Consider the following 57,671-nt stretch of genomic DNA (forward strand, 5'->3'; position numbering starts at 1 on the left):
GATTAAATGTACTTTGAATAAAATTAAATCTTTCAACATCTAAGTATTCATAAGGTATACCTATATCTATATACGCTCCTAATATTTTTTTATAATGTTTATCAAAATAATACTCACTACAATATATTTTAGCTTTCTTATTTTTTTTTAAAAAGTATGGTAATCCTCCACCATGATCTTTATGACCATGAGAAAGAACTAAATAATCTATTTCCTCTAGATTAATTCCTATTTTCTCTGCATTTTTCCAAAATTTTTTACTTTCACCTACATCAAATAATATATTTTTCCCATTTGTTTTTATGTACAAAGAGAGGCCGTGCTCCTTTGCTAAATCTTTATTTAAACTTTTATTTTCTACCAAGACCTGTATCTCTATCTTATATCCCTTCCTTTTTTATTTATTAAAAATAATTATATTGTTTTTAAACTTAAAAATCAAGATTATAATATAAAAAATATCGTAATTCCAACAAAAGATATTAAAGCACCTATCCCCTCTAATATACTAACTTTTTCTTTAAAAAATATAATTGATATTGGAATTATTAATATTGGACTTGTTGCTGCTAAAGTACTTACAATTCCAACATTTGCATATTTCATGGCTTCTACTAATGCTGTTACTCCTAAAGTTGCCACAATAGTTCCTAGAACTATATATATCATACCTTTTTTATTTACAATTCCTTCTTTTATGTTTGACCATTCTTTTTTTAAAGAGATATAAACTATAAAAGCTAAAATTGCTGGTATTGTTCTAACTTGAATTGTTGCGAAAGAATCATACTCTATAGATCCTAATCTCGTAAAAATGATTCCTAAGCTTTCTCCTAGCATTGCCAATAAGGCATATATAAATCCAACTTTTGAAAACTCTTTATCATTTTTCTTTTTTAATATAACAATAGCTATTCCAATTATTGTTAATAGCATTCCTAAAACTTTAAATCCTTCTATTTTTTCTCCTAGTATAAAAAAACTTAAAATCGAAACAGCTACCGGACTAAATGTCATAACCAATAAAGTTATTCTTGGTCCTATTTTAATATATGATTTATATAAAAAAAAGTCTCCTAAAAACAAGCCAAATAATCCTGAAATAGATAAAAATTTAAGTGATTCTTTTGTTACATCTAAAGGTAAAACTAATCCTCTCTTCACATACGTTATTACTCCTAAAAATAACAGAGCTATAATTAATCTTATTAAATTTACTGCTAATGTTCCTGTTTCTTTGCTCGCTCTCTCTAAAAATACAGAACTTCCTACCCACCCGAATGCTGCAGCAAGTGCTAAACTTTCACCCAATTTAATTCCCCCTTATTTTAGCTCTTTCCTTATCTTTTCCATTCTTTTTCTATTTACCCCAAAATCATACCATCCTGTTTGAGCTGCTGATCTTACATTTATTATATTATTTTCTGGTTCTATCTCAAAATCTGCTATATCTTCAAATCCAAAAAATTTACTATAAAAAGCTACTTTTAAAAAATTTCCCTTATCTTCTAAAATTTTACCTTGAAATTTTTGTATTACTTTTATAAGTTTCTCTTTCACATTTCCCTCTTTATCATCTATAGATATTGGTTCAATATAATGTTTTGTATCTTTTGCCTCACTTGAAACACAATTCGGTGTACTTGGACATTCTTTTAACATGATTTTATCGCTCCCCTCTCCTAGTAAAATTGAAAAATAACAAGTAAAAATTATTATTAATTTTCTCTTCATAATTTCTCACCCCTTTATTTTTAGTATACCTTATTTTTCTACTAAAAAACACTTTTTTTACAATAAAAAAAGTGGAAAGAAATTTATCTCTCCACTTTGATATTCTAGTAATTAATACACTCTAATTCGAACTCTTTTTGTTTCTCTAAACAAGATGGACAAACTTTTGGTGCTTCTGTTCCTTCATGAACATAACCACACTTTCTACACTTCCATCTTACATTATTATCTTTTTTAAATACATGATCTTCACCTAAATTTTTTAATAATTTACGATATCTTTTTTCATGTAATTTCTCAACTTCTACAATAACTTTAAATGCTGCCGCAACTTGTGGAAATCCCTCTTCTGTAGCAACTTCTGCAAATCCAGGGTATAACTCTGCCCACTCTTCATATTCTCCTGCTGCTGCTTCTTCTAAATTTTCCATAGTCGTTCCAACTATTCCTGCTGGATAAGTTGCTGTTATCTCAACTGGTCCACCTTCTAAATATGAGAAAAATCTTCTTGCATGATACTGCTCATTTAAAGCTGTTTCTTCAAATAATGCAGCAATTTGCTCATAACCTTCACTTCTAGCTTTATCTGCAAATAGTGTGTATCTCTGTCTTGCTTGAGATTCTCCTGCAAAAGCTTTTAATAAATTTTGTTCAGTTTTAGTTCCTTTTATAGATTTACCCATTGGTATCCCTCCTTTGAATTCTTTCTTGAATATTGTTCAAAATTTTTTTGATTTTCCTTTTTATTTTTTTATTTATATGTTAATATTAAAAAAATACTAATCTAAATAGGAGGATTTATGGATTTTTTATCAAGAAGATCAATTAGAAAATATACTTCACAAAATATTGAAAAAGAAAAATTAGATGAAATACTAAAAGTGGCTTTAACTGCTCCTACTGGAAGAAATTTAAAACCATTTGAATTGATTCTAATAAAAGAAAAAAATGCATTAAATAAGCTATCTCTATCAAAATCTATTGGATCTGCTATGTTAAAAGAAGCTAATGCAGCTATTATTGTCTTAGGTAATCCTGAAATTTCAAATACTTGGAATGAAGATGCTTCTATTGTTTCTTTCAGCATACAACTTAAAGCTTTTGAACTAGAACTTGGAAGCTGTTGGATAAATGTTAAAGATAGAAAAACAAGCGATAATACAGAATCAGAAGAGTATATTAAAAATAACTTTAACATACCTAGTCACTTAAAAATAGTTTCTATCATTTCCTTGGGTTATCCAAATGAACACAAACCTCCACATGATGATAAAGATATGGATTTTTCTAAAATTCATTTAGAAAAATATTAAAAAAAGCCAAAATTAATTGGCTTTTTTTACTATCTATGAGATTTTTTATCTCCTGTCATTTGAACAACATCTCCATCTTTTAAATTATATGCTTGTCCAAATCCTTTTACAAATCTTCCATTAACTATATTTAATTTTACTAAATGAAAATCTTGCATTTTACGAACAACTTTCATTCCTTCTCCAACTTTCTCTTCAAAAGAATCTAATATTGTATTAAATTTTTCATCTCTTTCCTGAAATTCAGCTATTACATTATATCTTAATCTCTTTCTTACTAGAACTGAAGCTGCATCTTTCTCATCTTGTAAAAACATAATTTCAAATTGAGGATTATCTTTTAAATTATCAAAATGATCTCCAATTTCACTAATGTAAATATATCCTTCTCCTTGGAAATCTAAGTATGGAGCATATGTCACATCAACATCCCCATTTTTAGATTTTGTTCCTAATATAACTGATTTAAAATCTCCTCTAAACTCTTCTACCTCTTTTTTTATTTGTTCTTTATCAAATTTTATTGGCATCATCATAATTATTTTTTCTCCTTTAATTTTGCTAATCAAACTATTTAGGTATATGATATATTTTTTAACAAACTTTGTCAAGAATATTTTATACCTTTATTGTGTATTTTATAAGTTTCCAGCTTTGTACATATTAAAAAATACACCTTTTTTATCAATTAAACTTTGAAAATCGCCTATTTCCTTAATTCCATCTTTACCTAAAACTACAATTTTGTTAAAATTTTTAAGTGTATTTAATCTATGAGCTATTGAAATTATTATTTTATCTTCAAATTTCTGTAGAATATTATCCATTATTTTTTTCTCTAAAATATTGTCCAAGGCTGAAGTTCCTTCATCTAAAAATATGATTTCTGGGTCTTTTAAAAATAATCTTGCCATTGATAACCTTTGCTTTTGTCCTGAACTTAATTCAATTCCACCTTGACCTAGTTTTGTATTTTCTTTCTTTTCTAAACTTTCTACAAACTCTTTTAATTCAGCTAATTCCAATGCTTCTTCTATCTCTTTTTTTGTTGCGTCTCTTTTTACCACTTTTATATTCTCTAATATTGTTTCATTCATTAAACTATCTCTCTGATCGACTATCGCTATTCTATTTAATAAACTTTTTCTATCTACCTCGTGGATACATAAATCATTTATAAAAATTGTATTTTCTTCAGGTAAAAATGTTCTTTTTAAAAGTGAAAATATTGTTGTTTTTCCTACTCCACTCTCTCCAACAAATGCTACTTTTTCTCCTTTTTCTATAGTTATTGATAAATTTTTTATAACTTCCTGTTTATCAAATGCAAAATTTAATCCATCTACCTTTATACTATCTATATTTTTTTCTATAATTGTATTTCCATCTTTAATATTTGGAATATTCATAACTTCTAAAAACCTGCTTATTCCTGTAGCTCCTCTTTGAAATACATCTACAAGTCCCATAAGTCTTAAAAGATACACCCTAAATCTATTAGTCAATAATATAAAACTCACAATAACTCCAAAACTTATTTCACCTTTTATATGCATGTATCCACCTATAAATATAACAATAAGTTGAGTAAGTTGATTATAAAAATTAATACCGGACATTAAAGCTGATGTATTAAATATATTATTTTTTTCTACACTTAATAACTCTTTATTTTTACTTGAAAACTTCTCTAAAGTATCTTTTTCTAGGACATTATCTTTTATAAAGAATATAGTTTTCAACGAATCGTGAATTCTTGATGTTAATTTAGAAAATCTTTCTCTTACTTCTATGTAGCCATATTTTAATTTCTTATTTTGAATTATTGTAAAATATATGGCTATTGGTAATGGAATCATTGTTATTAAAGTTAACTTCAAATTAAAAGTAGCCATTAAAGCCATAGCTCCGGCTATTGATAATATTGAAAATAAAAAATCTTCTAGTCCTCTATATAAAAGAGCTGAAACATTTTCTAAGTCATTTGTAACTCTTGATATGATATCTCCACTTTGATTTTTCATAAAATATGTATCTGGTTGATTTAATATTTTTTTAAATAAATCTTCTCTCATAAAAAATTTTATTCTATTTCCCATCAACTGTCCTCTTGAACTAGAGTAAATTGATAAAAATAATCTTATAATATAAAGTGTTAATAAAAAAGCTGAGAACATAAAAAATTCATTTAAATTTTTCTCGGGAATTGAGTTATCAATTAAATTTTGGACAACTATCGGTCCATATAAATCTAGTACGGTCACAAAAAAACTGCTAACTAAAAAATAAGTTAGCAGTTTTCTTTCTTTTAAATAGTACTTGAAAATACTATTTAACATTTGATAACTCCTTGTATAACTCCTCTAAAGCATCAATCACTCTAGGCGTTCCTCTTAGTATTTTATCTGATTCAATTATCATTATATTCCCTTTTTGTCCCGCTTTTGTTTGTTTTACAACTGGATTACTATTTAAAATATCATTTTTATTTTTTATAGCCATTGAACCTACAAGTATATCCGGATTTTCTGCTAATAAAAATTCTGGCGACAATATTGGTCTTCCACCTGGTAACCCTTTTGCTATATTTTCTATCCCTAAAGTATCGAAAATTTGACCTGGTAATGAATTTGGACTAAATACCATCATTGGAGATGTTGAAAATAAAAATCCTCCCTTTATATTTAAAGGTTTTTCTGCTATTTTCTCTTTTATCATTTTTAATTTTAAATTATAACTATCAATTAATCTATCTATATTTTCTTCCTTTCCAGTTATAACTCCATATATTTCTAAATTATTTAAGATTTGTTCAAAAGAATTAGCTTCATTAATTATAAAGTTTAATTTCCTTGCTTTTAAACTTTCTCCAAAACTTTCAGACATAGTATTTAGTATTACTAAATCTGGGCCATACATTAAAACTTGTTCTACTGAAGGTTTCATTATTGTTCCTGCTTTTGGTAAATCCTTTGTTTTTTCTTGTGGCCAAATTGGATTTTTTGCAGTGTCTGCTATTGCTACTATATTATTTTCTCCACCAATTAAATAAAATGCTTCTACTGCTGCCGGATCTAATATTAAAACTTTTTTATACTCTTTCTTTTCTATTTTATTACCTCTTGAATCTATAATAAAATCATTTTCTATTTTTAAAGCATAAACTAGATTACTAATTAAAATAGTAAAAATTAATGTTATTACTCTTTTCATCTTTCCTCCTAAACTAATGGAATAATATACGGTATTCCACTCTCATCTTTTATAACTTTAGCCTTTAAATTATAAACTTTTTGTAAATTTTCTTCTGTTAAAACTTCGGATGGTGTTCCTTGATATTTTATCTCTCCATCTTTCATCATAATAAGTTCATCACAAAACATGGCAGCTAAATTTAAATCATGTAATACTGCTACTCCTGTTAAAGATTTTTCAGCCACTAAGCTTTTTACCTTATTTAATAATTCAACTGCATGATTTAAATCTAAAGCTGAAGTTGGCTCATCTAATAATAGAATTTCTGGATCTTGAGTTAAAGCTCTTGCTAATAAAACTCTTTGAAACTCTCCTCCAGAAAGACTAATCGCTACTCTTTCAGAAAATTTTTCCAATCCTAAAAACTTTAAATTATCCTCAACTTTTCTTCTATCTTCGTATGAATATCCTGCCCAACTAGATTTTAAATGAGGAAGTCTCCCCATTAAAACAAAATCCTTTACTGACATATTTGTCATTAAGTTTGACTTTTGTGGAACTAAAGAAACCAATCTTGCCTTCTCTTTTTTGGAAAGCTCCTTTGTTTCCTTTCCATTAAATTCAATATCCCCTTCACTTGGATTTAAATATCCTAATATATTCTTTAAAAATGTTGATTTACCACAACCATTTGGTCCTAATATCCCAGTCATTTTCCCTTTAGTTATATTAACTTTTAATTTTTTTAAGATCTCTCTCTCTCCATAAGAAAATGACAGATTATTTACTCTTACACCCATTAGTTTCCTCCTTTAGCTTTAAATGCTAAGTATAAGAAAAATGGAGCTCCAAAAAATGCCGTAACAACTCCAATTGGAATCTCAACAGGTGCTAAAAACAATCTTCCTATTGTGTCACAAATTAATAGAAAAAATCCTCCTGCCAAGGCAGCGTTAGGAATTAATCTAGAGTTAGATGGTCCTACTAACATTCTTATTGAATGAGGTATAATTAATCCTACAAAACCAATCATTCCTGAAAAAGCAACTGAAAATGCTACAACTAATGCTGATACTGTTAATACTTTTGCTTTCAATGTATGGACGTCAACTCCCAAAGAGTTAGCTTCTTCATCTCCTGACAATAATGCATCTAATTGATTTCTTTGTAAGTAAAAAAATATTAAAGAAAAAACTAATGGAATTATAAGTAAAAATACCTTTGTCCAAGTCGCTCCTCCTAAATATCCCATTAACCACATAGTTATCTTAAAAGATTCTTCTCCTATTAAATACATAGCAAAAGATGTAAAAGCACCTATAAAAGCTGATACAGCTATTCCTACTATTAAAAGAGTTGTTATATCAACCTTACCACTTCTATTTGATAACTTAAATATAATGAACGTACTTATTAAGCATGATAAGAATGCCAGTACTCCATAAAAAATATCTGGTAATTGAAATACGTATGCTATCACAGCTCCAAATGTAGCACTTGCTGCAATTCCTATTATATATGGATCAGCTAGTGGATTCTGGAATACTGCTTGAACTACTACTCCACTTGATGAAAGCATCATTCCTATTAATAATGCCATTACTATTCTCGGTAATCTTATATCATAAATTATTGTTTTTATATAATCTGGTGCTGTACTTATGGAAAATAGTTGTTCCAATGGTACAGAAACACTTCCTAAACCAATAGAAAGTGTTCCTGTTAGTATTATTCCCAGAATTAATATTAACGATATGTGTTTTTTCATATTAATTCTCCTATTTTTTAGAAATTGTATTTAAATCCTGCGTAAAGACTTCTCTCTGCAGCTGGATTATACTCTTTACCATCTGAACTTATAGAGTTATAATACTTTTCATTAAATATATTATTAATTCCTGTATAAACTCTTAAATTTTCAATTGGTCTATAATTTAATGTTAAATTTGTCACAATATTTTCATTCTGTTTACCCTCTGTATTTTTATTACTTAAATAATAACCTGATGAATAAACTGTATCCCAAATAACATTAACTTTTGAAGTTATCTTATAATCTAATGCTATATTAAATCTATTTGTAGGAACATCTGCTATTTCATTTCCCTCAATTGATTTATCTTGATCTTTTAATATTTTTGTCTTAACTAAAGCATACCCTTCTCTTACTGTTAGATTTCCAAAATATTGCTCTGCATTTAACTCTAAACCGTATCTTCTTGTTTTTCCAATATTATAATTTCTAAAATTCATTCCACTATAATTTTCTGTTGCTATTTCATCATTTGTTTCAGTTAAATATATTGCTCCACTTATAAAACTTCCAAATATATAATCTTTAAAACCTGTTTCATATGTTATATATGTTTCTGAATCTAAATCATTATTAATATATGCTCCATCTATTTTATCTACTAATTGTGAAGGTGTTGGAGAAGTAAATCCCTTTTCTCCCTTAATATAGATATTTCCTGTCTCTGAATATAAATAGTTTCCTACTAATTCATAAGCCATATTTTCCATAGTTGTTTTTCTATTTATACTTGTATCTGATGTTGTTGTCCCACTTGATAAAGAACTTTTTTTATATGATCTATCAGTTTTATAATCTGCATATTCATATCTTACACCTTGAGTAAATTCAAGTTTACCAATTGCATTTCTATTTAAAATAAACATACTATGAGTATCTTTAGTTAAATCATTTTTATATTTTTCTGAACTAAACATATCCATTTGACTATCTCTTTTTAAGTTGTTATTTATATAGTCATACCCTAAAATTAAACTGCTTGATTCTCCATAACTAACTTTTAATTTTGGTTTAAATCCTATCTTTTCATCAGTATAATCCATATAATTTTTAACACTATAACTCATTTTTTCATAATTATTTTCATTATATATATCTGTTTTCTGATAAAATCCAACTAAGTCTAAAGTTACTTTTTCATTAAATTTGTATTCATATTTTCCTGTAAATTCGTCTTTCTTAGTATTATTAACAATTAACTCATCATATTTACCAACAAGACCATTACTTTTAGGATTTGATAACATCTCTTTTGTAAGAGCTCTAGGTGATGTTGCGTCATCCTTATATCTCGAGTACTTAAAGACAAAACTTTGATTTTCATCAATTTTATATTTTAAACTTCCCTCAAAATACTCTGAATCTGATTCATCTCCATCTCTAAATCCTTTATAATCATTCTTAGTATAATTAATACTTATACCTAAATCTCCAACTGTTGTTCCATAAGAAACCTCACCTTTTTTCCCACCAAAAGTATTTAGCTCTCCTGAAACAGAACCTCCTGTATAACCTGCTCCTGATTTTGTCACAATATTTATTATTCCACCTCTTGTTCCACTTCCATAAAGAATGGCTCCCCCGCCTGGAATAACCTCAATTTTTTCAATATTTTCAACTGGAACTGTATTAATTGGTGTTTTTGCATGAGATGTATCTAATAAGTTTACACTTACACCATCTATTAAAACTTGTACATTTGCTGTTGCTTTACTTCCTTGCCCTCTCATATCAATTATTGGATCTTTTGGATCTCCTATTAAATTGACACTTGGTACATCTTTTAAAGCCTCTGATACAGATTGATAATTCTTTTCCTCTATATCTTTAGCTGTAATAACTGTTACTGTATTTGTTACATTTCTTTGTGCTGTTTCAAACCCCGTTGTTGAAATCACACTTTCATTTAATTTAACCCCTTTATTAGCTTCTTCATAGAAAAAATCATCATTTGAATAACTTAAAGCTGTTACTATTAAACTTAGTACTGCTATTCTTTTGTTCATAATTTTAATCCCTCTCCATTACTTTTTTATTAACCCTAAAGTTTTTTCAACAACTGTTGTTAAAATCTCTCTAGATATATTGTTACCCCAAAATAAGCCATCTTCAGTTAGTTTATAATGTTCTTTATCTTCTAATATAAAATTATTCTCTTTTAACTCAAATAGCAATTCTTCAAAAGCTATCATTTCTTCAGATGTTAATATATCTTTTACTATATTTTTATCTATTTGTGGAAATTGAAATAATCCGCTAAATTTATCCAATCTTTGTTGATAATCACTTTTTTCAACAAACATTGACATCTCTTTCTTCATTCTAAAAATAGATATATTATCAACATTTCCTCCGGCTCCAACTCCAATTGGAAAAGTGTCTCCTCCAAAGTTTCTAGTCTTTATATATTTATATTTATCTCTTCCTTTTTTTGCTATTTTTGTTAACTCCAATGCGTAATAATCACTATCTTTAGTTAACTCTTTTATAAACGCATCATGTAACTCTCTCTCTTTTTTTAAATCCTCTTGAACTTTAACTTTTTCATCTTTTATGTCATGAGATAATGTTGACCCTTCATGAACCATTAATGAATAAAAACTTGAACTTCCTAAATCTAACTTTTTTATAATCTTAGCATCCTCTATAGCATCCTCTATTTTTTGCGTTGGATAGTTATAAATAATATCTATGCAAACTTCTCCATTAAATTTTTCTTTTAATTGAATTAATCTTTCTATTGTTTCATTTTTCGAATACGTTCTATTGTAAAATTTTCTTCCTTCATCTGAGAAACTTTGAATACCCACAGATAATCTATTAACTCCATATTTATTCATTAACTCTATTTTTTCATCATTTAAATTATGTAATGTTGTTTCTAAAGTAAATTCGTATTCTGTAGAAAATTTTATATTTCTATTAACACTTTGAAGTATTTTTTCCAATTGATTATTTTTATAAACTGTTGGAGTTCCTCCACCAAAATATATTACATCTACACTTTTTTCCTTAAAATATCTATAATCTCCATATTTATCAAATTCACTAACTATATAATCTGCATAAGAATCTAAACTTCCACTTAATTGCTCTCTATTTAAATTACAAAACGAACAAATTTTATCACAATATGGTGTGTGAACATATATCGCTCTTGGAACATCTTTAGGTTCCTCTTTTAATCTGTTTAAGAACTCTTCCTCTGTAACTCTTTTTTGAGGATAATACTTTCCTATCAATCCACTAGAATTATGATGACTCTTATATCTTGTTTCAAAATGCATTATTTAATCACTTCCCTTTAGTCTCTATATCTATTGCTTGTGCTCCAGCCAACTTTATATCTGACATTATATCTACCACATCTCCATAGTCGATTCCTCTATCAGCTAATATTGCTACTCTTTTATTTTCCATTAGTACAATTGTATTTTTTATTTTTTCTTGCAATTCATCTTTTCTTATATCTACTATGGAACTCTCTTTTTGTTTGTCTATTTTTATTTTTAGCTCTCCATTACTTGCAACTAAAATTGAAATTTTATCAATAGATTCTATTATTTCAGAAACCTCTGATTTAGGTAAATCTATTTTGATACCCTTCATATCATCAAATGTTGTAGCAACCATAAAAAATATCAGAAGTAAAAATACTACATCTATTAATGGAGTTAAATCTGGTGTTAATTGTTTTCTTTGATAATTCATAAACCCTTTTGATTTAAACATATTCTATACCTACATCTTTCTTAAAATATTTATAAATTCAACTACATTTTTTTCCATATCAACTAATGCTTTCTCAATTTTTTTTTGATAGAAGTTATAAAATATTAAAGCCGGTATCGCTACGATTAAACCTGATGCTGTTGTGATTAAGGCTTGAGAAATTCCAAAAGCTAGAACTGTTGGATCTCCTGCTCCATGTTTTGACATAGCTGTAAATGCTCCAATCATTCCTGTTACAGTTCCTAATAATCCTGCTAACGGAGTTACATTAGCTGCTAAAGCTAAAATCCACATATTTTTTTCTAATTTTGGCATCTCTCTTAAAGCACACTCTCTTGCTTTCTCTTCTAAATAATCATAAGTGCAACAATTCATTTTTTCACCATTGTATTCTATTAAAATTGTTTTCATTACTTTTGCCGATGTATTTTTAAAGCAATCGCATGCTTTTATAGCTCTTTCTCTTTCATTATTTTTAATAAATTTCTCTAAATGATTTATTAAAAGTTCTCCGTTATCTTTTTCATTTTTAAAGAAGTAATATCCTCTTTCTAATATCACACTAAGACCTGCTACTGATAAAAATATTATTACAGACATTAATGGTCCTCCTGCTTTGATTATATCTATCATACATTCCCTCCTAAAATTAAATATTTTGACATTCAAAGTTATTATAATGATTTTGTACTAAATAGTCAATATATTTTTCAAACAAAGTATTTTTTTATAAATAATTTGATAATTAAAATATTTTTTGTTATAATCATTGTGAATTTACTACTTATTTTTTGGAGGAATTATGAAGTTTTTTATTTTTTCAATAGTTTTACATATATTTATATTTATTTTTGGTTTTTCTTTAGATTCAAATAAAAGTTTTGAAATTAATAATATTGGGAATGATTTTAGTACTCCATCTATCTCTGTTAATTTCAATTCAATGCAAATAACTCCACAATTGCAACCAACTGAGTCATCAGATGAAATTCTAAAAGAGGTTTTAGAAGAAAAGGTAGAAGAAAAAATAGATAAAACTAAAATTGAGGAGAAAAAAAGAGAAGTTATAAAGAAAGAGAATAAAAAAAATTCTAAACCTAAAAAAGTTTTAGAAAAAAAGAAAAACGAACTCACTAAAAAATCTCAACAATCAGAAAATACAAATACACCTACAAATACTAATACTGATTTAATTGAGCTCTCACAAGGTGTATTTGCTGCTAAAAATCAAGGGGTCCAAGGACTTAAATATTCTTTTATTTCTCAACCTGATCCAGAGTATCCTTTAGCTGCTAAAAGAGTATCATACACTAAAGAAGTTTCTATTAAGGTTAGATTTCTTGTGGGATTAAATGGTGAAATTGAAGATATTAAATTTTACAGTGATAAAGATAGTTTAGGTTTCCAAAAAGAAGTCGAAAAAACTTTAAATAAGTGGAAATTAACTACTGTAACTTTAAATAACAAACCAATAAAACTATACTTTTATAAAGAATTTAAATTTAATCAAAAATAATGGGAGGATTTTAATTTTATGAAAATACTTATTACATATTCATCAAAAACTGGAAATACAGAAAAAATAGCTCAAGCTATTCATAAAGGTATTCCAACTGCTAGCCTTTTACCTATCTCTGAAATTGTAAACTTAGATTATGATTTAATTTTTGTAGGAGGTTGGATTGACAGGGCCACTTTTGATCAAACAGCATTAACTTTAGCTAAACAAATTTTTGATAAAAATGTTGCATACTTCTTTACTTTAGGTGCTTATCCACACTCTGAACATGCTAAAGATTGTGTTAACAACATTGAAACTCTATTAAAAAATAATAATAACAATATTTTAGGCGGATACTTTTGTCAAGGAGCCATTGATCCAAAGTTAATCTCTTGGTTATCAACACTTCCATCTGATCACAAAATGTCTCCAAACGAAGAAAGAAAAAAAAGATGGGAAGATGCTAAATCACATCCAGATCAATTGGATTTAAATAAAGCTACTGAATTTAGTTTAGATATTATTTCTAAGTACAAATAAAATAAAAATAGGGAAAAGCTAATATAACTTTTCCCTATTTTTATTTTTATAAACTTTTAAAACTTTCTAAACACTCTTCAATTAACTCTTTCTTCTCATTTCTTGGAACATACACTGCAAATATCTCCCTTTCATCCTCTCCAAAGAATTTTATAGAATAACTCTCTCTTCCAAACATTATATCTTTTACTAAAAAAATCTCTTTTATTTTTCCCACACTTAAATGTCCGCCTATTGTTGAATTTTTATCGTGGAAATTCAAGAATCCATGAGCATAAAATCCTTTTGGAAACTTATCTTGTATTTCTAATACAAAACTTGGAGTAACAACTAATAAAAATACCTTTTCCCACCCTCTTAATATATCGAACAAGTCATCGATTTTTTCTGTATCATATTTTTTTACAGTTGGTGCCTCTCTTAAAACTTCAATTATTGAAATATCTAATTCTTTAGCTATTTTATTTAAAGAAGCCTTTTCATCATTTACCAGCATCTCGTTTATTTTATTTTTCATAAATTCCTCCTACATTATATTATGCAAGAAAAATATATTACATTTTAAAAACTTTGTCAATCAAATATTTTTAAAATATTCAATTATTTTTAAATTTTCATTAAATTTAACTTCATCTATCACATAATTTTCTCCAAAATTTTCCATATCTTCATATAGTTTTTTAAATGTTATTATCTCTACACTCATTGTTAGTTTATAATTTTTTTCATCTGTTGTTTCACATTCAATCGTTGAAATATAGCCCATTTTTTTTAACATATCTAAAATTCCTCTAGTTAACTCTGTCGGTATTTTTAAACTTTCAGATATCTCTATAGCAGATATTGGTTTATTATTTTTTAAATAATTTTCCATCAATGCTAGTAATACTTTTTGAGCAACTTTATACTTTGAAATAAAATTTATTTTTTTTATTATTCCAATTTTTCCTAAACTATCTCTATTTTGTAAAATATATGAAAAGTGTGCTCCTATTAAAATTAAAAACCATACAATTTTTAACCATATTAAGGAAAGTAACAGAACTGAAAAACTTCCATAGATTTTATTATATGTTGTTATTATTATCTGTAATCTTACTAATAACATATTACTTTGATTTAACAAAAATGAAATTATAAAACTACTCCAAAGAGTTGGAACCAAATTTACTTTTGTATTTGGAAGAACAGTATAAAAAAATACAAAAAATATCCACAATGCTAAATATGGTGCTATTAATTGTATTATATGTTTGCTGTAAAATATGTCAGTTTTTAGGTTAGTTAATATATTCGCTCCAATCACACTTACTGGTAACATTAAAAAAACAATAAAATAATCAGTCACTTTCCTAAAAACACCTCTTGTTTTTCTAATTCCCCATATGCTATTTAATGCTTTTTCAATCACAGAAAACATTGATACGATAACCCAACCTAATGATAAAAATCCTACTCCAGCAATAATTCCACTTCTAGTATTTTGGAGCAAATTTTGAGTTGTTTCTAGTATAAGATTTACTGTCTCCTCATTTAACGGCGAACTCTCCGTTAGTTGCTTAAGATAATAATTATCTATTCCAAACCATCTTCCAATACTAAACGCTATCGCTAAAACAGGTATAAAAGATAATGTTGTAAAATAACATAAGGTATTTGCCCATAAGTTTGAATTTGATCTTTTGTAGTTTTCTAAAGCTCCCTTCATTTGACTATAAAAATGAGTCAGTTGTAACTCATTTATATAATCTTTTATTTTATTTATAAATTTTATAATCATCTAATCCCTCCCAATATATTCTTTTCTAATTTTATCACATTTCCTTTATTAAAAAAATTAAAAGAACCTCTTTTAAGAGGTTCTTTTAATACGGGGGGATTATTTATTTTTATAACACTTTTTTCTTTATTATATCTTTTAGACAAAGATCTTTAAAAAAAAGTTTTATTTTTTTATTTTTTTATATAGCTTCATCAATATCTTTTGGAATTCCAAAGAAATACGTTATTATAAATCCTGCTATATAAGATATTCCTAATCCAATTATATAATATAAAATTTTTCCTGGAACAACTAATGGAATAGCTGTTATTCCTGCTGGTCCAAATGCTATTGTTTGTACTTTTGTAGCTGCTAAAAATGCTCCACCTATTCCCCCTGCTATTGAAGCTGTTATGAACGGTTTTCCTAACGGAAGTGTTACTCCATAAAGCATCGGTTCTCCTATTCCTAATATTGCAACTGGCATTGCAGATCTTATTATATCTCTTAGTTTTTTATTATTTTTTGCTTTTATATAAATTGCTGCAGCTCCACCTATTTGTCCTCCACCTGCCATACAAAGTATAGGAAATAACGAGATACTTCCAAATTGTGTTAGTTGAACCATATAAAATGGTATTAGTCCATGATGTAATCCAACCATTAATAGAGGTAAAAACGATGCTGCTAATATAAATCCACCTATTATCGCCATCGGTCCTTCACTCATTATAAAAAATGAAAATACTTTTATAATTCCATCTGAAACTACTCCTGCAAAAGGCATTATTGCAAATATTGTTAATGTTCCAACTATTAATAATGAAATCATAGGAGTTAAAATTGTATCTAAAAAATCTGGTATAATTTTTCTTAGTTGCTTTTCAACCCAAGCTAAAATTGCAACACCTATTATTACACCTATTATTCCACCTTTACCTGGAATTAAAATACTATTTAACGGTACTTCTGCGTTATATAATCCCAATGCTTTTGAAAATATATTTATATTACCACTTATTGTTATTGCTCCAATAACTCCACCTAAAGCAGGTGTTGCTCCAAACTCATTAGCTGAATTTATACCCACAAATATTGCGAAATATGCAAATAAACCACTACCTAAAGTTTGAAAAAATGTTATCCACATAGGCATATCTTTTATTCCTTCTGCCGTGTATACATTTTGAAAATATCCTGCTATCCCATTTAAAAGACCTGCTCCTATTATCGCTGGAATTAATGGAATAAATATATTTGCTAATCTTCTTAATACTGAAGAGAATTTACTTTGCTTTGACTTTACACTCTCTTTTGTTTTTTTCCATTCATCATTACTAGCTGATATTTCTCCACAAAGTTTTTTCATTTCATCTGCTATTTTTTTACTTTTTCCTGGTCCTACAACTACTTGAATAGTATCATCTTTTATTACTTTTATAACTCCTGGAATTTCATCTAAGTTTTCAAAATCTACTTTATCGTTATCCTTAACAGAAACTCTTACTCTTGTCATACAATTATTTATAACTACTATATTATCTTTTGACCCCAATTTTTCAATTATCTCTCTTGCAATTGATTGATTATCCATTTTACTCTCCCCTTGATATTATTTTACTGCTTCTCTTATAAAACCTTTAGATTCATTTAATCTTTCTAATGCTTCTTCTTTATTACATTTTAATAAAACCATTACAATTGCTACTTTTACTTGATTATTAGCTTTTTCTAATGCTTCTTGAGCGACTTCATAACTACACCCCGTTATTTGCATCACGTTATTTTTTGCTCTCTCCTGCAACTTTATGTTAGTAATTTTCAAATCTACCATTAAATTTTCATAAACTTTTCCTATCCCTGTCATTGAAGCAGTACTAATCATATTTAAAATTAATTTTTGAGCTGTCCCTGCTTTCATTCTTGTAGACCCTGTTAAAACTTCAGGACCTACTTCTACCTCTATTGCCACATCTGCTATCTCTCCAATTTTACTTCTCTTATTACACGCAATTGCTATTGTTTTACAACCTAACTTTTTTGCATATTCAATTCCACCTATTGCATAAGGTGTTCTTCCTGATGCTGCTATTCCACAAACTATATCATTTGATGTCAATTCTATTTCATTTAACTCTTCTATAGCTAATTCTTTAGAATCTTCAGCCCCTTCTTGAGCTTCTACAAAAGCTTTTTCTCCTCCTGCTATCAATCCCATTACTTTTGTTTTATCTACTCCAAACGTTGGAGGACATTCCACAGCATCTAAAACCCCTAATCTTCCACTTGTTCCAGCTCCCATATATATCAATCTTCCATTATTATTAAAAGCTTCTATTATTAATTTTACAGCTTTCTCAATCTTTGGAATAACCTCTTGAATACTTTCTGGAACTCTTTTATCTTCTTCATTTATAAGTGTTAGAATCTCTTTTATACTCATACTATCCATGTTCATACTCTTTAAATTTCTTGTTTCTGTTGTTTTTCCTTCCAATATCTTTTCCATTTATTTCTCCACCCATCCCACTATTTTTTTACTTTTTTCTATATATTTTTTTACTTTTCTATAATCTTTTTGCATTAATCTTAAAAAAATACTATCTAGTATTATCATTTGCGCCATTCTCGATGAAATTGCTGAACTTCTTAATATACTTTCTTTAGAAACAACCCCAATATTATAATCACTTAAAGAAGAAAGACTATTTTTGCCAATTGATGTTATTGATACAACACAAACTTTCATATCTTTAGCAATTTTTACAACATCTAAAACTTCTTGCGTTTCTCCTCTATGAGATATTGCTATAACTAAATCTTTTTCATTCATCGTTGAAAGTTTCATAAGTTGCATCTGTTTACTATCATAGTGAACAGTATCTATTTTTATTTTCATTAATTTTAACTCTAAATCTCTAGCTACAATAGATGACATTCCCGCACCTATTATTAAAATACGACCGCTTTCTCTAATTTTTTCTATAATAGTTTCAAAATTTTTATAATCAATTACTCCCACAGTACTATTTAAAGCTTCTATAGTTTCTGCTAATGTTTTTTTTGTAACCTCTTCTAAAGAATCTTCTAAGTCTATATCACTATGTATTTTATTTTTTGATGAACTTTTTTTATTTTCTAAATCTCTTTCTAATTGTAATTTAAATGCTATATATCCTGAAAATCCTATTTTTTTTATAAATTTAATAATTGAAGATTGACTTACTCCTATTTTTTTAGCTAACTCTGTCGAAGTAATCTCTCCTATCAAATTTTTATTTTTAACAACATATGTAGCAATTGTTTTTTCACTTTCAGATAAGTTATTTTTCATACTTTTTATAATATTTTCAATCATATATCCTCCTTTACAGACATATATTACAACATATCAATTCCAAAATCAAGAATTTTTTATTTTATTTTTTATTTTTATATAAGAATATTTTATTCCTATAATTGAATAAAAAAAGTGGAGAAATATTTCTCCACAAACTTTATTTTACTTTTTTTATTGTATCTACAACAGTACCATCTCTATATTCAACAACTGCAACTATTTCATCTTCAAATTCAATTTCATTCTCTTGTCCAGTCATATTTCTAGCTATTTCTCTTAACTCATCTATTGTTTTTATCGGAAGTTTAGAATCTTTAAATTTTTCTAATAAATCTTTTCTTAAAGGATTTATAGCAATTCCTCTTTCAGTTACAAGAATATCAACTGTTTCACCAGGTGTAGTTAATGTTGTAACTTTATCTTTTACAACAGATATTCTAGAGTTAACAAGCTGTGATACTATTATACATAATTTTGAACCTGCAGCTGTATCAGAGTGTCCACCTGATCCTCCCATTATAACTCCATTAGATCCTGTTGTTACATTTACATTAAAGTTTGTATCAATCTCTGTAGCTCCTAAAATAACAACGTCTAACTTATTTACAACTGCTCCTTTATTGTTTGCATTAGCATACATTGATGCTGACATCGTTATGTGTGCTGGATTTTCCTTAGCTGATTTTATAGCATCTAAGTCAAAACATTGAACATCAAACAAAGCTTTAAACAATCCCTCTTTATACATATCAACAATATATCCTGTTATTCCTCCAGATGCAAAACTTCCACAAATCTCTTTTTGCTTCATTATATTTTTTAACTGTGCTGCTACAGCTAAAGATATTCCTCCTGCACCAGTTTGAAAACTCATACCATTCTTTAAGTATCCAGATTCCTCAATAAATTTTGCTGTTAAATCTGCAACTTTTAATCCTATTGGATTTTTAGTTATTTGAGTTGTTCCTGATACAATTCCTTTCGGATCTCCTATTGCATCTACAACTAAAACATAATCCACTAAAGTTTGATTTATTTCAATTGTTGTGTTTGGATACTCAACTAGATTATCTGTTATAGCTACAACTATATTCGCTAGCTCTGCATCTGTATGTGCATATCCTAATGCTCCACAAGCTGATTTCCCATCTACACCATTTATATTTCCGTATTCATCACTTGTAGGAGCTGCCATGAATGCAATATCAATAGTTCTCTCTCCTGATTCAAATATTCTTGCTCTTCCACCATGTGTATGCATTATAGCAGGTCTTTCTAACTTTCCTTGAGATATAGCTTCGGCTACTGGTCCAGATATATATGCTGCATATATTTGAGTTACCACCTTATCTTCTATCATTTTTACTAATCCTTTATGACAAGGAAATATAGAACTTGCTGCTATTGTTATATTTTTATATCCTCTTTTTGCAATCTCTTCCATTACCATATTTAAAACAAAATCCCCATTTCTTAAATGGTGGTGAAACGAAACTACCATCCCATCCTTCAATGGTAATTTATCCATTAATTTATTTAAATCTGTATGTAATTTCGAATCTCGAACAGATATAGTTTTAAATTTAAAATCCTTTTTTATTACTCCATCTTTATTTGAAAGATACCCTTTATATTGTTTTACGTTTCCATATCCTTCTATAAATTCAGGAATTTCTCTTCCTAAAATATTTTTCATTAGAACACCTCACCCTAAATTAATCTAATAATCCAATCATTTCAGCAATTTCTAAAGTTTGGATAGCTCTATTTATAATTGGAAGATCAACCATCTTTCCATCTAAAGAGAACACTCCTAATCCTTCTTTTTCCGCTTCTTCTTTTGCTGCCATAACTCTTAAAGCATGATTTATCTCCTGCTTTGTTGGAGAATACACTTCATGAATTGTATCTATTTGTCTTGGATTTATAGCTAACTTTCCAGAGAATCCTAACATTTTAGCTTTTCTCGAATCTGCAGCTAATCCTTCGTAATCATTTGTATCAGTAAAAGGTGTATCTATTGCATCTACTTTTAATGCTTTACAAGCGTTTACTACCTTTGTTCTAGCATAAAATAACTCTTCCGAATCTTTAGTTCTTTTTACTGCTAAATCTGCTGCTAAATCTTCTCCACCTAATAAAACAGCTTGAATTCTATTAGAAGACTTTATTGTTTCATAAACAGTTTCCACTCCGTAAGCTGTCTCTACTAAAGCATGAACTTTTATAGTTCCTACTTCAAAACCTTCCTCTTTTTCAATTCTTTCTAACTCTTTTTCTAAAATCTCCATATCTTCTGGAGTAGCCTTTGGAAGCAGTATTGCATCTGGCTTTAATCTAGCCATCTTATCTATATCTGTCATTGCAAATGGAGATGATAAAGGATTTATTCTTATTACAACTTCTGTTTCTCCATAATTCATCGTTCTCATAGCTTCTGTTACCAATATTCTTGCTGCATCTTTTTCTGTTAAAGCAACTGCATCCTCTAAATCAAATATTACTGAGTCTGCTCCAAATGTATCTGCTGTTTGTAGCATCCCTGGATTATTTCCAGGCATAAATAACATTGTTCTTCTTAATTTCACACTAACACCTCACCTTAAAAGGAATATTTAACAACCTCTTTTAACAGCTCCCTCAATTCTAGCTCTTATTGTATAATCTAAAGCTCCTTTATCTTGAGCTTTTACTAAAACTGAAGTAATTCCCATCTCTTTTAATTTCTCTTCAATAACCATCTTTATATGATTTCCAAACTGCTTTTCTACAACACTTTCTAATTCAATACTTATTCCATTTTCACTTGGAGTTAACATTATAAATATATCATTAGACTCTAATGTTCCACATTTAGCGGGTTTATTTATTGTCATTCTATTCACCTCTTAGAATTTTCTATAAAATTAAAGGAAAAGGTAGGAGACCCCCACCTTTTCCCAGAATTAAAAGTCTATTACTTTCTTCTGTTTACTAAAGCTTCTACTCTGCTCATTTCGTTGAATACAATCATGTATCCTTCGTCAACACCCATTCCTGGTTTTGCTAAAACTTGAAGAGCTCCACATGCCATAGCTATGTTTGTAGTAACCTCAGCTGATCTGTTAGTCTCGTTACAAGTTCCTCCACAGTAAGAACCAATTCCTACTTTATTACAATAAAGAATTGCATCTGCTATGTTATTTACTCCTCCTAAATCTGGAGTTTTTATTTGAACTACATGTCCAGCTTTAGCATCAGCAAAAGCTGCGATATCCTCATAAGTGTTACACCACTCATCAGCAACTAACTCGATTCCCATGTTTCTTCTATCTACTTCAGCTGTTAATGCTGCTAAAGCTTCAATTTGCTTATCTCTATCCTCTACGTCCATAGGACCTTCAATTCTTAATTTAAATGGTTTTGCTGCATCTACTAATGTTTGTAAATAGTCTGCCATTTTTGTTGTATCTCCATCAAATGCTGCTCCAATTGTTCCGTATACATCTATATGTAAAATAGGAGTATAATCTTCTGAATCTCTTAAGTGGATTATTCTATCTCTTAACCATCCAACATACTCAAGTAATAACTCTCCATTTTTACCTAATTTTGTTTCTACATGATTTATTAAAGCATGTGGTAAAACATCAGCAGATTTTATAATCATTTTGTCTGCATTCTCGTATCTGTTATCTCCTGATTGAGTGAATATAGGTCTTTTTGAAATTTCTAGACCTGTATTATAGTCTTTTTGAATAACTTCAGCCATAGTTACTTTTCTAGCTTTTGCTACAGCATCTAATAAAGCTTGAGTAATTCCATATCTTATAGCAGTATGTAATCTTTTTCCATCTAATAACATTCCATCAAACTCTTCAGCTAATGATTTGAAGTTATCTAACTCTTTTCCAATTAACTTTGGAGCGATTTCTTTTTCAATTACTGGAATAAAATCTTTAGCTAGGAATAATGGGTCTCTTCCTCCCGCACCAGAATATTGTACTGCTGCACAATCTCCAAATGCTACTTGACCATCTTCTAATATTAATTGTACAGAGATTGCTTCTCCAGCTTGTCTAATTGAAGTAAATCCTTCTGTTACTGGCTCTCCTACATAAGCAAATCCATCATGCCCTGCTCCTTTTTTTATAGCTCTTTGGTCATCAAAGTAAAAACCTGTTTTTCCTGCTGAACATACTACATCAACTATTCTCATTTTAATTCCTCCTGATTTTTACGAGGGAGATCTCTCTCCCTAACTTTTATAATAAATCAAATTTTAAATAATATTTTTTTATTTTTATAGAAATTATTTTGTTGCTGGTCTTCCAATTAATGTTCCTTTTCCTACAGCAAATATATCATCTACTGTCATTTGGAAACTTATTTCTCTTCCTTCAAAATCTGCTCTTTCTTGTAATTTAGCAGTATGGAAAGCTTTTATATCCTCTGATAAAGGTAAGTTTCCTGCATTTAAATATCTGATCATTCCATTATTATCTCTTGCTGGTAACATTTTTCCTGCATTATACTTTGATGGTGCAAACGGAATATCTAAAACTCCCTGCTCGAATGCTTTAACAGTTCCTACTGCTAAATCTCCATTTCCTAACTCAAGTACTTTATCAATAATTTGCTTAACTTCTCTTTTTATCATATCTTTTTCAAATTGAACTTCTTCAGAGTTTGGTAAATTTTGTCCTCTTAATAAGTTTAATACCATTTTTGTTGCTCTGATTCCCATTGCGTTAGCTTCTTTTGTTGGTACTCCAATAGCCTCGTGAGGTGTTTTTACGATAACTTTTGTTGCTCCTGCTAATGCTGCTGCTGATGCTCCATTTGAAATAACTCCAAAGGCTTTAGCTTCATCTTCAGGGAATCCTCCCATCCACTGGTGGAATACAGAAGTTAATTGCATATTTTCATAACCAAACTCTTTACAGTACTCTTCAGCTTGCTCCATCATAGATCTTACTGCAGCAACGTCTTGTACTAAGTTTCCACATTGTCCATATCCTAAAGTGATATTTTTAACTCCTTGCTCAGCAGCTAGTAAACACTCAATGATTTGAACAGCATTTGAGATTGATGGTGGAACTAATGTTCCTGTTAATGGTCCAAATGGTTCTCTATTGATAGAAACTCCTTGCTCTTCGTACCATCCAACTAATCTATCACAATATTGCCAATCTCTTATTGTTTGCTCTAAACTTACTGATTTTGCGTAAGGAATGTTATAAGATATTCCTCCACCCTCGTTTGATGTGTACCCAGCAGCTAACATTATCTCTGATAATAATCTAGCATCTGGAGTTCCGTGTCTTAATTGTAAAGGTAAGTTTACTGCTTCTACAACTTCTCTACAACCTTTAACTCCATGGTTTACACCTGGGAATCCATTTAATAATGATCTTCCTGCTTTTTTAGACTCTTCAATTCCTTTTTCACAGTTCTCATATTTATTTTGTCTTGTGTAAGAATCTATTGTAGATGGTAATAAATCAGCTCCACCCTCTTTATCTAAGAAATTTAATAACTCAATATGTTGCTCAATTAAAGCAACTCCTGCTCTTGGTTGAGCTAAAGTTATATTTTTTGCTTTTGCATCTATTAATTTTTTAGCGAAGTTTTTGTGCTCAGGTAAAGCTTTATGATAAGCTACAGCTTCCTCTAAATTTACATCCGCCCCTGTTGGCCACTGCTTTAAAACCTCTTCTCTTACTTTAAAGAACTCTTCATCAGTCCATTTTTTAAATTTTAAATTCATTGATCAGATTCCTCCTCAAAACTTATACTTCAATCAGATATTTTTTCATTATTTTTATCGCTAAATCCGGCTCTTTTTGAGCTAATAATCCCATAGATGATAGAATATATGTTTTATCTACCATAAATTTTGGATTTTCTGGTTTTAAATATATCGGTTCTGCTGGATTAAATTTTCCTGCTTCTAAAATCCCTCTCGGATTTTCACTATGAACGATAACTCCCCCAGTTCCTATTATATAAGGTGCATTTAAAAGATCTTTACCACTTTGATTAAACATTGTTCCCATAGGAGTGTATATACACTCTAAAACTCCACAATGTCTAGTCATCGATAACTCTGTTGCTACTTTAGCCATTGCCTCATCAAACAAAATTTCTTCTTTTGTTTGAGGAACCATTTTTATATGATCATGTCTGTAGTTACAGTGACCTTTTACATCCCATTTTTTATCTACATCATTTAAATAATTTCTTATTTTTCTAGTTCCAGCTGCTTCCAATAAAGAGATTGCCGAATATCTCATTCCTAAATCTCCTTCAACAGTTCTTTTTGCAACAGGATCTTCTAATCCTTTTAACAGAACTCCAGGTTTAGACGGATCACCTTTTCCAATAGAATGAATATCAGTAGTTGCACCACCAATATCAACTATTATCAAATCTCCTATTCCATCCTCTTCATCTGTTCCTTCAGATAGCACTTCTGCCGCTTTTAATACCGCTGCTGGAGTTGGCATTAATATTCCACTGATAAAACTTTCAGCCTTCTTCATTCCTTTTGCTTCTATTATTTTATTCATGAATACTTTTCTTATTTCTTCACGAGCTGGTTCAACGTTAAGTTTATTTATTTTTGGCATAACGTTGTCAGCCATATAATAATCTAATCCTGCTTCAGAAAAAATTCTTTCTATTTCGTCTGATGCTGCTTTATTTCCTGCTACAATAATTGGCTTTCTTATATCATGCTCAACTAATAATCTAGCATTATGTATTATACACTCTTTGTTTCCACCGTCTGTTCCACCAGCTAAAAGAATTATATCTATTGGAGAGTTTTTAATCTCTTCCATCTCACGAGAGTTTAATTCGTATGAGTATGTTTTCATAACTCTTGCCCCTGCTCCTAAAGCTGCTTTTTTCGCTGCTTCAGCTGTCAGTTCTGGAACTAATCCGATTGCAACCATTTTCAATCCACCAGCTGCTGATGAACATGCTATTTTGTCCACAAATTCAACTTGTGATATTGGAACTTCTTTCTCAATTTCTTTTACAAGTTTCTCATAAGCTTTATCAAAACCAATCATTATATCATCTTCTACAGTTGTTATATCTTTAGCAGTTGCTAGAATTCTTTCTCCTACTAAATCTATCGCTGTTAACTTTGTATATGTACTACCAAAGTCAATAGTTAGATAACATTTCATAGAAATCATCTCTTTTCTTTAAGTTTATTAGATTTAGATAATTAAATTCCTAAATCTGATTTTAAATCTTCTGTTGTTAGTTCAATTGGAGTTCCTGGTCTGTAAACTCTATTGAATCCCATAGCTTTAAATCTAGATTCTACATCTGACCACTCTTGTTTTCCAACAACAATGTTTCCTCCAACATAAAGTAAGATATCTTTTAATCCAGCTTCTTCACACTTCTCTCTCATTCCTTGACAGTCTAATTCCCCATGTCCATATAAAGATGATACGATTATTGCATCAGCCTTTGTTTCTACTGCAGCATTAATGAAATCAATTTGTGGAGATAAAACTCCTATATTGATTACTTCAAATCCGTTGCTCTCTAATACATGGTGTATAATTTTATTTCCTACTGCATGACAGTCAGAACCAATTACACCAATTACTACTTTCTTTCCATTTTTCATTGAAAATAACACCTCACTATTTTTTTTCCTATAAAAAACAAACTTTTATAATATATTTTATACACTACGTTTTAAAAAAACACAACAGAAATAATAAATTTATATCGTTGATTTTTCAACTATTTATAAAATATATTATAACTATTCACTTTCAAACTGCCTATTTTATTTTTTTCCTACATTAATATATCTATCTATATAGAATCATATGATTTCATTGATTTTTTTTTATATTTATGCTATACTCTAGTTGGATAATTTATACTAGAGCTGACAAGAGTGGGGAAATCCCACTCTTTCTTTATAGTTTTTATTTGGAAAGAGGTGAAATTTTATGATAAAACTTGATAAAAGAGAGATGGAAGAAACTCTTTTAAAAATAGAGAAAGTTGTTATTCCAGCTATTGAAAAAAGAGAAGTCGATTTAGTTGACTTAGAATATCTTCAAGAAGGTGGATATTTATATGTACGTATTTTTATAGAGAAACCTGAAGGTGATATTACTCTTGAGGATTGTGGTTCTCTTAGCAACGAAATTGACGAAGCTATTGATGCTTTAATTCCTCACAAATTCTTTTTAGAGGTATCTTCTCCTGGAGTTGAAAGACCTTTAAAAAAAGAAACTGATTTTGTTAGATTCAACGGAGAAAAAATTAAGGTTAGTTTAAAGCACAAGCTTAATGATAACAAAAATTTTGAAGGTATTATTGAAGATTTTAAAGATGAGACACTTTTCTTGAATATAAAAGGTGAAATTCTTGAAATACCTTTTAAAGAGATTAAAAAAGCAAATATTGTCTTTGATTTTAGTGATATTTAATTATTTATTTAGTTATAGTTAGGAGGAAAACCCATTATGAAAAGTAAAGATGGAAAAATCTTTTTAGAAGCTCTTGAGCAGCTTGAAAAAGAAAAAGGAATAAACAAGGAAAGTCTTCTTGAAGCAGTAGAACAAGCTATGTTAGCAGCTTATAAGAAGCATTATGGTGAAGAAGAGAATGTTGAGGTAGAAATCAATAGATCAACAGGAGAGGTTAAGGTTTTTGAAATAAAAACTGTTGTTACTGCTGAAGATTTATATGATGCTGCTCTTGAAGTTTCTGTTGAAGATGCTGTTGAAGCTGGTCACAAAAGAGTTAAAGTTGGAGATGTTGTTAAACTTGAGGTTAACTGTGAAGAGTTCAGAAGAAACGCTATACAAAACGGTAAACAAATTGTTATCCAAAAAGTTAGAGAAGCTGAAAGACAAAATATCTTCGATAAATTCAAAGTTAAAGAGCATGACATTATCACAGGTATTATCAGAAGAATTGATGAAAAAAGAAATATATTCATTGAGTTTGATGGATGTGAAGCTATTTTAACTACTGCTGAGCAATCTCCAGCTGATGTTTATAGAGTTGGAGAAAGAATAAAAGTTTACGTTGCTGAAGTAGAAAAAACAAACAAATTCCCTAAAATAGTGATTTCTAGAAAAAATGAAGGATTACTTAAGAAGTTATTTGAATTAGAAATTCCAGAAATTGCTGATGGTGTTATTGAAATTAAATCAGTTGCTAGAGAAGCTGGATCTAGAGCTAAAGTTGCAGTTTACTCAGCTGATGAAAACATCGACACTGTTGGAGCATGTATCGGACAAAAAGGATTAAGAATTAGAAATATTGTTAATGAATTAAATGGTGAAAAAATTGATATCGTTGTTTGGAAAGAAGATGTTGAAGAGTTTGTATCAGCTGTTCTTAGTCCTGCTAAAGTTATCAGTGTTGAAGTTCTTGAAGAAGGAAGTACTGCTAGAGTTTTAGTTGAAAATTCTCAACTTTCTTTAGCTATCGGTAAAAATGGACAAAATGCAAGACTTGCTGCTAAGTTAACTGGTATGAGAGTAGATATTAAAACTGTTGATTCTTTCAAAGCTGAGACAGAAAATAATACTGTTGTTCTAGACGAGGAAGAAAATGCTTAATCATACACCTGAGAGAACTTGTGTAGTTTGTAGAGAAAAAAAGAATAAAAGCGAACTTTTTAGAATCGCAAAAATTAGTGAAAGCAACTATTCATTTGATGAAAAGCAAAAACTTCAAGCTAGAGCAATCTATGTTTGTAAAACTCATGAATGTATTAAAAGAATTTCAAAAAATAAAAAATATAGCCTAAAAATAGAAGATTTACTTACTATGGTGAATCTTCTTAAGAAACAATCTAAAGATTACTTAAATATTTTAAAGGCAATGAAAAACTCTGAACATCTAACTTTCGGTATCAATATGGTTATGGAAGATATTCAACATATCCATTTCCTAATAATCGCTGAGGATATTAGTGAAAAAAATGATAAAAAAATAATTGCAAAAGCTAAGGAATTTAATATTCCTTATGCACACTTTGGGGATAAAGCACAACTTGGTGATATATTTAATAAAGATGAAATCAACGTGATTGCTATAAAAAATAAAAAAGTTGCAAGGGGATTGATAGATTAGGCTATTTGGAGGTGTCTAGATTTTATGAAAATAAGAGTACACGAATTAGCTAGGAAATATGGTTTTGGAAACAAAGAGTTTTTGGATATTTTAAACAATATTGGAATTGATGTACACTCACATCTAGCTGGATTGACTGATGAGCAAGCTAAAATTGCCACAGATTATTTTGCTAAAAAAAATGATGATGTTGTTTCTAACAATGTTTATATAGAGGAGGAAACAATGAAAAAAAACATGGAATTTAATAATGTAGACGATTTTGTAGAGGAGAATCAGCCTGCAAAGAAAAACAAAAATAAAAATAAAAATAAAACTACTGATGAGAACTCTAAAGATGAGGGAAAATCAAAGAAAAGAAAAAAAGGAAGAAGAGCAGATTTCGTTGTAAAGAAAGCTGAACAAGGTCCTGAAATTATTGAAGAAGATGGAATGAAGATTATCAAAATCAGAGGAGAAATTACTTTAGGTGATTTTGCTGATAGACTTGGAATTGGAAGTTCTGAACTTATAAAAAAATTATTCTTAAAAGGTCAAATGTTAACTATCAATAGTCCAATTTCTTTTGAGTTAGCTGAAGAATTAGCTGTTGATTATGATGCTTTAGTTGAGGAAGAGGAAGAAATTGAATTAGATTTCGGAGATAAATTTGCTCTTGAAATCACAGATAGACCAGATGAGCTTGTTGAGAGAGCTCCAGTTATTACAATCATGGGACACGTTGACCATGGAAAAACATCTTTACTAGATGCTATTAGAACAACATCTGTTGCTTCTGGAGAAGCTGGTGGAATTACACAAAAAATTGGAGCTTACCAAATTGATAAAGCTGGCAAAAAAATAACTTTTGTTGATACTCCAGGACACGAGGCGTTTACTGATATGAGAGCTAGAGGTGCTCAAGTTACTGACATCGCAATTCTTGTTGTTGCTGCTGATGATGGTGTTATGCCTCAAACAATAGAAGCTTTATCTCATGCTAAAGCTGCTCATGTACCAATTATTGTTGCTATTAATAAAATTGATAAACCAGAAGCTAATCCTATGAGAGTAAAGCAAGAATTAATGGAGCATGGATTAGTTTCAGTTGAATGGGGAGGAGATACTGAGTTTGTTGAAGTATCTGCTAAAGCTAGAATGAATTTAGATACTCTTTTAGATACAATCTTAATTACTTCTGAGATTTTAGAATTAAAAGCTAACCCTAAGAAAAGAGCTAAAGGTATTGTTTTAGAATCTAGACTAGATCCTAAAGTTGGACCTATTGCTGACGTTTTAATTCAAGAGGGAACTTTAAAAATTGGAGAGGTTATCGTTGCTGGAGAATCTATGGGTAAAGTTAGAGCTCTTGTTAATGATCTAGGAACTAAAGTTCAATCTGCTACAGTTTCTCAACCAATTGAAATTATTGGATTTAACGATGTTCCATCTGCTGGAGATACATTCTATGTTATCCAAAATGAGCAACATGCTAAGAGAATTGTTGAAGAAATGGCAAAAGAAAGAAAAATTGCTGAGGTTAGTAGAAAATCTATCTCTCTTGAAACTCTATCTCAACAAATGGATAACGCTAACATAAAAGAATTAAACTTAATTTTAAGAGCAGATTCTAGAGGATCAGTTGAAGCTTTAAGAGATTCATTATTAAAGCTTTCTCATGAGGAAGTTTTAGTTAACATTATTCAAGCTGCATCTGGAGCTATCACAGAGAGTGACGTTAAACTTGCTGAAGCATCAAATGCAATTATAATTGGATTTAATGTTAGACCAACTACAAACGCTTTAAAAGAAGCAGATTCTAACGGTGTTGAAATTAGAACTTCTAATATCATTTATCATATCACAGAAGATATCGAAAAAGCTCTAACAGGTATGCTTGATCCTGAGTTTAAAGAGATGTACTCTGGAAGAATTGAAATTAAAAAAGTGTTTAAAGTTTCTAAAGTTGGAAATGTTGCTGGATGTGTTGTTGTTGATGGTAAAGTTAGAAAAGATTCAAACATCAGAATATTAAGAAATGGTGTTATTGTTTATGAAGGAAAATTAAATACACTTAAGAGATATAAAGACGATGCTAAAGAAGTTGTTGCTGGTCAAGAGTGTGGTTTAGGAATAGAGAACTTTAACGATATCAAAGAAGGAGATATTGTTGAGGCATTTGATATTATTGAAGTTAAAAGAACTTTAAAGTAAAAGTGGGTGATTTATTATGAATAAAAAAAGATTAGCTGCAATAGAAAAAGAGGTTTCTAGAGTTGTTTCTAAATGTCTTTTCGAAGAGGTTAAAAATCCAAAATTAAAAAAAGCTATGGTTTCTATTACTAGTGTTAGAGTTACTGAAGATTTAAAATTTGCTGATTTATTCTTTAGCATTATGCCAATAGCTGGACAAACTGTTAATAAAAATGAAGTTTTAGAAGGATTAAATGAAATTAAAGGTTTTCTTAGAAAAAGAGTATCTGAAGAACTAGCCTTAAGATATACTCCTGAAATGAGAATTAAACTGGATGATACTATAGAACACGCTATTAAAATCTCCCAGTTACTTGATAGCTTAAAAGGATAATTTTATGCACTGGGAATATAAAGCAGTATCTGAAAATCTTATTGAAACTAAGGCTAGTCAATGGAATGTTTCTAAATTTTTAGCTACTTTACTTTTAAAAAAAGGTTTTTTAGAAAAAGATGAAGTAGATAATTTTCTTAATCCATCTATAAATAAATTTAGAAATCCTTTTGATTTCGAAATGATGGATAGCGTTGTAGAAAAAATAGTTTCAGCTAAAAATAATAAAGAAAAATTATTTGTTTACGGGGACTATGATGTCGATGGAATAACCGCAGCCATCTTCCTTGTATTAGCTTTTAGAGAGATTGGAATTGATATTGATTACTATATTCCTAATAGAATGGATGAAGGATATGGTCTTGATAAAAAGACTATCGACTATATTCATAAAAATTCTGGAAAACTAGTAATTACTGTAGATACAGGAATTAATTCCTATGAGGATGTTGAGTATGCTCATACCCTTGGAATTGAAGTAATTGTTACTGATCATCATAAAAGTGTAAAAGATGAAGAAGAGGATAATATCCTCTTCATTAATCCTAAACTTAGTGATAATTATAAATTTAAATTCTTAGCCGGGGCTGGAGTAGCTTTAAAAGTTGCTCAAGGTGTTTACTCTTACTTAAATGAAGATTTCTCTAAATTATATCAGTTCATGGACGTTATTATGATTGGAACAGTTGCTGATGTTGTTCCTATGTTTGACGAAAATCGAATTATTATAAGTAAAGGTTTAGAAACTCTTAAGAACACTAAAATTAAGGGTTTAGTTTATTTAATGAAGTATTTAAAACTTTATAATAAAGATATTAGTACAACAGATATCAGTTATTTTGTTTCTCCTTTAATAAATTCTTTAGGAAGACTTGGAAATTCTAAATTAGGTGCTGATTTTTTTATGAAAACAGATGATTTTGAAATTTACAATATTATTGAAGAGATGAAAAAAGCCAATAAGCAAAGAAGAGAACTTGAAAGAATGATATTTGATGAAGCAAATAAAATGATTCAACAAAAAGATAATCCTAGTGATTTAAAATATATTTTTGTTGCATCTGAGCGATGGCATCCTGGAGTAATTGGTGTGGTTGCTTCTAGATTAAGTGTAAAATATAATTTACCTGTTGCTATGATCTCTTTAAAAGATGGTATTGCTAAAGCTTCATGTAGAAGTATTCCTGGTGTAAATATTTTCAATATTTTAAAGCTTATTGAAAATAAATTAATACGTTTTGGTGGCCATGATTTGGCTGCTGGATTTATAGCTGATGAAAAAAATCTTCCTGAAATAGAACTTCTATTTCAAAGAGAAATTAGAGTTCATGAGCATAACATAAATCAGCCTAAATTTTTAGAAATCGATCTGGAATTACCTGTCGACAAAATAAATAAAAATCATATTAATGATATTAAAAAATTAGGTCCTTTTGGCCTTGAAAACAAACATCCCTATTTTCTTGATAGAGGAGTTAAAATTATAGATACAAAATTTTTTGGCATTGAAAATAGACATTTTAATGGATTTTTATTAAAAAATGGAAAATCTTATCCTCTTGTAGCTTTTGATTTAAGTTCAAAGTTACACAAAAATAATAAGGATATGCTTTATGATATAATATACTATCCTGAAAAAATTATTAATAAAGGGGAAGAATTTTATCAATTTCGTTTAAAAGATCTTAAATCTCATAAGATTTGAGATATTAATACATAAATACTTTAAGGAGGAAATGATGAAACACGAATTAAAAAAAATTGAACACTCAGCAGTTGAGATTACATTAACTTTAACAGCTGAAGAGTTATCACCAATTAAATCAGAGGTTATTAAAACTTTAGCTACTAAAGTAGAGGTTCCTGGATTTAGAAAAGGACACGCACCATTAAACAAAGTTGAAGCTGCTTTTGCTGATGCAATAAAAGAAGAGGTTGTTGATTCTGTTCTTAAAGCAAACTTTGAAAAAATCGTTGCTGAAGAAAAAATCGCTCCAGTAAGTTTCATTTACGATCTTGTTGCTAATATGAAAGATTCTCTTGAAATAACATTTAAAGTTGATGTTTATCCTGAAATTACTTTAGGAGAATACAAAGGTTTAGAGGTTGAAAAAGAGACTTTCCAAATGACTGATGATCTTTTAGATAAAGAAATTGAAAACATGTTAAATGCTAAATCTAAATTAGAAGATGCTGCAGAGGGACACAAAGCTGAAATGGGAAATACTGTAGATCTTGCTTTTGAAGGATTTATCGACGGTGTTCCATTTGAAGGTGGAAAAGCTGATTCTCACCAATTAAAGTTAGGATCAAAAATGTTTATTGATACATTTGAAGATCAATTAGTTGGATATACAGTAGGACAAGAAGGAGAAATCAATGTAACTTTCCCTGCTGAGTACCATGCTGAAGCTTTAGCTGGAAAACCTGCTACATTTAAGGTAAAAATAAATTCTATTAAAACTTTAGCTAAGCCAGAGTTAAATGACGAATTTGCAAAAGAAGCTGGATTTGAGTCTGTTGAAGATTTAAAAGCTAAGAAAACTGCTGAAATTACAGCTAGAGAAGAAGCTAGAATCCAAAATAACTTCGTTGGAAAATTAATCCAAAAAGTTGTTGCTGATTCTAAAGTTGATGTACCTAAATCTATGGTAGTTAGAGAAGTTGAAAATAGAATGGCTGAAATGAACCAACAATTAGCTATGCAAGGAATGGATCTTGATCAATACTTAAAAATGACTGGTATGACTAAAGAGCAAGCTTTCAATCAAATAGCTCCTATGGCTCATAACAAAGTTCAGGTTGATTTAGTTTTAGAAGCTATTGCTAAAGCTGAAAACTTAGAGGTTACTGCTGAAGAGTTAAACGCTAAAGTTGAAGAAATCGCTAAAATGTATGGTATGACTAAAGAGCAATTAGAGGCTGAATTAAATAAAAATTCTAACCTTGATGAGTTCAATCATAGCTTAAAAACAGAGAGCTTAGCTCAAAAAGCTGTTGAAGTTATTGTTAATAACGCAAAATAATAAAAAAATATGTATTGAGTAGAGTTTTATCTCTACTCAATACTGCTTTAATAAAAAATTAGTGTTAAATACCTAATTTTTTTAAGTATTTAACTTTAAATTTTTAATGATAGTTTTTAAAGGAGGGAAAAAAATGTACAGTCCAACAGTTATTGAAAACACAGGAAAAGGTGAAAGAGCCTATGACATCTACTCAAGACTTCTTAAGGATAGAATCATATTCTTAGGTAGTGAGATTGATGATCAAATAGCTAATGCAATTGTTGCTCAACTCCTATTTTTAGAAGCTGAAGATCCCAATAAAGATATAATTATGTATATAAATAGTCCTGGAGGTGTTATCACTTCTGGTATGGCAATCTATGACACTATGAATTACATTAAACCTGATGTACAAACAGTTTGTATTGGACAGGCTGCAAGTATGGGTGCTCTATTGCTTTCTGCTGGGGCTAAAGGAAAAAGATATTCTCTTGAAAACTCTAGAATCATGATTCATCAACCACTTGGTGGAGCTAAAGGTCAAGCTACGGATATTGAAATTCAAGCTAAAGAGATTTTAAGAATGAAGGATTTAACTTCTAAAATTTTAAGTAAAAATACAAATAAATCAGTTGATGAAATAATATCTGCAACTGAAAGAGATAATTTTATGAGCGCTGAAGAAGCTAAAGAATTTGGTCTAATAGATCATGTCTTTGTTAGATAAGGAGGGAAGAGATGAACAAAAAAGAACATTGCTCATTCTGTGGAAGAGGACAAGATGAAGTTTCAAAACTTTTCTCTGGTATTGACGGATCATTTATTTGTGATGAGTGTATTGAAACATGTTTTGATATGCTTGGTTATGAAAATGATATTTACTACGGTGAAAAGCATTCTGAAAACTCTTCAAATCACTCTTTGACAGGAATAAAGCTACCTACACCAAAAGAGATTAAAGAAAAGCTTGATGAATATGTTATTGGTCAAGATGAAAGTAAAAAAGTTTTAGCCGTATCTGTTTACAATCACTATAAAAGAATAATGCACAAAGATCAAGGAAGTAAAGACGTTGAACTACAAAAATCAAATGTACTTCTTATTGGACCTACTGGTTCAGGTAAAACTCTTTTGGCACAAACACTTGCAAGAACACTTCATGTCCCTTTTGCAATTGCTGATGCTACAACACTTACTGAGGCTGGATATGTCGGAGATGATGTTGAAAATGTTTTAGTTAGATTATTACAAGCGGCTGATTATAACGTAGAAGCGGCTGAAAGAGGAATTATCTATATCGATGAAATAGATAAAATTGCAAGAAAATCTGAAAATGTCTCTATCACAAGAGATGTTTCAGGAGAAGGAGTTCAACAAGCTCTTTTAAAAATTATTGAAGGAACAAAATCTCAAGTTCCACCACAAGGTGGAAGAAAACACCCAAATCAAGAACTTATAGAAATAGATACTACAAATATTTTATTTATAGTTGGTGGAGCATTTGAAGGAATGGAAAAGATTATAAAATCTAGAACAAATAAAAAAGTTCTTGGTTTTGGTGCTTCTCAAGATACTATTGAAACTGAAAAAGAAATAGAGCTTTTAGGTAAAGTTCTTCCTGAAGATTTAGTTAAACAAGGAATAATTCCTGAATTAGTTGGTAGACTTCCAGTTATTACAACACTATCTCCTCTAGATGAAACTGCCCTTATAAAAATTTTATCAGAACCTAAAAACTCAATTGTGAAACAATATCAAAAATTCTTTGAAATGGAAAATGTTAGCCTTGAATTTGAAGATGAAGCCCTTAAAAAAATTGCCGCTTTAGCTTTAGATAGAAAAATCGGTGCAAGAGGTCTTAGATCTATTATTGAAAATATAATGACAGACCTAATGTTTGAGATTCCTTCTGATAAAACTATTAAAAAAGTTACAATTAATGCGGATTCAATTCAAGATTCAACAAAAGTTAAAATTGAACACTAAGGAGTGATTACTAATGAGTAGATTACCTTTTTTACCTACTAGGGAAATGGTACTTTTCCCAGGAACAGCCTCTCCTCTTTATGTTGGAAGAGAAAGAAGCTTATTAACGATGAATTTTGCAATGAAAACAAAAAATAAATTAGTTCTTAGTCTACAAAAAAACTCTCTTGAAGAAAATCCTGTTCTTCCTGAGGGCGTTCATAAAATAGGAGTTTTAGCAAATATTGTACAATCAATTCCTTTACCTAATAAAAGTATAAAAGTTCTTATTGAAGTTGATAAAAGAGTTCTTATTGAAGATGTTATTGAAGAAGATGGAATTTTATTTGCTGAATATAGCATTATATCAGCAACAGAAGAAGCCTCACCTGAACTGACAGCTTTAAAAAGAAAAGTTGTCTCTTTATTTGAAGAATACTCAACTTTAACTAATCAAGTTAGTGCTGAATTAATGGTTCAATTAAAAAGTTTTAGAAAAGCTGGAAAAATTTTCGATTCTATTGCTTTTAATTTAGATATTGAAGAAAACTTAAAAATAGAACTTTTAGAAATTTTAGATGTCAATATTAGAGGGTATAGATTACTTGAAATTTTGAATGATGAGATTGAAATTGCTTCTATTGAACAAAAAGTAGATCAAAAGGTTAAAGAAAAAATTAATGAAAGTCAAAAAAGTTACTTCATAAGAGAAAAAATAAATACTCTTAGAGAAGAACTTGGAAAAACTGGTGGAGATGAAGAAACAGATGAACTTTACGATAAAGTTAAGAATTCTCCACTACCTGAAGATGCAAAACAAAAACTTGAATCTGAATTAAAAAAACTTGGAAAAATGGCTCCATATTCTGCTGAGGCTACTGTTTCTAGAGCTTATATTGAATCAGTTTTAGAGCTTCCATGGGGAATAATTACTCCTGAAACTTTAGATTTAAAGATTGCCCATGATGTCTTAGAAAAAGATCACTATGGATTAAAAGATGTTAAAGATAGAATCTTAGATTATTTAGCTGTTAAAAAACTAAATCCAAACATGAAGGGAACTATCCTTTGTTTAGCTGGACCTCCTGGAGTTGGAAAAACATCTTTAGCTAAGTCTGTTGCTGATTCTCTTGGTAGAAACTTTGTTAGAGTTTCTCTTGGTGGAGTTAGAGATGAAGCTGAAATAAGAGGTCATAGAAGAACATATATTGGATCTATGCCTGGAAGAATTATTAAAGCTATTAAAAATGCTGGCAGTGTTAATCCTGTTATTTTACTCGATGAAATTGATAAAATGTCTAGTGATTTTAAAGGAGATCCTGCTTCAGCTATGTTAGAGGTTCTAGACCCAGAGCAAAACAAACACTTTGAAGATCACTACTTAGATATGCCTTTTGATTTATCTAAAGTTTTCTTTGTAGCTACGGCTAATGATTTAAGAAGTATTCCTGGTCCTTTGAGAGATAGAATGGAAATCATTAATCTTTCATCATATACAGAGTTTGAGAAATTACATATAGCTAATAACTACTTAATTAAACAAGCTCAAAATGAAAATGGTCTAAGTGATATTAAAATAAGCATAACTGATAAAGCTGTATTGAAAATAATTGATGAGTACACTAAGGAAGCTGGTGTTAGAAACTTAAAAAGAGAAATTTCATCTCTATTCAGAAAAGTAGCTAGAAAAGTTATTGATACAGAAGCTAAATCAGTTAGTATAAATGTAAAAAATCTTGAATCTTATTTAGGACACCCTAAATTTAGACCTGAAAAAATGAAAAAAGCAATTTCTAAAGTTGGAGTAGTTAATGGTTTAGCATGGACATCTGTTGGTGGAATGACTTTAGAAGTTCAAGGAGTTCAAATTCCAGGTAAAGGAAATCTTTCTCTAACTGGTACTCTTGGAAATGTCATGAAGGAATCTGCAATGGTTGCATTTACATACCTAAAAGCTAATCTTGATAAATTCCAAATTGATTCAACTGTTTTAGAGAAAAAAGATATACATCTTCATTTTCCAGAGGGAGCTACACCAAAAGATGGACCATCTGCTGGTATTGCTATTACTACAACTATTCTATCTGTTTTAACAGGAAGAAAAGTAAAACAAACATTTGCTATGACTGGTGAAATTACAATTACTGGTGAAGTTTTACCTGTTGGTGGAATTAAGGAAAAAGTGATTGGAGCTCATAGAGCCGGAATTAAAAATATAATTTTACCTGATGATAATAAAGTTGATGTTGAAGAAATTCCAGAGGAAGTAATGAAGGATATAAAAATATACTTTGCTTCAACATACGAAGATGTTGAAAAACTTGCTCTTGAAAAATAATGAAAAGAGGTAACACAATGAATATAAAACAAGCAGATTTTACTAAATCAGCTGTATTTGAAAAAGATTATCCTGAAGAGCTAAATCATATTGAATTTGCTTTTGTAGGAAGATCTAATGTTGGAAAATCATCTCTTATAAATAGTATTACAGGAAGAAATAAATTAGCTAAAACTAGTAAAACTCCTGGAAGAACTCAGCTAATTAACTATTTTCTAATCAACAAAGAATTTTTCTTTGTTGATTTACCTGGATACGGTTTTGCGAAAGTTCCTAAAGAGATGAAAAAAGAATGGGGATTAACTATGGAAAGATACCTTGCTAGTCCTAGAAAAAAACTTGTTTTTGTTCTACTAGATATAAGAAGAATCCCTAGTGGTGAAGATCTTGAAATGCTTAATTGGTTAGATCATTATGGAACTCCATTTAAAATAATTTTTACAAAAATGGATAAAGTTTCTAATAATGAAAAATTTAAAGCCTTAAAAGATATTAGAACAAAAATTGATTTCCATAATGATGATGTCTTCTTCCACTCATCATTAAACAATAATGGAAAAGAACAAATTTTAAATTATATTGAAAGTTGTTTAGAGGGAGAAATTGAATAGGAGGATTTAAAATGAACGAATTAGCAACTACTTATTCCCCTAATGAAATAGAGGGAAAATGGTATAAATATTGGGAGGAATCAAACTTTTTTGCTGCAACTTTAGATGATAGTAAGCCAAACTACTCTATAGTTATTCCACCTCCAAATGTAACTGGTATATTACATATGGGGCATATTCTTAATAACAGTATTCAAGATGTACTTGTTAGATATAAAAGAATGAGCGGATACAATACTCTTTGGATGCCTGGAACTGACCACGCTGGTATTGCAACTCAAAATAAAGTTGAAAGAAAATTAGCCGACGAAGGTTTAACTAAAGAAGATTTAGGTAGAGAAGAATTTATTAAACAAGTTTGGGAGTGGAAAGAACAATATGGTAGTGTTATTACAACTCAACTTAGAAAAATAGGAGCTTCTTTAGATTGGAAAAGAGAAAGATTCACAATGGATCAAGGTCTTTCTGAATCTGTTAAAGATATTTTCATCAAACTTTTCAATGATGGATTAATATATCAAGGTGAATATATGGTTAACTGGTGTCCTAGATGTGGTACTGCATTAGCTGATGATGAAGTTGATCATGAGGAAAAAGCTGGTTCACTATGGAATATTAAATATCCTGTTAAAGATTCTGAAGAATTTTTAATTATAGCTACTACAAGACCTGAAACTATGCTTGCTGACGTAGCTATTGCGGTTAATCCAAACGATGAAAGATATTCTCATCTTGTTGGTAAAAATGTAATTTTACCTCTTGTTGGAAGAGAAATTCCTGTTATCGCTGACGAATATGTTGATATGGAATTTGGAACTGGAGCACTTAAAATAACTCCTGCTCATGATCCTAATGACTTTGCTTTAGGACAAAAATTCAATCTACCTATTATCAATATGATGACTCCTGATGGAAAAGTTGTTAACGATTATCCTACATATGCTGGAATGGATAGATTTGATGCTAGAAAGAAAATTGTTTCTGATTTAGAAGAGCAAGGATTCCTTGTTAAAATTGAAACACATTCACATAACGTTGGTGGATGCTACAGATGTAACACGGTTGTTGAGCCAAGAGTTTCTAAACAATGGTTTGTTAAAATGGAGCCTCTAGCAGAAAAGGCCTTAGAAGTTGTTAGAAATGGAAAAGTAAAACTTATGCCTAAAAGATGGGAAAAAGTTTACTATAACTGGCTAGAGAATATCAGAGATTGGTGTATCTCTAGACAAATCTGGTGGGGACATAGAATACCTGCTTGGTATGGACCTGATATGCATATTTTTGTTGCTAAAACAGAAGAAGATGCTTATGCTCAAGCTAAAGCTCACTATGGTAAAGATGTTGAGTTAACTCAAGAAACAGATGTACTAGATACATGGTTCTCATCTGCTTTATGGCCATTTTCAACTTTAGGTTGGCCGGAAAAAACAGTTGAATTAGAAAAATTCTATCCTACTTCTACACTTGTAACTGGTGCTGATATTCTATTCTTCTGGGTTGCTAGAATGGTAATGTTTGGTATGTATACTATGGATGATATCCCATTTGAAAATGTTTACCTACATGGAATAGTTAGAGATGAAGTTGGTAGAAAAATGTCTAAATCATTAGGTAACTCGCCAGATCCATTAAATTTAATTGGAGAATACGGTGCTGATGCTATTAGATTTACAATGATTTACAATACTTCTCAAGGTCAAGATGTTCATTTCTCTGAAAAATTAATAGAGATGGGTAGAAACTTTGCTAATAAAATCTGGAACGTTTCAAGATTTGTTCTTATGAACCTTGAAGATTTCGATATAAAAACATTTGATAAATCAAATGTTCAACTTGAATTAGTTGATGAATGGATTTTCTCTAAATTAAATAAAACTTCTAAAGATGTTGCTGATAAATTAGAAAAATTCCAATTGGATGAAGCTGCTAAATCAATCTACGAGTTCTTAAGAGGAGACTTCTGTGACTGGTATGTTGAATTAGCTAAGGTTAGATTATATAATAAAGAGGAATCAGGAGTTAAATCTAGACAAACTGCTCAATATGTTCTATGGACAGTTTTAGAAGCTGGATTAAAACTTTTACATCCATTTATGCCATTTATCACTGAAGAGATTTGGCAAAAAATAAAAGTAAATGGAGAAACTATCATGCTTGCTGATTATCCAGTTTGTAATGATTCTCTTGTAAGCGATGACAAAGAAAAAGCTTTTGAATATATTCAAGGTCTTATTTCATCATTAAGAAATATTAGAGCAGAAAGAGGAATCTCTCCAGCTAAAGAAGCAAAAGTTGTTATTAGAACTTCTAATCCTACAGAATTAGAAACATTAAAAGCTAATGAGTTATTTATAACTAAACTTGCTAAGATTGAAGAGTTAACTGTAGGAACTGATCTTGCTACTCCTGAACAAAGTGGATTCAGAGTAAATGGAAATTCTGAAGTATTCATGATTTTAACTGGTCTTCTAGACGTTGAAACAGAAATCAAAAAGATTAATGAGCAACTTGAAAAAGTTAAAAAAGATTTAGATAAAGTTAATGCTAAACTTTCTGATGAAAGATTTACATCTAAAGCTCCAGCTCATATCTTAGATAGAGAAAAAAGAATCCAAGAAGAGTTCCAAGATAAGTATGATAAACTAATGGAAAACTTAAAAAATTTCCAATAATAGTATCACTTTAAAGCTTTTTAAGTAGTAGGAATTTACTTCCTACTACTTTTTTTAAATAAATTGTATTCATTATGTTAAAATTATGCTAAAATAGAATGGTAACTATACATAATAATAATAGTTGGGAGTGATACAATTGGATTTACATTATTTAAGAATATTTTATGAGGTAGCTAAAGAAAAAAGTTTTACTAAAGCAGCTAATAAATTATACATAAATCAATCAGCGGTTTCGATACAAGTTAAAAAATTTGAGGAGATTTTGAATTCTAAACTTTTTGATAGAAGTTCTAAGAAAATAAAATTAACTTACACTGGGGAAGCTCTTTTTAAAATGGCAGAAGAAATTTTTGAAAAAGTTAAGAGAGCTGAAAAAGAGATGGAAAGAATTATCAATTTAGATAAAGCTAAAATATCTATTGGAGCTACATCTGTTATTGGTGAACCTTTACTTCCTCTTTTAATGAAAGATTTTATCTCTTTACATGATGAAATTGAATATGATATTACTATTTCTACTAAGGCTTGGCTTTTAAAACTACTAAAAGAAGGTGAATTAGATATACTTCTAATAGATGAAGAGCATATAACTGATCCTAACTTAGAAGTTATTACTGTAGGTTCTGTTCCATATATTCTTGTTGGTACAAAAAATACACAGAAATTAGAAACAGTTTCTAAAGAACCATTAATCTCTAGAAAAAATATCTACAATAACGATAAGGCTATCAGTCATTTAGAGGATAAAAATCATATTTGTTTCAATACAAAAATACCTGTACTTGGTAATTTAGGTGTTATTAAAGGAATGGTTAAAGAGGGGATTGGTAACGTTATCCTTCCTTATTATGCTGTATATAAAGAGATTCAAAGTGATGAATTTAAAGTTATTAGAACTATTGATGAGGTTACAGACTCTTATCAGATTGTTATAACTAAAGATAAGAAAAATCTTGCACATATTATTAAATTTATTAATTTTGTTAAAAATTTTAAACTTTAATTTTTGTAATTTAGGAGGCTAATATGAATTTATTAGATTCGTATAAAATAACAGCTTCTCTTTTAGAAAATTTTATAAAAGAAGAAGCAGAGAAAAAAGAAACAGAAAAAGTAGCTAAAGATTTAGCTAATATATTCCAACTAGGAAATAAAGTTCTAATCTGTGGAAATGGTGGTAGTAATTGCGATGCTCTACATTTTGCAGAAGAATTTACTGGAAGATTTAGAAAAGATAGAAGAGCTTTACCTGCTATATCTTTATCTGATTCATCACATATAACTTGTGTTGGAAATGATTATGGATTTGATTATATCTTTTCTAGAGGAGTAGAAGCTTATGGTAAAGAGGGAGATATGTTTATCGGTATCTCTACAAGCGGAAACTCTGCAAATGTTATAAAAGCTGTTGAAATAGCTAAAAAAATGGGACTTAAAACTTGTGTCCTTCTTGGTAAAGACGGAGGAAAACTTAAGGGAATGTGTGATTATGAATTTATCATTCCTGGAAATACTTCTGATAGAATTCAAGAGATACACATGATGATACTACATATTATAATTGAAGGTGTAGAAAAAATAATGTTCCCTGAAAATTATTAAAAATACCCTTTTTAGGGTATTTTTTTTGAGGTGATTTATATGTTTTTTAAGTTGATTTTTGTTCTATTGCTCTCTATTTTTTCCTTTTCTTTTTCAACAGAACCTGAAAGTAAAGCTTACATTGGTAGCTTTAATACTCTTAGACTAGGAAAAGGAACCAAAGACTATGAACATTTAGCAAAATCCATCGAACCTTTTGACATCGTTGGTTTGGTAGAAGTTATGAATAAAAAAGGGCTCTTTAAACTTTTATCTGAAGTTGAAAAAATAAGCGATTCAAAGTGGGGATATGAAATTTCTCCTTATCCTGTCGGTACTGATGAATACAAAGAGTATTATGCTTTTTTATATAAAAAAAATAAGGTCAATTTTATTAAAAGCGAAGGTTTTTATCCTGATGAGAATGATGATTTTATTCGTGAACCATATGGAGCCACATTTAAAATCAATAATTTTGACTTCACCTATGTTTTAATACATTCTATATATGGAAAAAAAATATCTCAAAGACAATTTGAAGCAAAACAACTTCTTAATGTTTATAATTATTTTCAAAATTTAAATCCTAACGAGAACGATATTTTAATCGGAGGAGACTTTAATTTACCTGCTAATGATTCAGCTTTTGAGGAGATTTTTAATCACGATGATAATATTATCTATACTTTAGATCCATCAATAAAAACAACTGTTGGAACTAAAGGTTTTGCAAACTCTTATGATAATATTTTTATTTCGAAAAAATATACTCAAGAGTTTAAAGGTCAAAGTGGTGCACTAGATATTACTAGAGGAGATTTTATTAAAACAAGAAAGGAGGTTTCTGATCATCTACCAATTTTTATTGTTGTAGATACAGAATTCGATGATGACTAAAGCTTTTATCTTTTTAAATGGAGATTTTCCTAATTGTGAAGATTTTTATAATAATCTAAATATTAATACTGAGCACCTTTTTTGTGCTGATGGTGGTGCTAAAAAGGCACTTGAACTAAATTATATTCCTAAAGAAGTATGGGGTGACTTTGATTCTTTAGATCAAATTTATATAGATTCATTAAAAAAAAATAATGTTATTCTAAAAAAATTTAATAAAGACAAAGATTTTACAGATGGAGAACTTTTAATATCATATGTCAAATCTTTAGATTATGATGAAATTTATATAATTGGCGGCTTTGGTGGAAGAATTGATCATACGTTAACAAATATAAATCTTATTTTCAAATATAATAACATTATTTTTATAGATAAGTATGAAAAATTATTTTTGGTGACACCAAACTTTGTTTTAAAAAACAATTTAGATAAAAGAATATCCTTCATTCCATTTTCAGATACTGTTGAAAATCTTACTTTAGAAGGATTTCTTTATCCTCTTAACAATCATACATTAAAAAGAGGCGATTCCACATGTTTAAGTAATATTATAACTAAGGATATAGCTACTATCTCTTTTAGTTCTGGCAAACTTCTTGGTGCATTAAGTTTAGATTGACAATACTCTTAAAATAATGTAGGCTATTTGATGGTATAAAATTTTAGGGAGGATTTTAATAATGACTAATTTATCAACAAAAAGTAAACTTTTACTTGGAATTCAGCACGTACTAGCTATGTTTGGAGCTACTGTTTTAGTTCCATTTTTAACTGGTTTAAATCCATCAGTAGCTTTACTTTCAGCAGGTATAGGAACACTGCTTTTTCATCTTTGTACAAAAGGAATCGTTCCTGTTTTCTTAGGATCATCATTCGCTTTTATCGGAGCCTTAGCTCTTGTTTTAAAAGAAGAGGGAATTGCTGCTATTAAAGGTGGTGTTATCTCTGCTGGTTTCGTTTATATTTTTATGTCTTGGATGATTAAAGTTTTTGGTGTTGAGAAAATTAAATCGTTCTTTCCACCTGTTGTTGTTGGACCTATTATAATGGTTATTGGATTAAGATTAAGTCCAGTAGCTCTTTCTATGGCAGGATATTCAAATGGACACTTTGACTTAAAAAGTCTTATTGTTGCTCTTATAGTTGTAATTTCTATGATAACTATTTCAATCTTAGAAAAGTCATTTTTTAGATTAGTTCCAATTTTAATCTCTGTTATTCTTGGATATATAGTTTCTATTTTCTTAGGGTTAGTAGACTTTGGACCTATCGCTGCTGCAAATTGGATTGGTTTTTCTGGTGATGCATTAAACGATTTACTAACTTTACCTAAATTTTCTGCAACAGCTATTTTAGCAATTGCCCCAATTGCATTAGTTGTTTTTATCGAACATATTGGAGATATTACAACGAATGGAGCTGTTGTTGGTAAAGATTTCTTTAAAAATCCAGGTATTTCAAGAACATTATTAGGAGATGGAGTTGCTACTGTTGCTGCTGGATTCTTAGGTGGACCTGCAAATACAACTTATGGAGAAAATACCGGTGTTCTTGCTGTTACTAAAGTTTATGATCCTGCTATTTTGAGAATTGCAGCTTGTTACGCAATTGTTCTAAGCTTTATTGGAAAATTTGGAGTTATTTTACAAACTATTCCAACTCCAGTTATGGGAGGAATATCCATTATACTATTTGGTATGATTGCTTCTGTTGGAGTTAGAACTGTTATAGATGCTGAAATTGATTTTTCTCACTCTAGAAACCTTTTAATTGCATCTCTTATATTTGTTTTAGGAATTGCTATTGATAATATTATTATTTGGAAAACAGTTTCTTTATCTGGTCTTGCTATTGCAGCTTTGATTGGAGTTTTGTTAAATAAAATATTACCTAAAGATCAACTAGATAGTTAATAAAAAAATCTATTAAAATAGGAAGAAGTTTGAAGCTTTTCTTCCTATTTTTTATTTTTTGTTGTAATATATAAAATATAATAAAGGAATATAGGGGGATTAGATGAAGAAATTTATAGTTCTTATTCTTATGGCAAATTTAGCTTTTGCTGGTAAATATTTTTATGAAAAAAAATCGTCACAGTCTCAAAATACTTTAATAAAACCATTACCTGAAATAAAAAAGGAGGATTTTTCTATGCTAAAAAATAGAGATGAAATTGCACAACAATATAAATGGGATTTAAATGATATCTACCCAAATTGGAATCAATGGGAAGTTGATTTAGTAAAACTTAAAGAACTTATGGCAGAAATTCCTAAATATCAAGGAGAGATTTCTAAAAATCCAAAAACTTTTGTTGAATTTATAAATCTTGAAGAAAAAATATCTAGACTTTTAGACAAAATTTATCTATATCCATACTTACAAAGAGACTTAGATTCAACTAATGAAGTTGCTTCTGTTAAACTTCAAGAAATTGAGAGCATCTATGCTAACTATTCTATCTCTTCATCTTGGATTACACCTGAAATATTAACTATTCCTAAAGAAACTATGGTTATGTGGATTAATGAAAACCCTACTCTTGAACCTAATAGATTCCCTTTAATGGAAATTTATAGACTTCAAGAACATGTTTTATCTGCAGATAAAGAAAAATTATTATCATACTTTGGACAATATTTAGGTGTTCCATCTGATATATACAGCGAATTATCTACCTCAGATATCAAATGGAACGATGTTGAATTATCTGATGGAAGTAAAACTACTGTTACTAATGGAGTTTATTCTAAAGTAATTTCAACTAACAGAAATCAAGAAGATAGAAAAAAAGTTTTTGAAGCTCTTTATAACTCTTTTAATATTAATAAAAATACATATGCTTCAATTTATAAAAGCATTTTACAAAGAGATTTTGCCACAGCTCAATCTAGAAATTATAAATCTAGTTTAGAAAAAGCTTTAAATCCTAAAAATATTCCTTTAGATGTTTATACATCTTTAATTGAATCTACAAAAGAAAATACAGCTCCTCTAAAAAGATATATAGCTTTAAGAAAGAAAGCCCTTAATTTATCTGACTATCACTATTATGATAACTCTGTAAATATTGTAGATTACAATAAAGAATTTACATATGAGGAAGCTAAAAATACAGTTTTAGAATCTGTTAAACCTTTAGGTGAAGATTATTATAATGGATTAAATACAGCTCTGAGTGAAGGATGGTTAGATGTATATGAAACACCTAACAAAAGAAGTGGAGCATATTCTTTAAATATATATGATGTACATCCATATATGTTACTTAATTATAACGGAACAATGGACGCTGTCTTCACTTTAGCGCATGAACTTGGACATACTATGCATTCTATGTTATCTACTAAAAATCAACCATATCCAATTAGTAGCTACACTATCTTTGTTGCTGAAGTTGCATCAACATTTAATGAAAGATTACTACTTGATAATATGTTAAGAAATACAACTGATCCTAAAGAGAAAATAGCTCTTATTGAACAAGCTATCGGTGGAATTGTTGGAACTTACTATATTCAATCTCTATTTGCTGATTATGAATACCAAGCACATCAAATTGTAGAAAATGGTGGTGCTATAACTCCTGAAGTTCTAAATAATATTATGGAAAACTTATTTAAAGATTACTTTGGAACTGAATTAACTATGGATGAATTACAAAAGATTATTTGGGCAAGAATCCCTCATTTTTATAACTCTCCATATTATGTATATCAATACGCAACTAGTTTTGCTTCATCAGCAAATTTATATGACAGAATAACAAATACAAAATATACTCCTCAAGAAAGAGAAAAAGCGAAAAATGAGTATCTTACTCTTCTAAAATCTGGAGGAAATGATCATCCTATGAATCAGCTAAAAAAAGCTGGTGTTGACTTAAGTAAAAAAGATGCTTTTAATGCTGTTGCTACAGAATTTAATAGACTTTTAGATCTTTTAGAAGAGGAACTAAAAAAAGAAAAGGGAGATATCTAATATGTTTTTACTTAGATGGATTTTTAACTTTCTAAAATTTATCATTAGAGAAATCTCTTCAATGATAATAAAATTTGCATTCCTTTTAGTTTTAATAATTTTAGCTTTTAATTATTTTACTAAAACTAAAAAAAGTCCTATTACTAAAAAATCATACTTAAAAATAGATTTGGCTAAAGAGTTTAATGAGACTTTAATCCAAAGTCCTCTTAATTTTAGCTCTAAAAATATAAATTTTTATCAACTTTTAAATAATATAAGTATGGCTAAACAAGATTCTAATGTTCAAGGAATTATATTATTTTTAGATGACAACTCTTTAAGTAGAAGTCAAATTGATGAGCTTGGAGAAGTTTTAAATGAATTTAAAACTTCAACTAAACCTATATACTCATATGGAGCTATGTTAGATAACAACTCTTTATTGATAAGTAGTTATACTAATGAAATTATTATGCCTCCCGCAGCATCCACTGCTGTAAATATTACTGGATATAATAAAGATATCCCATATTTTAAAGGTTTAACTGAAAAATTAGGAATAGATGTTAATGTTATTCATGTAGGAGACTTTAAAACTTATGGTGAGAATTATACTCGAAGTGAAATGTCTGAAGAAAATCGTTCTGATTTAAAGAGAATCCTAGATAAAAGTTACTCTTTTTTTCTTGAAGATTTATCTAAAAACCGTTCAATTGAAATTAATAGTTTAAATTCTACAATTCTTTCAGGAGAATTAATGGGAGAATCATCAGAATCTTTAAAAAAATATAATTTAATAAGTACTTTAAATTATTGGGAGAATTTCAAAAAAGAGAAAAATATTGAAAATATAACTAATATAGAAGAGTATATTCCATCTTTTAAATCTACAATATCTAATAATAAAATAGCAATTGTTTATGCTGATGGTGAAATTAACTATACATCTTCTAAAAATCCTACTGCTAGCACTATAACTCCTGATAAATTTATTTCTGCTTTGGAAAAAGCTGAAAAAGATGATAATATTAAAGGAATTGTAATCAGAGTTAATTCTCCTGGTGGATCTGCTCTAGCATCAGATATTATTTGTAATGCTATTAAAAATGTTGAAAAGCCAATATATGTTTCTATTGGAAATGTAGCAGCCTCTGGTGGTTATTATATTTCAACCGCTGCTAAAAAAATATTTGCTGATAAAAATAGTATAACTGGTTCTATTGGAGTTGTTAGTCTTATTCCAAATGTTAAAGAACTTACAAATAAAATTGGTATCAATATGAATGATATATCTTATGGTAAATATTCAGATTTATACTCTTTAACAGCTTCAATGACTCCTGAGAGACAGGAGAAAATATATAATTCTAATCTCAAGGTTTATAAAGAGTTTTTAAATAAAGTTGCCTATGGAAGAAATTTACCATTAGAAGAAGTTGAAAAAATAGCTCAAGGAAAGGTTTGGTTAGGAGATGAAGCTATTAAAATTGGACTTATTGATTCTATTGGTGGAATAAATGCAACTATAAAAAGTTTAGCTACAGACTTAAAAATAAATGATAATTACTCTGTTACCGAAATTTCTTATGAAGAGGATTTAAAAACAATGTTTGAATCAACAGTATTTCCTATACAAACTTTTTTCTCTTTTAAATCTTTAACTAAAAGTGAAAATCTTAAAAACTTAATCGAAAATGAAGATATATTCTTTAAACCAATTTTATATCTAAGCTTTTAAATCTCTAGTTGAAAAGTTACTCTCTATTATGATATAATCATAACAATTACACAATATATTCTAGGAGGGATTAAATTGGTTAGAAAACTAAAAGGACAAAAAACTACTGGAGGAAACTCTCAATCTGATATTTTAAGACAAGCTCAAGCTATGCAACAACAAATGCTTTCTGTTCAAGAATCATTAAAAGAAAAAGAAGTTGAGGCTTCTGTTGGTGGTGGAGCTGTTGTAGTAAAAGCTAATGGACAAAAAGATATCGTTTCTATAAAAATATCTGAAGAGACTATTAAAGATGCTGTTGAAGATAAAGAGATGTTAGAAGATCTTGTTCTTTCTGCTGTTACTGAGGCTATGAGACAAGCTGATGAGTTAGCTGAGAAAGAGATGTCTGCTGTTACTGGTGGAATCAATATCCCAGGTCTATTCTAGTTTGAATTTTAAGCACCGATACAATAAGTATTGGTGCTTTTTTTTACTTTAAATTTATGTTATAATTATTTGAAAATACTTTGATTATAGGTGGTTTTTTGATGGAAAATAATAAATATAAAAGATATGGTTTAATACTTTACTACCTACTAAAAATTATTTCTAAAACAATGAAAATAGAGATTATAAAAAGTCCTAAACTTGTTGAAGGAGAAAATTATGTATGTGGTTTTTGGCACAATAAACTTGTTGGAGCCTCTCTAGGGCTAATCAATCTATCTGAAAAAAAAGCTGTCTTAGCTAGCCCCTCTAAAGATGGAGAGTTAATATCTATTCCTTTAGAAAAAATGGGTTTTACTATGGTTAGAGGTTCTTCTGGAAAGGATTCAATTAAATCAGTTTTAAAATTAATTAAATTAGTTAAGGATGGTCACAGTGCTGGAACACCATTAGATGGCCCAAAAGGTCCTATTTATGAGGTTAAGCCCGGTATGTTATATCTTGCCCAAAAATCTGGAAAAGCTTTAGTTCCAGTTGGTGTAGCATTTAGTAATAAATGGACTTTCGAAAAAGCTTGGGATAAATTTCAAATGCCTAAACCTTTTTCTAAAATGGTTTGTTTAATTGGAGACCCCATTTTAATTCCTAGTGATGCTAATTTAGATGATTATTTAGATTTAGCAAAAGAAGCTTTATTTCAAATAGATAAAGAAGCTGAAAAAAGATTAAATGAAAAAAAATAACGTTTTGAAAGGAGATTAATAGATGAGTAAAAATTTTTATGTAACAACACCTATATATTATGTTAATGGAGATCCACATGTTGGAAGTGCTTATACAACTATTGCAGCTGATGTTTTAGCTAGATATAAAAAATCAAAAGGTTTTGATGTATTCTTTTTAACAGGTACTGATGAACATGGACAAAAGGTTGAGGAAGCTGCAAAAATGAGAGATTTAACTCCTCAAGCTTGGACAGATTCTATGGCTCCTAGATTTATTGATATGTGGAAAGCATTAGATATCAATTATACAGATTTTATAAGAACTACAGAACCAAGACATAAAGAGGCTGTTAAAAAAATCATAAAAACAGTTTATGATAAAGGTGATATTTATAAAGGTGAATACGAAGGAAAATATTGTGTTTCTTGTGAAACATTTGTTCCTGAAAATCAAATTGTAAATGGAAACCATTGTCCTGATTGTGGTAAAGAACTTAGAATGGTTAAAGAGGAATCTTATTTCTTTAAGATGTCTAAATATCAAGATGCTTTACTTGAGCATATTGAAAGTCATCCTGACTTTATTCTTCCTCACTCTAGAAAAAATGAGGTTGTTTCATTTATAAAGCAAGGACTTCAAGATCTATCTATTTCTAGAAATACATTTGAGTGGGGAATTCCAATCGAATTTGCTCCTGGACACATAACTTATGTATGGTTTGATGCTCTAACAAACTATTTAACAGCTGTTGGATATGAAAACAATCCTGAATTGTTTGATAAATTCTGGAATAATGGAGAAGTTGTTCATCTTTTAGGAAAAGATATTCTTAGATTCCATGCTATTATATGGCCTTGTATGCTTTTATCAGCAGGAATTAAACTTCCAAATAAAATTGTAGCTCATGGTTGGTGGACTTCTGAAGGTGAAAAAATGTCTAAATCTAAAGGAAACGTTGTTGCACCATTAGATGAAATTGCTAAATATGGTGTAGATGCTTTTAGATACTGTTTAATGAGAGAGGTTAACTTTGGTAATGATGGAGATTATTCAACACCTTCAATTGTTACAAGAATTAACTCAGATTTAGCTAATGATTTAGGAAATCTTTTAAATAGAACTCTAGGAATGTATGGTAAATATTTCAATGGAACAATAGCAAAAGGAGAAGTATTCGAAGAGATTGACGACAGTGTAAAAACTCTTTGGAATGAAACTGTTGTTGCTGTTGATTATCATATGAACAGAGTAGAGTTCTCTAGAGCTTTAGAAGCTATCTGGAAATTCATCTCTAGAATGAATAAATATGTTGATGAAACTGCTCCTTGGCTACTTATAAAGGATGAAGCTAAAAATGAAAGATTAGCAACAGTTATGAACTTCTTAGTTCAATCTCTTTATAAAGTTGCGGTTTTAACAGCTCCATATATGCCAACAGCATCTCAAAAGATTTGGAACCAATTAGGTTTCTCTAATAATATTTTAGAAGCTAGTTTAGAATCTGTTGATGGATGGAATTTATTAAAGGTAGGGCATATCTTAGGTACTGCTGAACCTATATTCCCAAGACTTGAAGTTGAAAAGAAAGAAGCTAAAAAAGATCCTCTTGCTATAAATGAGGATTTAAAAATTGAAAATCCAATAGAAATCGCTGATTTTGATAAAATAGATATTCAAGTTGTTGAAATATTAGAAGCTAGTAATATTGAGGGAGCTGATAAACTTCTTAAATTTAAAGTAAAAACAGCTAATGAAATAAGACAAATTGTTTCAGGAATTGCAAAATATTATCCAACACCTTCTGAATTAGTTGGTAAAAAAGTTTTAGCAATTTTAAATTTACCTCCTGTTACTTTAAGAGGAGTTCTTTCTCAAGGAATGTTATTAAGCTCTACTGAAAAGAAAAGATTAAAACTTGTTGAAGTAGATTCAAGTGTTAAAATAGGATCTAAGATAAAATAGTTTTAGGGGGAATTATTCATGAAAAAAGTTACAAAAGCTGTTATACCTGCTGCAGGATTAGGGACTAGAGTTCTACCAGCTACAAAAGCTCAACCAAAGGAGATGCTTGTCATTGTTGACAAGCCTTCTTTACAATATATTGTAGAGGAGCTTGTAGAATCTGGAATAACTGATATTGTTATTGTTACTGGAAGAAATAAAAATTCTATTGAAGATCACTTTGATTTTTCATATGAGTTAGAAAATACTCTTGAAAGAGATGGTAAATTTGAACTTTTAAAAAAAATTGATGATATTTCTAGTATGGCAAATATTTATTATGTTAGACAAAATCATCCTCTAGGATTAGGTCACGCTATCTTAAAAGCAAAATCATTTATTGGAGATGATCCTTTTGTTATTGCGTTAGGTGATGATATTGTTTATAATCCCGATGCTCCTGTTGCTAAACAGCTTATTGATGTTTATGAAAAATATGGAAGTAGCGTTATTGGTGTACAAGAAGTTGAAAATAAAGATGTATCTAAATATGGTATTGTTAAACCCGCTGCTATTTTAGATGAAAATACTGTAGAGATGGTTGATTTTATAGAAAAACCAACTTTAGAAGAAGCACCTTCTAACTTAGCATGTCTTGGAAGATATCTTCTATCTGGAGAGATTTTTAAATATTTAGAAACTACTGAACCTGGTAAAGGAGGAGAAATTCAACTTACTGACGCTATTTTAAAAATGTTAAATGATGATCAAAAAGTAGTTGCCTATAATTTCCAAGGAAAAAGATATGATATAGGAAATAAAATTGGACTTTTAAAAGCTAATATAGAGTTTGGTCTTAGAAATGAAGAGACTAAAGATGATCTTATAAAATACTTAAAAGAGGAGATTAAATTTTAACGGAGGTTTTTTCTATGGCTAAAATTATTAAATTTAATGCTGATGCAAGAAAAAAATTAGAAAATGGTGTTAATATTTTAGCTGATGCAGTTAAAATAACTTTAGGTCCTAGAGGACGAAATGTTGTTTTAGAAAAGGCTTATGGAGCTCCTTTAATAACAAATGATGGAGTTTCTATTGCCAAAGAAATTGAGCTAGATGATCCTTTTGAGAATATGGGAGCTCAGCTTATTAAAGAAGTTGCTACTAAATCTAATGATGTTGCTGGAGATGGAACAACTACAGCTACTATTTTAGCTCAGGCTATTGTTAAAGAGGGACTTAAGATGGTTTCTGCTGGAGCTAATCCAATCTTTCTAAAAAAAGGTATTGAAAAAGCAACTAAAATAGCAGTTGAATTGCTTTTAAAAAAATCAAAAAAAGTGCAATCTAATAGTGAAATCTCTCAAGTTGCATCAATATCTGCTGGAGATACAGAGATTGGTGATCTAATAGCTAAGGCTATGGAAAAAGTTGGAGAAAGTGGTGTTATTAGCGTTGAAGAAGCACGTTCATTAGATACAACTTTAGAGGTAGTTGAAGGAATGGAGTTTGAAAAAGGATATCTGTCACCATACATGGTAACTAATTCAGAAAGAATGGAAGCTATTCTTGAGAATCCATATATCTTAATTACTGATAAAAAGATTTCAACGATGAAAGAACTTCTTCCTCTTTTAGAAAAAACTGTTCAAACGTCAAAACCTCTTTTAATTATCGCAGAGGATTTAGATGGAGAAGCTTTAGCAACTCTTGTTCTAAATAAAATAAGAGGTACTTTAAATGTTATTGGAGTTAAAGCTCCTGCATTTGGAGATAGAAGAAAAGCCATGTTAGAAGATATCGCTGTTTTAACAGGTGGACAGGTTATTTCTGAAGAAAAAGGTATGAAAATAGAAGATACTGATCTTTCTCAATTGGGAAAAGCTAAGAAAATTAAAGTTACAAAAGATTCTACTGTTATTATAGATGGATTTAGTAATCAAGATGTTTTAAGTAGTCGAATTACTCAAATAAAAAACCAAATCTCTGCTACTGATTCTGATTATGACAAGGAAAAATTACAAGAAAGACTGGCTAAACTTTCTGGTGGTGTAGCTATTATTAAAGTTGGCGCTGCTACTGAAGTCGAGATGAAAGAAAAAAAACTAAGAATAGAAGATGCTTTAAATGCCACAAGGGCCGCTATTGAGGAAGGTGTTGTTCCTGGTGGTGGTGTCGCATTAAATGAGATTGCCAACGAAATGAACGACTTTACTCTTGAAGGTGAAGAAGGAATTGGAGCTAATATTCTAAAAAAATCTCTTAGTTCTCCATTAAAGCAAATAGCTATTAATGCTGGCTTAGATGGTGGAGTTATTATAGAGAAAATTAAAAATTTACCTGATGGTTTTGGATTAAATGCTGCTACTGAAGAGTATGTTCATATGATTGAAAACGGAATAATTGATCCTACAAAGGTTACTCGTTCAGCTTTACAAAATGCAACATCTATCGCAGCTTTAATTTTAACAACAGAGGTTATTATTGCAAATAAAAAAGAACCTATTAGTGAAAATTCAAATTCTAATATGGGGGATATTATTTAAGGGGAGGATTTGTAAAATGGATAAATTTACATTAGAAAATTATAACAATTGGTTAACATCAGATTATATAGACTTAAAAGATAGAGAAGATTTAGAGAGTATTAAAGGAAATGAAACAGAAATAGAAGATAGATTTTATACAAATCTTTCTTTTGGAACTGGTGGAATGAGAGGAGTTAGAGGAGTTGGTATCAATAGAATTAACAAGTATACTATTAGAAAAGCAACTCAAGGGCTTGCGAACTATATTTTAGAATCTGCTGGTGAAATAGGAAAAAAAATGGGCGTTGCTATAGCTTATGATTGTAGAATTGGTTCTGAAGAATATGCATTAAATGCTGCTTTAGTTTTAGCTGGAAATGGAATTAAAGCATATCTTTTTAAATCTCTTAGATCAACTCCTGAGCTTTCATTTGCTGTAAGAGAATTAAAGTGTATTGCTGGTATAGTTGTAACAGCTTCTCATAATCCACAAGAGTATAACGGATATAAAGTTTACTGGAATGATGGTTGTCAAATAATTGAACCTCAAGCTAGTGGAGTTGTAAATAGTGTTAATGCTATTAATTCATTTGACGAGATTAAACTTTTAACTAAAGAAATTGCTATTCAAGAAGGACTTTTAGAATATATTTCTGATGATATGGATACTAAATTCATTGAGGCCGTTAAAAAGCAAATTATTCATAACGAAATTCCAGGGAAAGAAAATTTTAAAATTGTTTATTCACCATTACACGGAACTGGTGGAAGACCAGTTAAAAGAGTTTTTAATGAAACTGGATTTAAATCAATCTATATAGTAACTGAGCAAGAGCAACCTGATGGAAATTTTCCAACTTGTTCATATGCTAATCCAGAGGATCCAGCAGTTTTTAAATTAAGTATAGAGTTGGCAGATAAAGTTGGAGCCACACTATGTATGGCAAATGACCCTGATGCAGATAGAATTGGTGTAGCGGTAAAGGATGAAAAAGGAGAATGGATTTATCCAAATGGAAACCAGATTGGTCTTCTTTTAATGAACTATATTTTAGAGAATAAAAAAGATATACCTAAAAATTCAGCGGTTGTATCTACTGTAGTTTCAACACCTATGCTAGATATTGTTGCTAAAGAAAAAGGAGTAAAGATTTTTAGAACTTTAACTGGATTTAAATTCATTGGAGAAAAAATCAGAGAGTTCGAAGAGAGAAAATATGACGCTACATTCTTAATGGGATTTGAAGAGTCTTATGGGTATCTTGTAGGAACACATGCTAGAGATAAAGATGCTGTTGTATCTACTTTATTAATAGCTGAGATGGCAGCTTATTATAATAGTATTGGATCATCTATTCCAAAAGAGTTAAAAAAATTATATGAAAAATTTGGTTACTATAGAGAAGGAATAATTGCCATTACAAAAAAAGGAAAAGATGGTGTTGAAGCTATTAGTAAAATAATGTCAAATCTTAGAGCTAATGTTTCTGATTCTTTACTAGAGAAGACAATAGTATCAAAAAGAGATTTTAGTCTTGGATATGAAGGATTACCAAAATCAGATGTTATTCAATTTGTATTAGAAGATAATACATATATTACAGCTAGACCTTCTGGAACAGAACCAAAAATAAAATATTACTTCTGTGTTGTTGGAAA

The 57,671-nt window shown here is 29.4% G+C and carries 53 protein-coding genes (2 of these 53 cut by a window edge); 28 read left to right on the plus strand and 25 right to left on the minus strand.

Annotated elements, in window-relative coordinates:
- From MKD34_RS06330 to rbr, 4 genes are all read right to left on the minus strand, one after another.
- Positions 1–310 carry the start of an MBL fold metallo-hydrolase gene (locus tag MKD34_RS06330; RefSeq protein ID WP_240218760.1) on the minus strand. It extends 437 nt beyond the left edge of the window, so only the first 310 of its 747 coding nucleotides appear in the window; its start codon is at positions 308–310; the stop codon falls past the left edge of the window.
- Between the two features lie 134 nt (positions 311–444).
- Positions 445–1,311 carry a DMT family transporter gene (locus tag MKD34_RS06335; RefSeq protein ID WP_240218761.1) on the minus strand — a complete coding sequence of 289 codons (867 nt, stop codon included), beginning with the start codon at positions 1,309–1,311 and terminating at the stop codon, positions 445–447.
- A 12-nt stretch (positions 1,312–1,323) separates the two neighbouring features.
- The gene (locus tag MKD34_RS06340) at positions 1,324–1,734 is read right to left on the minus strand and encodes a DUF1499 domain-containing protein (RefSeq protein ID WP_240218762.1); all 411 of its coding nucleotides are present in this window, start codon (positions 1,732–1,734) and stop codon (positions 1,324–1,326) included.
- A 104-nt stretch (positions 1,735–1,838) separates the two neighbouring features.
- Positions 1,839–2,417, minus strand: coding sequence for a rubrerythrin (rbr, locus tag MKD34_RS06345; protein WP_240218763.1), 579 nt, complete (start codon positions 2,415–2,417; stop codon positions 1,839–1,841).
- A gap of 117 nt (positions 2,418–2,534) precedes the next feature.
- On the opposite strand from rbr, the gene MKD34_RS06350 reads away from it, so the two are divergent.
- Positions 2,535–3,047, plus strand: coding sequence for a nitroreductase family protein (locus tag MKD34_RS06350; RefSeq protein WP_023050096.1), 513 nt, complete (start codon positions 2,535–2,537; stop codon positions 3,045–3,047).
- A 29-nt stretch (positions 3,048–3,076) separates the two neighbouring features.
- Here the strand turns inward: MKD34_RS06350 and MKD34_RS06355 are convergent, their stop codons facing one another.
- The 9 genes from MKD34_RS06355 to MKD34_RS06395 form a co-directional block, all read right to left on the minus strand.
- The gene (locus tag MKD34_RS06355; protein ID WP_240218764.1) at positions 3,077–3,583 is read right to left on the minus strand and encodes a pyridoxamine 5'-phosphate oxidase family protein; all 507 of its coding nucleotides are present in this window, start codon (positions 3,581–3,583) and stop codon (positions 3,077–3,079) included.
- A gap of 102 nt (positions 3,584–3,685) precedes the next feature.
- Positions 3,686–5,386: an ABC transporter ATP-binding protein gene (locus tag MKD34_RS06360; RefSeq protein ID WP_240218765.1), complete on the minus strand. Its 1,701-nt coding sequence runs from the start codon at positions 5,384–5,386 to the stop codon at positions 3,686–3,688.
- On the minus strand, positions 5,376–6,260 hold the full coding sequence (locus tag MKD34_RS06365) for an ABC transporter substrate-binding protein (RefSeq protein ID WP_240218766.1): 885 nt from the start codon (positions 6,258–6,260) through the stop codon (positions 5,376–5,378). Before MKD34_RS06365 ends, MKD34_RS06360 begins: the two co-directional genes overlap by 11 nt.
- Positions 6,261–6,268: 8 nt before the next feature.
- Complete coding sequence (locus MKD34_RS06370; protein WP_240218767.1) at positions 6,269–7,042, minus strand: ABC transporter ATP-binding protein; 774 nt, start codon at positions 7,040–7,042, stop codon at positions 6,269–6,271.
- Positions 7,042–8,010, minus strand: a complete 969-nt coding sequence (locus MKD34_RS06375; RefSeq protein WP_240218768.1) for a FecCD family ABC transporter permease — start codon at positions 8,008–8,010, stop codon at positions 7,042–7,044. The genes MKD34_RS06370 and MKD34_RS06375 overlap by 1 nt, the downstream gene beginning before the upstream one ends.
- 17 nt (positions 8,011–8,027) lie before the next feature.
- The gene (locus MKD34_RS06380) at positions 8,028–10,061 is read right to left on the minus strand and encodes a TonB-dependent receptor (RefSeq protein ID WP_240218769.1); all 2,034 of its coding nucleotides are present in this window, start codon (positions 10,059–10,061) and stop codon (positions 8,028–8,030) included.
- Between the two features lie 18 nt (positions 10,062–10,079).
- Positions 10,080–11,342: a radical SAM protein gene (locus MKD34_RS06385; RefSeq protein WP_240218770.1), complete on the minus strand. Its 1,263-nt coding sequence runs from the start codon at positions 11,340–11,342 to the stop codon at positions 10,080–10,082.
- Between the two features lie 7 nt (positions 11,343–11,349).
- On the minus strand, positions 11,350–11,787 hold the full coding sequence (locus MKD34_RS06390; RefSeq protein WP_240218771.1) for an ExbD/TolR family protein: 438 nt from the start codon (positions 11,785–11,787) through the stop codon (positions 11,350–11,352).
- Positions 11,788–11,796: 9 nt separating this feature from the next.
- Positions 11,797–12,420: a MotA/TolQ/ExbB proton channel family protein gene (locus tag MKD34_RS06395; protein WP_240218772.1), complete on the minus strand. Its 624-nt coding sequence runs from the start codon at positions 12,418–12,420 to the stop codon at positions 11,797–11,799.
- A gap of 169 nt (positions 12,421–12,589) precedes the next feature.
- On the opposite strand from MKD34_RS06395, the gene MKD34_RS06400 reads away from it, so the two are divergent.
- Positions 12,590–13,303: an energy transducer TonB gene (locus tag MKD34_RS06400; RefSeq protein WP_240218773.1), complete on the plus strand. Its 714-nt coding sequence runs from the start codon at positions 12,590–12,592 to the stop codon at positions 13,301–13,303.
- An 18-nt stretch (positions 13,304–13,321) separates the two neighbouring features.
- On the plus strand, positions 13,322–13,828 hold the full coding sequence (locus MKD34_RS06405; protein WP_240218774.1) for a flavodoxin family protein: 507 nt from the start codon (positions 13,322–13,324) through the stop codon (positions 13,826–13,828).
- A 46-nt stretch (positions 13,829–13,874) separates the two neighbouring features.
- Here MKD34_RS06405 and hutX read toward each other — a convergent pair whose 3' ends face one another.
- From hutX to glmS, 12 genes are all read right to left on the minus strand, one after another.
- Positions 13,875–14,345, minus strand: a complete 471-nt coding sequence (hutX, locus tag MKD34_RS06410) for a heme utilization cystosolic carrier protein HutX (protein ID WP_240218775.1) — start codon at positions 14,343–14,345, stop codon at positions 13,875–13,877.
- Between the two features lie 60 nt (positions 14,346–14,405).
- Positions 14,406–15,608, minus strand: a complete 1,203-nt coding sequence (locus MKD34_RS06415; protein ID WP_240218776.1) for a YihY/virulence factor BrkB family protein — start codon at positions 15,606–15,608, stop codon at positions 14,406–14,408.
- 181 nt (positions 15,609–15,789) lie between these two features.
- Positions 15,790–17,184, minus strand: a complete 1,395-nt coding sequence (locus MKD34_RS06420; protein ID WP_240218777.1) for a PTS transporter subunit EIIC — start codon at positions 17,182–17,184, stop codon at positions 15,790–15,792.
- Between the two features lie 18 nt (positions 17,185–17,202).
- Entirely contained in the window at positions 17,203–18,099 is an 897-nt protein-coding gene (murQ, locus tag MKD34_RS06425; protein ID WP_240218778.1) for an N-acetylmuramic acid 6-phosphate etherase, read from the minus strand.
- Complete coding sequence (locus MKD34_RS06430) at positions 18,100–18,948, minus strand: MurR/RpiR family transcriptional regulator (RefSeq protein ID WP_240218779.1); 849 nt, start codon at positions 18,946–18,948, stop codon at positions 18,100–18,102. It abuts the gene before it with no gap.
- A 139-nt stretch (positions 18,949–19,087) separates the two neighbouring features.
- Positions 19,088–20,626, minus strand: a complete 1,539-nt coding sequence (gene citF, locus MKD34_RS06435; RefSeq protein WP_240218780.1) for a citrate lyase subunit alpha — start codon at positions 20,624–20,626, stop codon at positions 19,088–19,090.
- Between the two features lie 19 nt (positions 20,627–20,645).
- Positions 20,646–21,518, minus strand: coding sequence for an HpcH/HpaI aldolase/citrate lyase family protein (locus MKD34_RS06440; RefSeq protein ID WP_040406552.1), 873 nt, complete (start codon positions 21,516–21,518; stop codon positions 20,646–20,648).
- A gap of 27 nt (positions 21,519–21,545) precedes the next feature.
- Positions 21,546–21,806: a citrate lyase acyl carrier protein gene (gene citD, locus MKD34_RS06445; RefSeq protein ID WP_185891177.1), complete on the minus strand. Its 261-nt coding sequence runs from the start codon at positions 21,804–21,806 to the stop codon at positions 21,546–21,548.
- A gap of 80 nt (positions 21,807–21,886) precedes the next feature.
- Complete coding sequence (locus MKD34_RS06450) at positions 21,887–23,128, minus strand: methylaspartate ammonia-lyase (protein ID WP_023050117.1); 1,242 nt, start codon at positions 23,126–23,128, stop codon at positions 21,887–21,889.
- A 93-nt stretch (positions 23,129–23,221) separates the two neighbouring features.
- A complete protein-coding gene (locus MKD34_RS06455; RefSeq protein WP_023050118.1) occupies positions 23,222–24,679 on the minus strand; it encodes a methylaspartate mutase subunit E in 1,458 nt (485 codons plus the stop codon).
- A gap of 22 nt (positions 24,680–24,701) precedes the next feature.
- Positions 24,702–26,108 carry a methylaspartate mutase accessory protein GlmL gene (gene glmL, locus MKD34_RS06460; protein WP_240218781.1) on the minus strand — a complete coding sequence of 469 codons (1,407 nt, stop codon included), beginning with the start codon at positions 26,106–26,108 and terminating at the stop codon, positions 24,702–24,704.
- Positions 26,109–26,149: 41 nt separating this feature from the next.
- Positions 26,150–26,563, minus strand: coding sequence for a methylaspartate mutase subunit S (glmS, locus tag MKD34_RS06465; RefSeq protein WP_240218782.1), 414 nt, complete (start codon positions 26,561–26,563; stop codon positions 26,150–26,152).
- Positions 26,564–26,921: 358 nt separating this feature from the next.
- Here glmS and MKD34_RS06470 point away from each other — a divergent pair, with 358 nt between their 5' ends.
- The 25 genes from MKD34_RS06470 to MKD34_RS06590 all read left to right on the plus strand — a co-directional run.
- Positions 26,922–27,383, plus strand: coding sequence for a ribosome maturation factor RimP (locus tag MKD34_RS06470; protein WP_240220085.1), 462 nt, complete (start codon positions 26,922–26,924; stop codon positions 27,381–27,383).
- A gap of 36 nt (positions 27,384–27,419) precedes the next feature.
- Complete coding sequence (nusA, locus tag MKD34_RS06475) at positions 27,420–28,526, plus strand: transcription termination factor NusA (RefSeq protein WP_240218783.1); 1,107 nt, start codon at positions 27,420–27,422, stop codon at positions 28,524–28,526.
- Complete coding sequence (locus tag MKD34_RS06480) at positions 28,519–29,043, plus strand: DUF448 domain-containing protein (protein WP_040406557.1); 525 nt, start codon at positions 28,519–28,521, stop codon at positions 29,041–29,043. Before nusA ends, MKD34_RS06480 begins: the two co-directional genes overlap by 8 nt.
- Positions 29,044–29,067: 24 nt before the next feature.
- Complete coding sequence (infB, locus tag MKD34_RS06485) at positions 29,068–31,236, plus strand: translation initiation factor IF-2 (protein ID WP_240218784.1); 2,169 nt, start codon at positions 29,068–29,070, stop codon at positions 31,234–31,236.
- Between the two features lie 16 nt (positions 31,237–31,252).
- Positions 31,253–31,609, plus strand: coding sequence for a 30S ribosome-binding factor RbfA (gene rbfA / locus MKD34_RS06490; RefSeq protein ID WP_023050125.1), 357 nt, complete (start codon positions 31,253–31,255; stop codon positions 31,607–31,609).
- A 4-nt stretch (positions 31,610–31,613) separates the two neighbouring features.
- Complete coding sequence (gene recJ / locus MKD34_RS06495) at positions 31,614–33,314, plus strand: single-stranded-DNA-specific exonuclease RecJ (RefSeq protein ID WP_240218785.1); 1,701 nt, start codon at positions 31,614–31,616, stop codon at positions 33,312–33,314.
- Positions 33,315–33,348: 34 nt separating this feature from the next.
- Positions 33,349–34,635 (plus strand): trigger factor, encoded by a 1,287-nt coding sequence (tig, locus tag MKD34_RS06500; RefSeq protein ID WP_240218786.1) that lies wholly within the window; start codon positions 33,349–33,351, stop codon positions 34,633–34,635.
- A 133-nt stretch (positions 34,636–34,768) separates the two neighbouring features.
- The gene (gene clpP, locus MKD34_RS06505; RefSeq protein ID WP_023050128.1) at positions 34,769–35,344 is read left to right on the plus strand and encodes an ATP-dependent Clp endopeptidase proteolytic subunit ClpP; all 576 of its coding nucleotides are present in this window, start codon (positions 34,769–34,771) and stop codon (positions 35,342–35,344) included.
- An 11-nt stretch (positions 35,345–35,355) separates the two neighbouring features.
- Positions 35,356–36,603 (plus strand): ATP-dependent Clp protease ATP-binding subunit ClpX, encoded by a 1,248-nt coding sequence (clpX, locus tag MKD34_RS06510; RefSeq protein ID WP_240218787.1) that lies wholly within the window; start codon positions 35,356–35,358, stop codon positions 36,601–36,603.
- Positions 36,604–36,616: 13 nt separating this feature from the next.
- Positions 36,617–38,920, plus strand: coding sequence for an endopeptidase La (gene lon / locus MKD34_RS06515; RefSeq protein WP_240218788.1), 2,304 nt, complete (start codon positions 36,617–36,619; stop codon positions 38,918–38,920).
- A gap of 17 nt (positions 38,921–38,937) precedes the next feature.
- Positions 38,938–39,531: a ribosome biogenesis GTP-binding protein YihA/YsxC gene (gene yihA, locus MKD34_RS06520; protein ID WP_040406560.1), complete on the plus strand. Its 594-nt coding sequence runs from the start codon at positions 38,938–38,940 to the stop codon at positions 39,529–39,531.
- A gap of 11 nt (positions 39,532–39,542) precedes the next feature.
- Complete coding sequence (locus MKD34_RS06525; RefSeq protein ID WP_240218789.1) at positions 39,543–42,203, plus strand: valine--tRNA ligase; 2,661 nt, start codon at positions 39,543–39,545, stop codon at positions 42,201–42,203.
- A gap of 139 nt (positions 42,204–42,342) precedes the next feature.
- Positions 42,343–43,209 carry a LysR family transcriptional regulator gene (locus tag MKD34_RS06530; protein WP_040406562.1) on the plus strand — a complete coding sequence of 289 codons (867 nt, stop codon included), beginning with the start codon at positions 42,343–42,345 and terminating at the stop codon, positions 43,207–43,209.
- Between the two features lie 23 nt (positions 43,210–43,232).
- On the plus strand, positions 43,233–43,808 hold the full coding sequence (gene gmhA, locus MKD34_RS06535; RefSeq protein ID WP_240218790.1) for a D-sedoheptulose 7-phosphate isomerase: 576 nt from the start codon (positions 43,233–43,235) through the stop codon (positions 43,806–43,808).
- 39 nt (positions 43,809–43,847) lie between these two features.
- Complete coding sequence (locus MKD34_RS06540) at positions 43,848–44,684, plus strand: endonuclease/exonuclease/phosphatase family protein (protein ID WP_240218791.1); 837 nt, start codon at positions 43,848–43,850, stop codon at positions 44,682–44,684.
- Complete coding sequence (locus MKD34_RS06545) at positions 44,677–45,306, plus strand: thiamine diphosphokinase (protein ID WP_240218792.1); 630 nt, start codon at positions 44,677–44,679, stop codon at positions 45,304–45,306. The genes MKD34_RS06540 and MKD34_RS06545 overlap by 8 nt, the downstream gene beginning before the upstream one ends.
- A gap of 61 nt (positions 45,307–45,367) precedes the next feature.
- Positions 45,368–46,600, plus strand: coding sequence for a uracil-xanthine permease family protein (locus MKD34_RS06550; RefSeq protein ID WP_240218793.1), 1,233 nt, complete (start codon positions 45,368–45,370; stop codon positions 46,598–46,600).
- A gap of 238 nt (positions 46,601–46,838) precedes the next feature.
- Positions 46,839–48,668 carry an oligoendopeptidase F gene (gene pepF, locus MKD34_RS06555; protein ID WP_240220087.1) on the plus strand — a complete coding sequence of 610 codons (1,830 nt, stop codon included), beginning with the start codon at positions 46,839–46,841 and terminating at the stop codon, positions 48,666–48,668.
- 1 nt (position 48,669) lies between these two features.
- A complete protein-coding gene (gene sppA / locus MKD34_RS06560) occupies positions 48,670–50,388 on the plus strand; it encodes a signal peptide peptidase SppA (protein ID WP_240218794.1) in 1,719 nt (572 codons plus the stop codon).
- 75 nt (positions 50,389–50,463) lie between these two features.
- A complete protein-coding gene (locus MKD34_RS06565) occupies positions 50,464–50,817 on the plus strand; it encodes a YbaB/EbfC family nucleoid-associated protein (protein WP_023050140.1) in 354 nt (117 codons plus the stop codon).
- 101 nt (positions 50,818–50,918) lie between these two features.
- Positions 50,919–51,560, plus strand: a complete 642-nt coding sequence (locus MKD34_RS06570; protein ID WP_240218795.1) for a lysophospholipid acyltransferase family protein — start codon at positions 50,919–50,921, stop codon at positions 51,558–51,560.
- A gap of 22 nt (positions 51,561–51,582) precedes the next feature.
- Positions 51,583–53,505 carry a methionine--tRNA ligase gene (metG, locus tag MKD34_RS06575; protein ID WP_240218796.1) on the plus strand — a complete coding sequence of 641 codons (1,923 nt, stop codon included), beginning with the start codon at positions 51,583–51,585 and terminating at the stop codon, positions 53,503–53,505.
- 18 nt (positions 53,506–53,523) lie between these two features.
- A complete protein-coding gene (gene galU / locus MKD34_RS06580; protein WP_240218797.1) occupies positions 53,524–54,402 on the plus strand; it encodes a UTP--glucose-1-phosphate uridylyltransferase GalU in 879 nt (292 codons plus the stop codon).
- A 14-nt stretch (positions 54,403–54,416) separates the two neighbouring features.
- On the plus strand, positions 54,417–56,030 hold the full coding sequence (groL, locus tag MKD34_RS06585) for a chaperonin GroEL (RefSeq protein WP_240218798.1): 1,614 nt from the start codon (positions 54,417–54,419) through the stop codon (positions 56,028–56,030).
- A gap of 16 nt (positions 56,031–56,046) precedes the next feature.
- Positions 56,047–57,671 carry the 5' portion of a phospho-sugar mutase gene (locus tag MKD34_RS06590; RefSeq protein ID WP_240218799.1) on the plus strand. It continues 67 nt past the right edge of the window, so only the first 1,625 of its 1,692 coding nucleotides appear in the window; it begins with the start codon at positions 56,047–56,049; its stop codon lies beyond the right edge, outside the window.

This window comes from Cetobacterium somerae, from assembly GCF_022430525.1.
Taxonomy (GTDB): domain Bacteria; phylum Fusobacteriota; class Fusobacteriia; order Fusobacteriales; family Fusobacteriaceae; genus Cetobacterium_A.

Coding starts and splice junctions, on each gene's coding strand:
- MKD34_RS06395 (WP_240218772.1), bottom strand. CDS start 12,420: ATGATAGATATAATCAAAGCAGGAGGACCATTAATGTCTGTAATAATA.
- sppA (WP_240218794.1), top strand. CDS start 48,670: ATGTTTTTACTTAGATGGATTTTTAACTTTCTAAAATTTATCATTAGA.
- clpX (WP_240218787.1), top strand. CDS start 35,356: ATGAACAAAAAAGAACATTGCTCATTCTGTGGAAGAGGACAAGATGAA.
- glmL (WP_240218781.1), bottom strand. CDS start 26,108: ATGAAATGTTATCTAACTATTGACTTTGGTAGTACATATACAAAGTTA.
- recJ (WP_240218785.1), top strand. CDS start 31,614: ATGCACTGGGAATATAAAGCAGTATCTGAAAATCTTATTGAAACTAAG.
- MKD34_RS06415 (WP_240218776.1), bottom strand. CDS start 15,608: ATGATTATAAAATTTATAAATAAAATAAAAGATTATATAAATGAGTTA.
- rbr (WP_240218763.1), bottom strand. CDS start 2,417: ATGGGTAAATCTATAAAAGGAACTAAAACTGAACAAAATTTATTAAAA.
- nusA (WP_240218783.1), top strand. CDS start 27,420: ATGAAAAGTAAAGATGGAAAAATCTTTTTAGAAGCTCTTGAGCAGCTT.
- citD (WP_185891177.1), bottom strand. CDS start 21,806: ATGACAATAAATAAACCCGCTAAATGTGGAACATTAGAGTCTAATGAT.
- MKD34_RS06400 (WP_240218773.1), top strand. CDS start 12,590: ATGAAGTTTTTTATTTTTTCAATAGTTTTACATATATTTATATTTATT.
- MKD34_RS06375 (WP_240218768.1), bottom strand. CDS start 8,010: ATGAAAAAACACATATCGTTAATATTAATTCTGGGAATAATACTAACA.
- citF (WP_240218780.1), bottom strand. CDS start 20,626: ATGAAAAATATTTTAGGAAGAGAAATTCCTGAATTTATAGAAGGATAT.
- yihA (WP_040406560.1), top strand. CDS start 38,938: ATGAATATAAAACAAGCAGATTTTACTAAATCAGCTGTATTTGAAAAA.
- MKD34_RS06550 (WP_240218793.1), top strand. CDS start 45,368: ATGACTAATTTATCAACAAAAAGTAAACTTTTACTTGGAATTCAGCAC.
- pepF (WP_240220087.1), top strand. CDS start 46,839: ATGCTAAAAAATAGAGATGAAATTGCACAACAATATAAATGGGATTTA.
- hutX (WP_240218775.1), bottom strand. CDS start 14,345: ATGAAAAATAAAATAAACGAGATGCTGGTAAATGATGAAAAGGCTTCT.
- rbfA (WP_023050125.1), top strand. CDS start 31,253: ATGAATAAAAAAAGATTAGCTGCAATAGAAAAAGAGGTTTCTAGAGTT.
- MKD34_RS06540 (WP_240218791.1), top strand. CDS start 43,848: ATGTTTTTTAAGTTGATTTTTGTTCTATTGCTCTCTATTTTTTCCTTT.
- glmS (WP_240218782.1), bottom strand. CDS start 26,563: ATGAAAAATGGAAAGAAAGTAGTAATTGGTGTAATTGGTTCTGACTGT.
- MKD34_RS06450 (WP_023050117.1), bottom strand. CDS start 23,128: ATGAGAATAGTTGATGTAGTATGTTCAGCAGGAAAAACAGGTTTTTAC.
- tig (WP_240218786.1), top strand. CDS start 33,349: ATGAAACACGAATTAAAAAAAATTGAACACTCAGCAGTTGAGATTACA.
- clpP (WP_023050128.1), top strand. CDS start 34,769: ATGTACAGTCCAACAGTTATTGAAAACACAGGAAAAGGTGAAAGAGCC.
- MKD34_RS06470 (WP_240220085.1), top strand. CDS start 26,922: ATGGAAGAAACTCTTTTAAAAATAGAGAAAGTTGTTATTCCAGCTATT.
- MKD34_RS06360 (WP_240218765.1), bottom strand. CDS start 5,386: ATGTTAAATAGTATTTTCAAGTACTATTTAAAAGAAAGAAAACTGCTA.
- MKD34_RS06420 (WP_240218777.1), bottom strand. CDS start 17,184: ATGGATAATCAATCAATTGCAAGAGAGATAATTGAAAAATTGGGGTCA.
- lon (WP_240218788.1), top strand. CDS start 36,617: ATGAGTAGATTACCTTTTTTACCTACTAGGGAAATGGTACTTTTCCCA.
- murQ (WP_240218778.1), bottom strand. CDS start 18,099: ATGGAAAAGATATTGGAAGGAAAAACAACAGAAACAAGAAATTTAAAG.
- groL (WP_240218798.1), top strand. CDS start 54,417: ATGGCTAAAATTATTAAATTTAATGCTGATGCAAGAAAAAAATTAGAA.
- infB (WP_240218784.1), top strand. CDS start 29,068: ATGAAAATAAGAGTACACGAATTAGCTAGGAAATATGGTTTTGGAAAC.
- MKD34_RS06480 (WP_040406557.1), top strand. CDS start 28,519: ATGCTTAATCATACACCTGAGAGAACTTGTGTAGTTTGTAGAGAAAAA.
- MKD34_RS06365 (WP_240218766.1), bottom strand. CDS start 6,260: ATGAAAAGAGTAATAACATTAATTTTTACTATTTTAATTAGTAATCTA.
- MKD34_RS06545 (WP_240218792.1), top strand. CDS start 44,677: ATGACTAAAGCTTTTATCTTTTTAAATGGAGATTTTCCTAATTGTGAA.
- MKD34_RS06570 (WP_240218795.1), top strand. CDS start 50,919: ATGGAAAATAATAAATATAAAAGATATGGTTTAATACTTTACTACCTA.
- MKD34_RS06430 (WP_240218779.1), bottom strand. CDS start 18,948: ATGATTGAAAATATTATAAAAAGTATGAAAAATAACTTATCTGAAAGT.
- MKD34_RS06355 (WP_240218764.1), bottom strand. CDS start 3,583: ATGATGATGCCAATAAAATTTGATAAAGAACAAATAAAAAAAGAGGTA.
- MKD34_RS06380 (WP_240218769.1), bottom strand. CDS start 10,061: ATGAACAAAAGAATAGCAGTACTAAGTTTAATAGTAACAGCTTTAAGT.
- MKD34_RS06340 (WP_240218762.1), bottom strand. CDS start 1,734: ATGAAGAGAAAATTAATAATAATTTTTACTTGTTATTTTTCAATTTTA.
- MKD34_RS06455 (WP_023050118.1), bottom strand. CDS start 24,679: ATGAATTTAAAATTTAAAAAATGGACTGATGAAGAGTTCTTTAAAGTA.
- MKD34_RS06350 (WP_023050096.1), top strand. CDS start 2,535: ATGGATTTTTTATCAAGAAGATCAATTAGAAAATATACTTCACAAAAT.
- MKD34_RS06390 (WP_240218771.1), bottom strand. CDS start 11,787: ATGTTTAAATCAAAAGGGTTTATGAATTATCAAAGAAAACAATTAACA.
- MKD34_RS06370 (WP_240218767.1), bottom strand. CDS start 7,042: ATGGGTGTAAGAGTAAATAATCTGTCATTTTCTTATGGAGAGAGAGAG.
- metG (WP_240218796.1), top strand. CDS start 51,583: ATGAGTAAAAATTTTTATGTAACAACACCTATATATTATGTTAATGGA.
- MKD34_RS06525 (WP_240218789.1), top strand. CDS start 39,543: ATGAACGAATTAGCAACTACTTATTCCCCTAATGAAATAGAGGGAAAA.
- gmhA (WP_240218790.1), top strand. CDS start 43,233: ATGAATTTATTAGATTCGTATAAAATAACAGCTTCTCTTTTAGAAAAT.
- galU (WP_240218797.1), top strand. CDS start 53,524: ATGAAAAAAGTTACAAAAGCTGTTATACCTGCTGCAGGATTAGGGACT.
- MKD34_RS06405 (WP_240218774.1), top strand. CDS start 13,322: ATGAAAATACTTATTACATATTCATCAAAAACTGGAAATACAGAAAAA.
- MKD34_RS06385 (WP_240218770.1), bottom strand. CDS start 11,342: ATGCATTTTGAAACAAGATATAAGAGTCATCATAATTCTAGTGGATTG.